The organism is Parasulfitobacter algicola, assembly GCF_013315265.1.
Classification (GTDB): domain Bacteria; phylum Pseudomonadota; class Alphaproteobacteria; order Rhodobacterales; family Rhodobacteraceae; genus Parasulfitobacter; species Parasulfitobacter algicola.
In genome coordinates, this window is the sequence record NZ_JABUFE010000010.1 from 57,672 (window position 1) to 113,838 (window position 56,167).

Sequence of the window (56,167 nt, forward strand, 5' to 3'; positions counted from 1 at the left end):
CAGCCCGCAGTAACCGCCGCCAAGTGATTGGTGATACGTACTTTCTGAGTTTGTCCGCGTTGGGCGGCCTGAATGGCATCACTGCCAACAAATGCCTCAAGATCCGCAGCGATCACTTGCGGCTGGGTCAGCGGATTACCGGCGCGGTCAAAAACCTGTATCACATAGCTTATATTGTGCACCGCACCCGGTGCACGGGTCTGCGCGCGGGGGGTGACAGAATGAAACTGTCTAACAGTTACACCAATGTTCACACTGCGCGGACCGCGCAGACCTGATGCGCCCTTGCTGATGCCAGCTTGCATAACTTTGGCGATTTGCGCTTTGCGATCACCCAAAGGATCCCCATGCCAGACAATATCGGCATTTGGGGCAAAGCTGTCTTGTTCCGTTACTGTTAATGTATCAGGCACAGTCACGCTGACCGATTGCACATTCCATCCGCGCGTGACGCTTGCATCCAAACGATCATAGTTCGTTGTCCATGTGCCACCGCACCCTGACAGCACTAAAAGCGCGATACCTAAAAGCGCAATAACAGTCTTTTGCATTTTACTATCCTTTGAAACTCACTTGTGTCTAAAGCCTGAGTGTTAAACATTCTATAAATCAATGACCAAATCACGACAACTTTGATTTCAAATGTATTTTTGTACATAAAAATTTGTACAAATCACATGTACAAATTATACAGAAGATCGAAAAGGGTTTACCTGCCCCCTTGGTCAGGGTTGACCTTTTGCCACGTTTCGGCCCATCTGACCGACACCTATTATTGAGGGCTCTATGTATCAACCAGCCATCACAGGCACCGGGCTTTTCACCCCGAAAGAGATCATTACCAACGATGAATTGGTTGTCGCTTTCAACGCTTATGCTGACCGCTATAATACTGAAAACGCACAAGATATTACGAATGGCGTGCTAGAAGCCAAAGCGCATTCATCCAGCAACTTCATTGTTCAGGCCAGCGGGATTGAAAACCGTTATGTACTGGACAAAAAAGGCATTCTGGACCCTGATCGCATGTATCCACGTTTGCGTTCACGCACCGATGACGAGCCTTCTGTAATGGCCGAGATTGCGCTTGAGGCTTGCACTCAAGCTATTGAAAATGCCGGAAAAACACCCGCTGATGTCGATGCTGTTATTTGTGCTGCGTCCAATATGGAACGCGCTTATCCTGCAATTGCTATCGAAATTCAAAAGCTGCTTGGTATTGATGGTTTTGCCTTTGATATGAATGTCGCCTGCAGTTCAGCCACATTTGGAATACAGGCAGCTTCTGATATGATCCGGACCGGTACGATCCGTAGCGCCATCGTGGTTAATCCCGAAATTTGCAGCGCCCATTTAGAATGGCGCGATCGTGACTGTCATTTTATCTTCGGTGATGTCTGCACAGCCGTTCTGATCGAGCGGGATGAATTGGCCACAGGCAATCACTTTGTCATAAAGTCAACGCGATGTGTCACGCAATTTTCGAATAATATCCGCAATAATAACGGATACTTACGTCGTGCGCGCGACGAAATGGAAGATCGGCGTGATATGCAGTTTATGCAGAATGGTCGTAAGGTTTTCAAAGAAGTTGTGCCAATGGTCTCAAACCTGATCCTTGAGCATTTGAAAGATGAAAATCTAGCCGCAGAAGACTTGAAGCGGCTTTGGTTGCATCAGGCGAACAAATCCATGAATGACTTTATCGGGCGCAAGGTTCTGGGGCGCGTCCCTGAGCCGCATGAACAACCCAATATCCTGCAAGACTATGCGAATACATCCTCGGCCGGGTCGATTATCGCGTTTTCGAAATACTCGGATAATCTGAATAGTGGGGACATTGGCATTATCTGTTCATTTGGTGCGGGTTATTCTGTCGGATCGGTTATTGTCGAATACCGCTAGATATTACTGACACGGGCACGGGTTTCTGCCGCAGATTCGACCCGTTCAGAATATCGATCCACCAGATAATCACTACGGGCGCGGGTCATGTAGGTGAATTTGACCAGCTCCTCCATCACATCAACAATTCGGTTATAAAGCGATCCCGGACCAAGGCGCCCGTTTTCAAATTGCAGCCAAGCCTTTGGAATACTTGATTGGTTTGGAATTGTTAGCATTCGCATCCAACGCCCAAGAATACGCATCTGATTCACTGCATTGAATGATTGCGACCCGCCAGAGACCTGCATCAACGCCAGAGTTTTGCCCTGCGTCGGTCGAACACCACCCATGTTCAGCGGCAACCAATCTATCTGAGATTTCATAATCCCCGTCATGGCCCCGTGGCGTTCGGGGCTGGACCAAACCATGCCTTCAGACCATGTCGCAAGCTCACGCAACTCGGCCACTTTTTCGTGACCATTATCACTATCAGGTTGGGGCAGCCCGCTTGGATCAAAAAATCGCGTTTCGCAGCCCAGGGCCTGTAATATCCGTGCGCCCTCTTCTGCGGATAGCCGAGAATAGCTGACATCGCGCAAAGACCCATAAAGCAGCAAAATACGGGGCGGATGCCCAGGATCGTTGGCAGCGGTCAGCATTGACACCTCGGGCAATTGCAATTGATCTGGCACGATATTAGGAAGGTCAGATAAATCCACGTGTATTATCCTTAATCAGTCGGGTACTTCGCGTTCCAAACTTAACTTCATCTCGACAAGTATCTTTTGCAAAGTCAAGGTTTCGTTCAATAGCCGTTTTGCCTCATTCATAGTGATCACACCGTCGGTGATGGACTGATGGTATTCCGCCATCAACATTCCAAATCGTTGACTTAGATGGATCACATCGGAATTCACAGTGCCTTCGTCATCGTCATTTTTGCGGTGCTCATCATAACTAAGCGTGATCCCCCGCAGTTCTGCTAAAGCGGATGTGACATGCGGGTAATTTGCTTTTTGTTCCAATGCAGCAACCGTATCAATTGGCATGAAACGGTCCACGTGTTCCTCCGCTGTGGAATAATAACGACCTAATGTCGCCTTGGATTTACCGCTGGCATTGCATGCAGCATCAATCCCGATGTCTTTTACCAATGCCTCTGTATGTTTCTTCAAATAGCTGGCGGTATCACTCATCACAGACCCTTTTTCGTCTTTAGGGGGAAATACTGCTGTTTTCTCCCATTATTCTCATGGACTAAATCATCCATTTATAAAGCATCTCGTGTTTTTGAGATTTAACAAGTGCCAATCTTCCTAGTTTGGGATTTGGGTATGGGTTTGCCAAAGGTTAAGCCTGTGGGATCGGCTGTTTTGGTTTCGTTAACAAGTATTGGCAAACCGGGTAGGGCATAAGATGGTTCAGGTGGGGTATCTGATCCTCTTATGTCCTGTCGATGGTATCTTGATTTTCACAGCATTAGCGCGATAGGTCGGCGTTATGGCTAAGCTTTATTTTCATTATTCGACCATGAATGCGGGCAAATCGACCGTTCTTTTACAGGCATCACATAATTATCAGGAACGCGGGATGCAGACGTATCTGTTGACCGCACAAATGGACCTGCGCGCAGGCGAAGGCCGTATTGCATCGCGTATCGGGATTGGAACCAAAGCCGATACATTTGCAATAGGTGAGGATTTGTTTGCAAAGATCCAAACGCGGCTTAAGGCTGGCCACTGTGCCTGCATTTTCATTGATGAAGCACAGTTTCTGCAAGAAGATCAGGTCTGGCAGTTGGCCCGTGCAGTGGATGATTTAAAGGTGCCCGTGATGTGTTACGGGCTGCGTGTGGATTTTCAGGGCAAGCTGTTTCCTGGATCTGCAGCATTACTAGCGCTGGCCGATGAAATGCGCGAGGTGCGTACAATATGCTGGTGCGGAAAAAAAGCGACCATGGTCGTGCGACAGGATGAAAGCGGGCAGGTTCTGACCAAGGGTGATCAGGTGCAGATCGGGGGCAATGAAAGCTATGTTTCCTTATGCCGTGCACATTGGCGCGAAGCGATGGGTGATCCTTAGGGCTGAACCAGATTGGGCGGGATACGCCCGTCAAAAAATGCCACCAAATTATCAACACCCATCAGACCCATATTCGTGCGAACCTCAAGTGCTGCTGTTCCAAGATGCGGTAACAGCGTGACATTATCCAAAGCGCGCAACGCTTCTGGCACCTTGGGTTCATGTTCATAGACATCCAGACCGGCTGCTGCAATTTCCTTGTTCTGAAGGGCGGCAATCAACGCCGATTCATCCACGATATCCCCACGCGCGATATTGATCAGATGTGCGTGTGGCTGCATCGCAGCCAATTCACCAGCGCCAATCAAATGATGCGTTTCTGATGTCGCGGGAACAGCAAGAACGACGATGTCAGCCGTTTTCATGACATCATGCAGCGTAGGTAATTGTTGCGCTGGAACGTCAAGATTTTCAATCTTTGAACGATTATGAAACACAACATGCATCCCAAAACCCGCCTGCGCACGCCGGGCAATAGCCTTGCCAATGCGGCCCATACCGATAATTCCCAAGACCTTTCCAGACATATGCATGCCCAACATTTGCGTCGGATGCCAACCCGTCCACGCCCCTGCCCGCACCAAACGTTCGCCTTCCGCTGCGCGACGCGTGCTCATCAGCATTAACGTCAGCGCTATATCGGCGGTGGCGTCCGTGACCGCACCGGGTGTGTTGGTCACTGTAATGTTGTGTTTTGCTGCAGCTGCAACATCAATATGATTATACCCAACCCCAAAATTCGCCAATATCTTGCAACGCGGTGCATTGATATCGGCAAAACTATCAGCCCCAAAAGCATCACCAAGAGTTGGCAAAATCGCATCATACTCAGTCAATGCTTTTGATGCCTCGTCCTGGCTCAAGGGGCGCGGCACATTGCGAAGGGTCATATCGAACCTGTTTTGCGCAACGCCTATCACAGCATCAGGCAATTCGCGGGTGATCAAAAGCCGGGTCAATAAAGGCGTCCCCCGATCCGAACGGTCTTATCCGGGGTCAACAAAACAACTTCATTTTCTTTATCAGGCACGCCCAGAACCAAAACTTCAGATATGAATTTTCCAATCTGGCGCGGCGGGAAGTTCACAACCGCCATCACTTGTTTTCCAATCAATTCTTCAGGTTTATAATGTTTTGTAATCTGAGCTGAACTTTTCTTTTCCCCGATCTCATCCCCAAAATCGACCCACAGCTTGATCGCGGGCTTTCGGGCTTCGGGGTAAGGTTCCGCCCGCGTGATTTGCCCGACGCGAATATCGACCTTTAGGAAATCGTCGAAAGTGATGCTATCCATTTGCAAGCTCTCTTGATCTGTCAGCAGCAGCTTTGACCGCCCTTTTTAACAGGGGCGGGAAGCCAGTATCTTTGTCCATCAGAACGTCAAGCGCGGCTTGGGTTGTGCCATTCGGGCTGGTGACGTTGATGCGCAATTGTTCAGGGTTATCCTCCGACAATTTAGCCAGTGCACCTGAACCAGCAACGGTCGCCTTGGCCAAGGTCATTGCCAGATCAGCTGGCAAACCCTGTGCCTGCCCCGCAGCCGCAAGCGTTTCAATCAAATGGAAAACATAGGCCGGACCTGATCCTGAAACACCCGTGACTGCATCGATCTGATCTTCGCTATCCAAACGGACAGTCTGTCCAATAACTTGCAATAAATCTTCAGCCATTTGCATCGCAGATTCAGCGACATGCGTATTACCGCAAAATGCAGTGATCCCCTGACCAATGGCAGCAGGTGTGTTGGGCATTGCACGAATAATCGGCGTATGCGGCCCTAGTATCTGTTCGAACTTGGAAACTGTGATTCCGGCCGCCACTGATAAAAAAACTGTCGTGCCGTTACCCAAAGCCTGAAGTACTGGCAATGCGTCCCCCATCATTTGAGGTTTCACTGCAATCAGGATTATGGCGGGATTTTCAGGCAACGCAGTATTCAAGTGAACGTCTTGCGCTAACAGCCAATCGGATGGTTTGGGATCTAGTATCCATATCGCCTTGGGCGAAAGCCCCTGCCCCAACCAACCGGCCAGCATGGCTGATCCCATCTTGCCGCAGCCCAGCAAAACCAGCCCGCGGTTCTCGATATCTTTAAAGTCCATCACGCCCTCCGCTTTAAAGGGCAGTTTTACGCGCGGCCGTAGGCCTCTGCAATCGCGACTTGCATGGCGTCATCGACAGTTCGTTCGCCCCAGGTCGCCAGTTGAAACGCAGGATAAAAGCGTTCAGCGGACAAAACTGCAGCATTAATAGCTGTGTCGATCTGTTCAGGACTAGCCACTTGCCCACCTGCCAAGATCAGACCGTAGCGATAAACCATCAGTTTTTGCTGCGCCCAATAAGTGAATGCCCCGGCCCAGCACATGTCATTGGCACTGTTCAATGCCTCGTACAGTGATGACATCCGATCTTCCGGCGGCTCCATCTCAAATGTGCAAATCAAGCGTAGCGTTTCATCATAAGCGGACCAAGCCAATGTGATCGAATATGTCCGCCACTGTCCCTCGACAGCCATTGCGATCTGATCATCTGCAATGCGGTCAAAATCCCATTCATGATGTTCCGCGATATGTTCGACGATATCAATAGGGTGAAGGTCTTCTGTTTCCAGATACTGCTCAGAAAGTGCCATGGTGGCCTCTCTTTGTTGGCGCTTGTCACTGGCAAAGCCCCAAGCGCTAGGTGCCTGCTCAAGGTGCGGTGGTTCATTCCACTGCCCTTACAAAATATGGTGCTATCTGTTTGACGTTCTGTAAAGATATATTTTTGTGATACACACAATAAGTTGTGGATAGCTTGGATCAAACCACTTAATAGACGCTAAAAATGCAAAAACTCCCGCCTAGGCGAGAGTTTTTGGGTCAAATCGACTGACTTACTTCTTTTTCTTGCCTTCCAGCGCCTCAATCCGCGCTAGCAAGGTTGCATTTTCTTCGCGTGCTTTCTGTGCCATGGCACGTACAGCATCGAATTCCTCACGCGTTACAAAGTCACGATCAGCCAGCCAGCGGTCCATCATACTTTTCATAGCTGTTTCAGCTTCGTCCTTCGCACCCTGGGCAACACCCATAGCATTCGTCATCAGCTGCGAGATATCATCGAATATTTTAGTACGCGTCTGCATGAATTGTCCTCTAAGTATTACATTTAATATCTATATGGGCTTCAAAACGCATTGTCACAAGGTTGACTTCGCCGCAGCAGACACGCAGGAACAAATTTATGCAGGCAGCTATCCCATTTCCCGACATCTCGCCCGAGATTTTCACCATTGCCGCGTTTGGCATTGAATTTGCGCTTCGGTGGTATGCCTTGGCCTATATCGCAGGCATCATAATTGGCGTATATCTTGTAATCAGGGCGACCAAACGCCCTGAGTTATGGCCCAACAATACCCCCCCGCTAACGCGCGATCAGATTGAAGATTTTCTGGTATGGGCCGTGCTTGGTGTGATTTTGGGTGGGCGACTGGGATATGTGATTTTCTATAAGCCCGGCGATTATCTGGAAAACCCGCTTGAAGTCATAATGATCTGGCAAGGTGGCATGGCATTCCACGGTGGTTTTCTGGGCGTTATTTTTGCCGCATATCTGTACTGCCGGAAATACGGTATCCCCAAAATGTCCATGGCGGACTGTTTGGCACTTGCGACGCCTGCGGGTCTTTTTCTGGGGCGCATTGCAAATTTCATAAACGCAGAGCTATGGGGCAGACCGACTGATCTGCCTTGGGGTGTGATCTTTCCGGGGCAAGCTGCGCAGAACTGTCCCCAGATTATTGGTTTATGCGCCAGACACCCGTCACAACTGTATGAAGCCATTCTGGAAGGGCTCATACTAGGCCTGCTGCTGGTCTATCTTGTCTGGAAGAAAAATGCTTTGAAAACACCGGGCTTTATCGCAGGGCTGTTCCTTTTGGGGTACGGCCTGGGCCGGTTTGTTGTTGAATTTGTGCGACAGCCTGATGCGCAATTCATAAGCCCAGGCAATCAGCTTGGACTGGCATGGCATATTCAGGGCTATGGGCTGACGATGGGGCAAATTCTGTCAATTCCAATGATCATCGCCGGCATTCTGTTCATTCAATACGCAAGGCGGACCCGTTTGGCATGACGTTACAGAAGCATTTGCTGTCGCGTATTTCAGCATTTGGGCCGATGACTATTGCTGATTATATGTCTGAGTGTCTGCTGCACCCGACTTATGGGTATTACACAACGCGTGATCCGCTTGGGACGTCCGGCGATTTCACCACTGCCCCCGAGATCAGCCAGATGTTTGGTGAATTAATCGGGCTTTGCCTTGCACAAAGTTGGTTGGATCAAGGCGCTCCATCGCCGTTTGCACTGATCGAACTTGGCCCCGGCCGCGGCACACTAATGCATGATATTTTGCGCGCAACGACCAAAGTGCCCGGATTTTCGGCAGCCGTTCAAATCCATCTGATCGAAGCCTCACCCGTATTACAGGATATTCAAAGGGAAAAACTTGGGCAGGTGCATTGGCATAATACCTTACAAACTTTGCCCGCTATGCCAGGGTTTTTCATTGCTAACGAATTTTTCGACGCATTGCCCATACGGCAATTCGTTCGCAGTGGTGAGGGTTGGTGCGAACGATGTGTGACTGCGGTGGACAGCGTGCTTCAGTACGCGCTTTCGCCTGCAACGCCTTATGATATCCTGACGCATCGACTGGACGACACAAAAAACGATGATCTGGTCGAAATATGTCCTCAGGGCGCTGACATTGCATCTCAGATCGGTCATTATATCAATACACATGGGGGTGCAGCCCTGATTGTTGATTATGGGGAATGGCGCAGCCTTGGCGACACATTTCAGGCTTTGCAAAACCATCAGGCCGTCAACCCGCTGACCAAACCAGGACATGCAGATCTGTCAGCACATGTTGACTTTGAAGCACTTGCAAAAGCAACACCATCCGCACATACGCGCTTGACACCACAAGGCATATTTCTGGAACGCCTTGGCATAACGCAACGGGCGCAAGTTCTTGCAAACGCCTTGCAAGGGTCTGACTTAGAAAATCATGTTACGGCACATCAGCGCTTGACCCACCCCGAAGAAATGGGAACGTTGTTTAAAGTACTCGGCTTTCACCCGATATCAGAAAAGCCCCTTGCCGGACTGACGATATGACGCTTGAAATTCTGACATCTGACGATTTTTCGAACATACGACACGGGTTTTTCACAAGACGTGGGGGGGCGTCTTCGGGCGTTTTTAGCGGTTTGAATTGCGGTTCAGGCAGCAGTGATCAAGCTGATATCGTATCCATAAACCGTGCACGTGTGGCTGATGCCATGAATGTCGACGCTGAAAACCTTTTGACCGTAAATCAGGTTCATTCAGCAGATGTTGTCGTGGTCAATTCTGCTTTCAAAACGCGACCCAAAGCAGATGCAATTGTCACCAATCAACCTGGTATAGCATTAGGTATACTGACAGCAGATTGTCAGCCTGTCTTATTTGCAGACGAAAAGAATGCCGTGATTGGGGCTGCACATGCGGGCTGGCAAGGCGCTTTGGCGGGTGTATTGGAAGCGACATTAGATGCAATGGAAACCCAAGGGGCCGAGCGACAAGAAATTTGCGCGGTAATAGGGCCGTCAATCAGCCAGCGCACTTATGAAGTGGGTCCAGAATTTTTGGACCGGTTTATTGCAGAGGATTCTGACTTTTCACGGTTTTTCGCCAATGGCGATGGGGACAAGTACCATTTTGATCTGCCTGGCTTTGGGTTGCACCGGTTGCGCATAGCTGGCGTTGGTTTCGCCAGTTGGACAGGTCACTGCACATATTCTGACCCGGATCGTTTTTTCAGCTATCGTCGTAGCGTGCACAACAAAGAGGTCGACTATGGCCGCCTTATTTCTGCAATCAGGCTTTAATTCAGGCATATAAGCGGCGCATTAAGTCAAATTCTTGCCCAAAAGCATTCATCAATGCACCGAAACCTTAGAAATATATGAGGTAAATGGTTAACGCCTGGTACGAACGAAAATCACAAAAACACATTTAACGTCACCCTTCGAACAAAACCGCGCCTAAAATCACAGCAATAGTAAGTGGAATAATATGTCTAAGTTGCACAGTTAAAGAGGTTACAAATGTTAGATCAAAGCGGTACAGCAAAACTTCAGGAAAACCACTGGGTGCAAACACTGATTCAAGCGGCAGACACAGAAGCACATCCCATGCCTTGGCAGCGCGGGACGCGTCGAAAAGAGATGTTTGAGCGCATCAAAGAGCAATCTGAATAATTATTAAGATATGACTGATCCGAAAACTGCTTAATAAGCTTGCATAATTGCAGGCTTATTTCTTTTGGCGCAAAAATAATTCACTTTTCAGCAAACAAATCATTGACAGTGATGACGACATAGGCGATTTTATGCCTACTTGGTTAGTATTCGTTTCCCATTGTTTTAAGGGCAAAGTCATGCGGTTTCTTCCCCAGAAGCCAAAAGACAGACCGAATGATAATTTTAGGTTGCCCTCATATCGATGTATTTGCATCAATCGCTCGTTCTAGATCGGCGACCTCAGCGTTTTTAGCCTCAAAACGCACCAGAGGTCGCCTTTCTTACTTTAAATCCCGATACTGTATCTGAAATTCTGCAAGTTATTTTGCCGCTTTTTATGCGGCTATCAACCCAAGCGATTCCAGCTTTAGCAAAATCTGGTGTGCGCAATTATCAACATCAACGTTTTCAGTCTCGACCCGTAATTCGGGGTTATTAGGCACGTCATATGGGTCAGAAATACCCGTAAATTCCTTAATCTTACCTTCGCGGGCTAATTTATAAAGCCCCTTGCGATCGCGTCGTTCACATTCTTCAATACTGGTTGAAACATGTACTTCAACAAAAGCACCAAACTGTTCAATATCTTCGCGAACAGCCCGCCGTGTTGTTGCATAGGGTGCAATGGGCGCACAGATCGCAATGCCGCCATTTTTAGTAATCTCGGATGCGACATAACCGATGCGACGGATATTCAAATCACGATGTTCTTTAGAAAAACCAAGTTCAGAGCTCAGGTTTTTGCGAACAATATCACCATCCAGCAATGTCACGGGGCGACCACCCATCTCCATTAATTTGACCATAAGCGCATTAGCAATGGTCGATTTTCCCGATCCTGAAAAGCCGGTAAAAAAGACAGTAAAGCCTTGTTGCGCACGCGGCGGCCGAGTTTTACGAAGCTCTGAAACGACCGCAGGAAAGCTGAACCATTCTGGAATATCAAGCCCTTCGCTTAAACGGCGACGCAGTTCCGTGCCAGAAATATTCAAAACCGTCGCACCCTCTTCCACCTCGTCAGCAGGTTCATATTGGGCACGGTTTTGCACATAAACCATGTGCTTAAAGTCAACCATTTCGATGCCCATCTCGTCTTGATGCACCTTGAACAGTTCTTGTGCATCGTAAGGGCCATAGAAATCGTCGTCGCTTGAATTCTTACCGGGTCCTGCATGATCGCGACCGACGATCATATGTGTACAACCATGATTTTTGCGGATCAGACCGTGCCAGACAGCCTCTCGTGGGCCGGCCATACGCATCGCCAGGTTAAGCAAACTCATTGTGGTTGTCGCTTGTGGATATTGATCCAGCACAGCTTCGTAACAGCGTACGCGCGTAAAATGGTCGATATCACCGGGCTTTGTCATTCCAACAACCGGATGGATCAACAAATTGGCTTGGGTTTCCTTGGCCGCGCGAAAGGTCAACTCTTGGTGCGCACGGTGCAGCGGATTGCGGGTTTGAAACGCCACAACGCGGCGCCATCCCAATTTACGAAAATAAGCACGTAGTTCATTAGGGGTATCCCGACGGGCCCGAAAATCATAATGAACAGGTTGCTGAATACCCGTTATGGGGCCACCCAAATAAATCTGACCCGCTTGATTGTGCAGATAATTGACGGCCGGGTGGGCATCGTCATCTGCACCAAAAACTTTTTCAGCTTCATTCGCTTTGTTTGGCTGCCAGCGATCCGTGACCGTCATCGTGGCAAGAATAACGCCTTCCCGGTCGCGCAATGCAATATCTTGCCCAATCTCAATATTTTGCGAAAACTCTTCATCGACATCCAGGGTGATCGGCATCGGCCAAAGCGTACCATCAGCCAAACGCATCTTTTCGACAACACTGTTATAGTCATCTTCGCCCAAAAATCCCTTGAGCGGATTAAACCCACCGTTCATCAGCAATTCAAGATCGCAAATCTGCCGCGGGCTTAAATCCCAGGATGTCAAATCAGCTGCTTCAATCTTCAGCTTTTGCGCACTTTCATAAGAAACAAAAAGTTCAGGGATCGGGGCCAGATTAAGGGGCATTGCCATCGCAGATGTCTCGTTTTGATTGTGTAAACAGATATAATTGGCCGCCTAGCGTGTTAAACGAGCCTACTTCAAGTCGCTTTGCATCAAAAAGTCCTTATTTCCGGTAAATGCCGAAAAATCAGGACTGATGTTCTGCCAAAAAGCGTTCAGCTTCCAGCGCGGCCATACAGCCCATTCCGGCACTTGTCACCGCTTGGCGGTATTTGTGATCCGTCAAATCACCGGCCGCAAAAACGCCGGGGATTGATGTTTCGGTCGAATCCGGCTTGGTCACCACATATCCGCCCATATGTGTTTCCAGCACATCTTTCACCAGTTCGTTGGCCGGCGCATGACCGATGGCAACAAAAACACCCTTGGCTGGGATTTCAGTAATCTTGCCGGATTTAGTGTGTTTGACCTTAATACCCGTCACACCCAAAGGATTTTCATCACCAATAACTTCATCCAATTCATGAAACCACAGCGGTTCAATCTTTGGGTTTTTCATAAGACGGTCGATCAGAATTTTCTCGGCGCGTAATTCATCGCGGCGATGAACCAGCGTCACTTTTGACGCGAAATTGGTCAGAAACAAAGCCTCTTCCACGGCAGTGTTACCACCGCCGATCACAGCAATTTCCTGTCCACGATAGAAAAAACCGTCACATGTTGCACAAGCGGATACGCCGAAACCTTTGAATTTTTCCTCGCTCGGTAAACCCAGCCATTTTGCCCGTGCGCCCGTTGCTAGGATCACAGCATCAGCCGTATAGACGGTTCCCCCATCACCAATGGCTGTAAAGGGTCGCTTGGACAGATCAAGGTCATTGATAATGTCACCAATGATTTCGCATCCCATCGCCTTGGCATGCGCTTCCATCCGGACCATCAGATCGGGTCCTTGAACTTCGGTGTCGCCGGGCCAATTTTCGACTTCGGTCGTGGTTGTCAGCTGTCCACCCGGTTCGATGCCTTGCACCAGGATCGGTTCCAACATTGCACGGCTGGCATAAACGGCAGCGGTGTAGCCTGCAGGTCCGGATCCAATAATCAGAACTTTTGTGTGACGGGAATTTGACATAGGCTATGACTCTTTCAAACAGAATGGATTTACCGCATATAACGGCCAGACAGAGCGGAAGAAACCCCCTGAAAAGCGGCTATGCAGCCACGGAATAAACTATTTTGCATTAATATAGTTGCGCATATGAGTAATAATATTGCGCATCACAGCAGGTCAAAGTAAGGTTTGCAAGAATTGAGGGAGCATAAGATGTCTACGACCAAATTGGATCCGATCGACCGTCAGATACTGGCCGAGCTGCAGAATGACGGCAGAATGACCAATGTCGAATTGGCAAAGCGCGTTGGGATATCCGCCCCACCCTGTTTGCGTCGCGTACGCACGTTGGAAGAGGCCGGATATATCAATGGGTATCATGCGGATGTAGATGCCAGGGCTTTGGGTTTTGAAGTGCAGGTTTTCGCAATGGTCGGACTGCAAAGCCAAGCAGAGGTAGATCTGAGCGCCTTTGAGAGTCGTTGCAAAAACTGGCCCTTGGTTCGTGAATGTCACATGCTGAACGGCGAAGTGGATTTTATTCTGAAATGCGTTGCACCCGATCTTAGCTCTTTCCAGACATTTCTGACCGAAGAATTGACGTCGGCAGATAATGTCGCAAGTGTCAAAACATCGCTTGTCATACGCATTGCGAAAGACGAACCCGGCGTGCCCTTTGATGTTCTTGAAGACAGATTAAGTAAAACAGCCTAGGCAAACTTCATTGCTCCCCAAAATACTGTTCGCAAAGATAGTGCCCGAGTGACTTAACGTAACGATGTAAAAGATGTGAAGCAAAGCGTCTTTGCACTAAGCCACGCCCGCCCTCAGAATAATCGAGACCCCATGTCGCAGCACAAATCGCGTGTTTTGATCTGCGTCAAAGTTTCGTCTTCCGCTCTCTGTCACTACACTTGTCAGCGTCGACTCATATAAAAGGTCCAAATTTTGTCCTCTGGCAGTGACACCCCACAGCTTTACGCTGCGCGTGAACCGATCTTTCCCCGCCGGGTCAAAGGTAAATTCCGCAATCTAAAATGGATCATCATGGCGGTGACGCTTGGTATTTACTACCTGACGCCATGGATCAGATGGGATCGCGGCGCCTATTTGCCAGATCAGGCGGTATTGGTTGATCTGGCGAACCGACGGTTTTTCTTTTTCATGATCGAAATCTGGCCCCATGAATTTTATTTCATAGCTGGGCTTTTGATCATGGCCGGGTTGGGCCTGTTTTTATTTACGTCAGCTTTGGGCCGAGTTTGGTGCGGTTATACCTGCCCGCAAACTGTTTGGACCGATCTTTTTATTCTGGTTGAACGCTGGATCGAAGGGGATCGCAACGCTAGGTTGCGTTTACATCGCCAGAAGAAGTGGGATTTTCGCAAATGGCGATTACGGATCACCAAATGGATCACATGGGTTTTAATCGCTGTCGCAACGGGTGGCGCCTGGGTATTCTATTTTGCTGATGCGCCGACTTTATTGGTTAATCTGGTCACTTTGAATGCCCATCCTGTCGCCTATACCACGATCGCTATTTTGACTGCGACAACCTTTGTGTTTGGGGGTTTGATGCGCGAACAGGTTTGTATTTATATGTGTCCGTGGCCGCGCATTCAGGCCGCAATGATGGACGAAGATACGATCACAGTGGGCTATCGTGATTGGCGTGGCGAACCCCGTGGCAAGCACCGCAAAGGCGAGGGGGCTGAAAATCTGGGTGACTGCATTGATTGCATGGCCTGTGTGAATGTCTGCCCCGTAGGCATTGATATACGCGACGGCCAGCAGATGGAATGTATCACATGCGCGCTTTGCATTGACGCCTGTGATGATGTGATGGAACGCATCGGCAAGCCGCGCGGTTTGGTCGATTATCTGTCGCTTGCAGACGAACAGGCTGAACGCGAGGGGCAGGCCGCAAAACCAATCTGGCGGCACGTTTTGCGGCCACGCACAATTCTTTATACATCGCTGTGGTCTATCGTTGGCATCGCGTTGGTTTTTGCCCTTTTCTTACGGTCCGAAATTGATATGACCGTCAGCCCAGTACGTAATCCAACCTTTGTAACCCTGTCTGATGGCACAATTCGAAATATCTATGACGTGCGGCTGCGCAATAAACATGGCGAAGCGCGCGAATTTCGTATGTCGCTTACATCCCCCGATGTGCTGCGCATTCAACTTGAAGGAACCGAGCGGTTGGTCGTGACAGTTCCACCTGACAGCACAACATTACAACGCGTTTACATATCCGCCAGACCGGGCAGCGCGCCGGTCGCATCCGACCGTACAGAGCTGCGGCTTTGGGTCGAAGATCTGGCCAGCACAGATCGAGCCTATCGCGACACAGTCTTTAATGGGAAAGGAACGCCCTAATGGAAAAAGAACTGACAGGCACCACTGTCTTTATCATAACTGCGTCCGCTTTTGGGGTAATCCTGCTGGTTAATCTTGCGCTTGCATTCAGTGCCGTGAAGACTTTTCCGGGGCTTGAGACCAAGAATTCCTATGTTGCCAGTCAGTCCTTTGATGAACGACGCACAGCGCAACTAGCCTTGGGATGGACTGTCGATGCAAGTGTTGAAGCTGATATTCTAGTTCTCAGCATCACTGATATAAATGGTGACCCCGTACGCGTGGCATCGCTTGATGCCACTTTAGGTCGCGCCACACACGTCAAAGATGATATCACACCTGCATTCGTGAACCGAAACGGGGTTTTCACGGCCCCGGTCAATCTTGCGCCTGGCAACTGGAATATCCGAATGCAGGCTGTCGCGGCTGATGGTACACGCTTTACCCAACGGATCGTTCTGGTGGTCGAAAGCTAAATCCATGACTGCGACGCTTCAATCTTCAACAATGGCATGTCCAGGATGCGCTGTGGGTGTTCAGGTTCATGAAGCACCGATTGAAGATACACGCGTTATGTTATCTTTGCCAACCATTCACTGTTCTGCCTGTATATCCAAAATTGAGTCTGCGCTGAACGCCATGCCGAACGTGCATGAAGCGCGCGTGAACCTGACCCTAAAGCGGGCAAGTATCGAAGCAGATCCCGATCTGACGGCGGCTGATCTGATCCCCGTTTTGAACGACCTGGGATTCGAAGCGCACGAATTGGACGCAGGCACGATCGCTGCGACTGAAACCGACAAGGCGGGTCGTGCCCTGCTGATGCGGTTGGCGGTTGCAGGCTTTGCGTCAATGAATGTCATGCTTTTGTCCGTTGCGGTCTGGTCAGGTGCCCAGGATGCGACCCGTGATATGTTTCACTGGATTTCCGCCGCGATCACACTGCCAACTATCGCCTTTTCTGCACAGCCTTTTTTCAAAAATGCATGGGCCGCGCTGCGCAACGGCGCGCTGAATATGGATGTGCCCATCACTTTGGCAATCCTGCTGGCTGCCGGGACATCGCTTTATGAAACTGCAAATTCAGGTCATCATGCTTATTTCGATGCAGCGTTGACCCTGACTTTTTTCCTGCTGGCTGGTCGTTATCTTGATCACCGCACTCGCGCCATTGCCAAATCAGCGGCTGAAGAACTGGTCGCGCTTGAAGTTCCACGAGCGATACGGATCGAAAGAGATAACGAGATTACCGTTCGCGTATCAGAACTGACCAAAGGCGACATGATAATGGTGCGGCCGGGTGGAAGAATGCCCGTAGACGGCGTTATTGTCAGTGGCACATCTGAAATCGACAGATCCTTCCTAACCGGTGAAACCCTGCCCCTGTTTGCAGGGCCAGACACGCATGTCAGCGCAGGCGAGGTGAACCTGACAGGCCCCTTGACCATTCGCGCAACTGCCGTTGGCGAAGACACATCCCTGCACCGCATGGCTGATCTGGTCGCTGTCGCTGAAAGCGGTCGGTCACGTTATACATCACTGGCTGACAAAGCCGCAAAACTCTATGCCCCAGGCGTTCATATTCTGTCAGCGCTTAGCTTTGCGGGGTGGTATTTGTTCACTTTTGATCTGCGTATGTCGATAAATATTGCCGCTGCCGTGCTGATTATCACCTGCCCCTGCGCATTGGGTCTGGCAGTGCCTGCGGTGACAACAGCCGCATCCGGGCGCCTATTTCGCAAAGGCATGTTGATCAAAAATGGCACCGCTTTGGAACGTTTGGCAAAAGTCGATACCGTTGTTTTCGACAAAACCGGCACGTTGACCCAAGGAGCACCGCAGCTGACAAATATTGGCGATCACAGTCGCCACGATCTGCAGGTTGCGTTGGCATTGGCCGAAACATCATCGCACCCATTGGCCATGGCGCTGACGCAAGCTGCCCGTGATGCGGGTATCAAACCTGCTGGTCTGCAGAATATTCACGAAGTACCCGGCTATGGCATCGAAGCGCGCTGGCAAAATCGAACTGTTCGCCTTGGTCGTGCCAGTTGGGTCGGCGCTGATGCAGGGGCTTCAACCTCAGCTCATTTATGGATCGAAGACGGCAATTCAGCCCAATTTATCTTTGTCGATAGATTACGCGATGGGGCACAATCTATCGTTAAGGCGCTGCAAGATAATGGTAAGACAGTGATCTTGATGTCGGGCGATGCGAATGTTGCAGTTGAAGATCTTGCCAATAGGCTAGGCATCAAAGATTGGATAGCCGAGGCACTGCCAGGTGATAAACTATCCCGTATCAATGATTTGATCGACAATAATGCACATGTGCTGATGGTCGGTGATGGATTGAACGATACGGCGGCGTTAACGGCAGCCACAGTGTCAATCTCGCCCGCATCGGCGTTGGATGCGGCGCGTGTGGCGTCGGATATCGTTCTTTTAGGCAAAAGCCTGGACCCGATATCAGATGCACTGATCACGGCCGATAAATCCGTAAGCCGGATCAAGGAAAATTTCCGGATCGCAACGCTTTATAACATAATCGCCGTTCCCATTGCCATTGCCGGGTTTGCAACGCCTTTGGCTGCTGCCTTGGCGATGTCACTGTCTTCGATTACAGTGTCGCTGAACGCATTAAGGTTGAAATGACATGAATGTGCTGATCTATTTGATCCCGGCTTCGCTTTTTTTGGGCGGCATTGGTCTGATTGCGTTTATCTATACCATGCGATCAAATCAGTATGACGACCCTGACGGTAACAGCCAACGCATCCTGAGTGATGAGTGGGATGACCACCCAAAGCCATAAGCATTTTATTCTGAAATAGAGTAACATAGCTGATAGTTTTGGGCTTTAAGGCAATATGTTGATTGTATCTACTGACCAATCCGCACCTGTCACCACCATTTCCGTCACCGAAAAGTTATCAATTCGATGTGAGAACGCCTCATAAGGAGTGATAGCCAATGCGCGTTGTACTTGGGTCAGGATCATTCCGAAATGCCCCACAATGATCAAATCATCATGTTTCTGTTCGACCAAGCTATCCACAGCGGCATCAACGCGCGCGGCTGTTTCGTGCCAACTTTCCCCGTTTGGCGGGCGAACATCACCGGGTTCATCCCAATAGGCGCGGATGTGTTCTGGCGTTTGCGCTTCTATCTCAGCGAATGTGCGCAGTTCCCAATCACCAAAGTGAATTTCACGCAATCTGCGATCGTGGGGTAAACGCCTGCGCTGCCCTTGAATGGCATCGGCCGTGGCAATAGCACGTTGCAAATCTGATGATATGACAACGCCGTTTGATGGCAGATAGTCTGACAAGCGATCAATCTGTGCCTGATCTGAAAGATCAGCCAGAAGGTCGCTCCAACCGACCATGGATTTGGCGTGGGTCGGACCATGACGTACCAGCCACAAGCGTGTCATGGCAAAGGACCTTTTAAAGCAAATGGCAAACCTGCAGTCACCATCACAACACTATCCGCTTTTTCAGCCAGTTTTTGATTTAACTGACCCTGTGCATCCCGAAATCTGCGGCCCAGTGGTGTTTCAGGCACAATGCCAGAGCCCACTTCGTTTGATACAACCACAACGGTGGCAGGGCAAACTTCCAATGCATGCAAAAGAACATCTTGTGCCTGTGCCAAATCGTTTTCAGCCAGCAAATGATTGCTAAGCCAAAGTGTGGCGCAATCCAGCAGTGCAACTTCGTCTTCTTTGACTTCGGACAAGGCGGCCACCATGTTCATCGGTTCTTCGACAGTTCGCCAACCCTGACCACGCATATCGCGATGACGATCCACTTTAATGCGCATTTCGTCATCCCAAACCTGTGCAGTCGCGATGTAAACCTTTGGCAAACTTGTGGCGATTATCAATCTTTCGGCAAAAGCTGATTTGCCTGAAGACGCCCCGCCTAGAACAAGTGTGAGTTTCGGCAATGACATTTTTCAAACTTTCTTTGATCCAAGCATTGTGACCCCGCGTAACACCTTATGTAATCCAAGCAAAGACCTGCAAAGTGGGTCTCAGACCGGGGGGTCAAAATGGCACTGGACGGATATTTCGATCAATCTCTTTCGCGTCGCGCAATGAAAGCAGAATTGCTGGATGCGGAAACAGAACTGAAGCTGGCTTATGCATGGCGGGATCAACGGGATGAAGCAGCGCTTCATCGACTGATTACAGCATATATGCGATTGGCAATTTCCATGGCGGCAAAATTCAAACGCTATGGCGCGCCGATGAACGATTTGATCCAGGAAGCTGGTCTTGGATTGATGAAAGCAGCTGATAAATTTGATCCTGATCGCGGTGTACGCTTTTCAACCTATGCGGTGTGGTGGATCAAAGCGTCTATTCAAGATTATGTCATGCGAAATTGGTCTATGGTACGGACCGGATCAACAAGTTCACAGAAATCTTTGTTTTTCAATATGCGCCGTGTCCAGGCCCGTCTGGAACGCGAAGCAGCCTCTGCTGGTGAAAACCTGGACAAGCATCAGATGCGCCAGATGATAGCAGTGGAAGTTGGCGTACCGTTGCATGACGTGGAAATGATGGAAGGTCGCTTGGCTGGATCTGACTATTCGTTGAATGCGACCCAATCGACCGATGACGAAGGTCGTGAATGGATCGAAGCCCTTGAAGATGATACTGAACAGGCCGCCGAAACCGTCGAAAACGAACATGACACTGAGACTTTACGAAACTGGCTGGTCAATGCCATGTCAAATCTGAATGATCGCGAACAATTCATCGTGCGCGAACGCAAACTGCGTGAGACCGCCCGTACGCTGGAAAGTCTTGGTAATGAATTGGGGCTTTCAAAAGAACGCGTTCGTCAGTTGGAAGCGGCTGCTTTTGGTAAAATGAGAAAAAGCCTGGAAGCTCAATCACATGAGGTGATGGAATTTCTAGGCTGATATCGGCCTTTACGGTCGGAGTGATTTTAACGAGTGTCGTTCGTGCCGACCAGATCGGCACGAACATTTTAAAAGATTTACCCAAAGCTGATATTTATATTCTTGGCGAAATTCACGACAATCCAACCCATCATGACAATCAAGCATTGGCGATTTCGAGAATTGCCCCACAAGCGATTGTGTTTGAAATGATTTCACCGGATCAGGCCAAGGCGATTGAAGACGTCGATAGAGGTGATCAAACTGCAATGGCTCGGGCGTTGCAGTGGGATGAAAGCGGATGGCCTGATTTTGCGATATACCATCCGATTTTCAAGGCAGCACCCAATGCGACGATCTTTGGTGCTGCGGTTGGGCGCGATGATCTAATTGCCGCCATGAAAAGCACCGCAGCAACAACATTTGGCAAAGATGCTGATGCCTTTCTTCTTGGCCCTTTGCCCCAAGATCAGCAGATGCAACGCGAAACACTGCAATTAGCCGCCCATTGCGATGCACTTCCGGCTGAAATGCTGCCCGGCATGGTCGAAGCCCAACGCCTGCGTGATGCGGTGTTGTCGCGCACAACACTTGAAGCACTTGATGAAACCGATGGCCCGGTGGTGGTGATCACGGGAAACGGTCATGCCCGAACCGATTGGGCAATGCCCGCTAAAATCAAATCCGCGCGGCCAACTGTCACTGTTTTGTCGATCGGTCAGCTTGAGACCACGCCTAACAGCACCCCGCCCTATGATCTATGGCTGATCACTGATCCAATAGATCGCCCGGATCCATGCGAACAGTTCCGCTAGACTTGCGCAAGGTGTCCGGCATGCCTAAACCTTGGACGGTTACTTAGGGGATCGCACGATGCTGGCTGGCAAACACATTCTTCTGATCATCGGCGGCGGTATCGCGGCATTTAAATCGCTGGATTTGATCCGACGTTTACGCGAACGCGGGGCAAAGATTACGCCGGTTCTGACCCGCGCGGGCGAAGAATTCGTAACACCGCTTAGTGTTTCAGCGCTGGCTGGGGAAAAGATTTATCGTGATCTGTTCGATCTAACGGATGAGGCTGAGATGGGCCATATTGAACTGTCCCGAGCAGCCGATTTGGTCGTTGTTGCCCCAGCCACCGCTGATCTGATGGCGAAAATGGCGGGCGGAATTGCGAATGATCTCGCCTCAACTGTGCTGATGGCAACCGACAAGCGTGTGTTGATCGCGCCCGCAATGAATGTACGCATGTGGGATCATCCTGCAACGCAGCGCAATCTGGTAACACTTCATAGCGACGGCATACGGATGGTGGGCCCAAACAAAGGCGATATGGCCTGTGGGGAATATGGCCCCGGCCGCATGTCTGAGCCCTTGGAAATCGTGGCAGCGATTGAAACTACATTGGGTAAAGGGCCGCTGACCGGCAAACATATTCTTGTGACCTCTGGTCCGACCCATGAACCTATCGATCCGGTACGTTATATCGCCAATAGATCATCCGGCGCGCAAGGCACTGCGATTGCACGCGCGCTTCTGGATCTGGGGGCAAGCGTGACCTTTGTCACCGGTCCCGCCGATACACCACCCCCGAAAGAGGCACAGGTGATCCGCGTTCAGACCGCACAACAGATGTATGATGCCACACTAAACGGCCTGCCCGCTGACGCTGCCATATTTGCAGCCGCCGTCGCTGATTGGCGTGTCACTGATGTCAGCGATAATAAGATCAAGAAAGATGGATCAGGCGCACTGCCCGTTCTGAATTTTGCCGAAAATCCCGACATTTTGGCTGAAGTTTCAAAACTAACTAAAAATCGGCCCAGACTGGTCATTGGCTTTGCCGCCGAAACTGACAACGTGCTTGAAAATGCGACGGCCAAACGCCATCGCAAAGGATGCGACTGGATCATCGCCAATGATATCAGGCCCGATACTGGCATCATGGGCGGGGCAGAAAACGATGTTACACTGATCACTGATCAAGGGCCCGAAGATTGGCCGCGTATGGATAAAACCGCCGTCGCCCGGCAACTGGCCGACCGTATCGCGCAGGTGCTAAACGCATGAGCCATCCGGTTATTCGATATCTTTGGACCGCTGACGCTGACCAGACCGTTCCGCTGCCCAAATATGAAACCTCAAGTGCAGCCGGGGCGGACATACGCGCCAATCTACCTGGCGATCAACGCGGTTCAGGCATCACACTGGCAACAGGTGTCCGCACCCTGATCCCAACTGGCCTGCATATCGAAATCCCTCCTGGATATGAAGTGCAGATCAGGCCGCGATCAGGCCTTGCGCTGAAGTACGGGATTACACTTCCCAATGCACCCGGCACAATTGACAGTGACTATCGCGGACCGCTTGGCATCATTGTGATGAACTTGGGCGATCAGCCGTTTGTCATCGCACATGGCGACCGCATAGCACAGATGGTCATTGCACCGGTTGTACAAGCACAATTCGTCGCCACTGACCATTTGTCAGATACGGACCGTGGCCAAGGCGGCTTTGGCTCTACAGGGCGCGTATGATTTTCGTTTTCATCATGGCTGGCGTCTTGTGGGGTATGGGCGCATTAATGAAAACACCGCATCAGGCCCGCTGGATCATGATCGGGCTGCTGTTCACTGCAGTCATGGCATTGCAAGTGGTACTGCCTGATGGGCACCCAATCCGACAAGGCACTGGTGGATCCCCTGCAATGTGGTTGCTTTTGGGGGCGCTTACCGGGCTGATTTTACTTTATCGCAAGGGTCTGATGTGGATCCGCGCCCGCACCAATCCCGTTAGCGCAGATCCACCACCAAAAACTGAACTATTCGCCAAAGTTGAACTGGAACGCTATGCCCGCCATATCGTGTTGCGCGAAATCGGCGGATTGGGCCAGAAACAGCTGAAAGAAGCCAAAGTGCTAGTCATCGGCGCCGGTGGGCTGGGCGCGCCCGCGCTGATGTATCTGTCGGCGGCGGGCATCGGCACCATCGGCGTGATCGACGACGACACGGTCGAAAACACCAACCTGCAACGCCAGATTATCCACCGAGACGCAGGGATAGGCATGCCCAAGGTCTTTTCGGCCGAGGTCGCGATGAAGGCCCAGAACCCCTTTACCAATGTTCGCCCCTATAATCGCCGCCTCACAAAAGACATCGCCCAAGACCTGATCGCAGACTATGACATCGTGCTGGACGGCACCGACAACTTCGACACCCGGTGTCTGGTCAACCGAACCTGCGTCGCGCTTGGCAAACCCCTGATCGGCGCCGCGCTGACTCAATGGGAAGGCCAGATCAGCACCTATAATGCCACCGTCGGCCCTTGCTATCAGTGCATTTTCCCCAAGGCACCCGACCCCAGCCTAGCGCCTTCTTGTGCCGAGGCCGGCGTGCTTGGCCCCCTGCCCGGTGTTCTTGGCACGATGATGGCGGTTGAGACGATCAAGGAAATCACCGGTGCGGGCGAAGGGCTAACCGGCCAGATGCTGATCTATGATGCGCTTTATGCGGACACCCGAAAGATTAAACTGAAAAAGCAACCTGACTGCCCAGTGTGTGGCAAGACGTAACTAACCGCGTAGGGTTCATGAGCAATATCAGAATAGGCCAATCATACTTGGGCGACGTGCCACATTTCTGCGCATCGTGCCGTTTGAAACTGCTACAGATCGCCAAACTATGTCTGACAACCTTGTAGCTCGCGCCAACCACGTCATAATTAGTCAACGAACAGGAGGGACCTGAATGAAACTGTTTACCACACTGACCGTAGCCCTTGCGACTTTTGCCAGTTTTGCCTTGGCTGATCTACCCGATCTTCAGGGACGAGAGGTCGTGATTGTAACCGAAAACGCCTATCCGCCACTACAATTCATTGATCCGGCAACAGGCAGTGCGGTCGGTTGGGAATACGATGCCATGGTTGAAATCGCCAAGCGGCTGAACATGACGATCACCTATGAAAACATCAGTTGGGATGCCATGATCCCCGCCGTAAGTCAGGGCCAGTTTGATCTGGGCATGACGGGCATCACTATCCGCGATGACCGGGCAGAAAAAGTCGATTTTTCAGACCCTTATATGCGATCTGAAATGATCATGCTGGTGCGTGGTGACGAAGACCGTTTTACAGATGCTACCAGCTTTGCGGCTGATAATAATCTGTTGATGGCTGCTCAACCCGGGACAACACCATTCTATGTTGGTGTCTATGATGTTTTGGATGGCGACGAGGCCAACCCACGTATCAAACTATTTGAAACCTTTGGTGCAGGTGTTCAAGCGTTACGCACAGGTGATGTTGATATGGTGCTGACAGATGGCACCGCAGGCGAAGGATATGTAAACGCCAGCGATGGCGCACTGAAAATCGTTGGCGACAAATTGGGGACTGAAGATTTTGGTTTTATCTTCCCCAAGGGATCAGATCTGGTTGCGCCCATCAACGCCGCCATAGCGGACATCAAGGCCGACGGCACCATAGATGCGCTGAACAAGAAATGGTTTCTGGACTATAAAGTTGGCGGCTAAACTCAGAAAAGCCCTCGGCATGGGGGCTTTATGACCCCGACACCCCCACAGGATAAGGATTTCCCATACTGGCTGATCGTGGCAGGTGCGATCGGGGCTTATTTCCTGTTTCGGATCATCGCGGATGACCTATATTTTCAGGTTTTAACGACCTTGTCTCGCGGTATCTGGATCACGATCTTTGTCACGCTGGCAGGGTTTGCTTTGGCGTCCGCCATTGGCCTTTTACTGGCCATGGCATCCCTGTCACGCTTTATCGTATTGCGCCAGATTGCACGGTTTTACATCGAAATCATTCGTGGTGTGCCGATCATCGTCTTGCTGCTTTATGTGGCCTTTGTACTGGCGCCAGGTCTTGTTGCAGGATGGAACTGGGTCGCCGAAGGTTTGGGGCTTGATCCGATCCGCACCCGCGATTTCACCATGTTGTGGCGGGCGATTGTGGCACTGGTCATCGGCTATTCCGCCTTTATCGCCGAGGTTTTTCGCGCAGGTTTACTGTCTGTAGATCCAGGCCAAATCGAAGCGTCGAAAGCCCTTGGCCTGAAACCATGGCACCGCTTTCGGCACATTGTTTTTCCCCAAGCCATCCGCACAATCATGCCACCGCTTGGAAATGACTTCATCGCAATGATCAAGGATTCCAGCCTGGTATCGGTCTTGGGCGTACTAGACGTCACACAACTCGGCAAAGTCACTGCGGCTGGCAATTTTCGCTACTTTGAGACCTATAACGTCGTCGCGCTGGTTTATCTGTTCATGACGGTGACGCTGTCCATCCTGCTGCGTAAGCTTGAACGGTATTTAAGGCAGAAACACTGAAACGAAGTCTATTTTCTACGGCGAATTCATCGTCATAGAAATCTAAACGGATATCAAAAGCGTACCAAATAAAAGCAAACCAAAAACGCAGGATGTCGCTAGCATAATATATGATCCAACATAGAGTTCAGCTGTGAATACGGTCAAAAAGCACAGCATCCAAACCACAATGATTGCGGTCGGGATCTCAATTTCTGCGGAAAAATATAAAATATTGATCATAGCAACCGCAGCACCACCAAAGGCGATTGTTCGTGTTATATTACGCCATATTGGATGTCTTGGGTTCTTTTCGGTTCCATAAATGCATACGACGATACGCCCAATAATAAGTTCCAGAATTTCTGTCACGATTATGCTTTCATTTGATCATATTTTTTAAATTCAGTTTTTGTCTTAGACATTATTTAGGAACATCTTCGCCAGATGCACTAGAAGTCACAGCGCTGGCGCCCTAAGTTTGTGGAAAGGAGATTTCTATGACGAACCCGCTGCTGATCGACTGGACGACGCCTTTTGAAATTCCGCCTTTTGACCAGATCCAGGACAGTCACTTTCAGCCTGCCTTTGATATAACTTTGGCGGATGCGCGGGCCAAAGTGGATGAAATCGCCAAGAATCCCGAACCGCCAACATTCAAGAACACGGTTGAGGCGCTGGAACTTGCAGATAAAAAATTGGGCGATGTACTGTCGGTTTTTTATACCCTTGCAGGCACAGACAGCAATCCGGCACGCGAAGAACTGCAAAGGGTATTTTCGCCAGAGCTTGCGAAATACGGCTCGGATGTATCACTGAACGCGGATCTTTTTGCCCGGATCGAAACCTTATGGGCAACATGCGATAATCTGGGACTGACCGATGAACAGCACCGGGTTTTGGACTTAAAGCGCCGTAACTTCGTGCGTGCAGGGGCCGCTTTGGCGGGTGCGGATCGGGAAAGATTGAAAGAGATCACGCAACGCCTTGCCGTTCTTGGTACGCAGTTTGGGCAAAATCTGTTGGCGGACGAACGTGATTGGTTCATGGAGCTTGGCCCCGAAGACATGGTAGGCTTACCAGATTTTCTGATACAGGCTGCCACAGCTACAGGTACGGATATGGGTAAAGATAGAGCTGTTATTACCCTTTCCAGATCGCTGATCGTGCCGTTTTTACAATTCTCATCACGGCGGGATTTGCGTGAAGCGGCCTATGATGCTTGGACATCGCGGGGGGCTATGGGCGGCGAAACCGATAACCGCGCGCTGACAACCGAAATGTTGGAACTGCGGGCTGAAATGGCGCAATTGTTGGGATACGATAATTTTGCGGCATACAAGCTAGAAACCGAAATGGCAGGTACCGCTGATCGCGTTCGTGAATTGCTGATGCAGGTTTGGGATCCTGCACGCGCCGCCGCAAATGCAGATGCCTGGGTTTTGGAAAAGATGATGCAGGCCGACGGGGTCAATGGCGACCTTGAACCATGGGATTGGCGTTACTATTCCGAAAAACGCCGCAAGGCCGACCATGATCTGGACGAAGCAGAGCTGAAACCATACTTGCAACTGGACCGCATGATCGAAGCCGCTTTTACATGTTCCAGCCGTCTGTTTAATCTAGATTTCGAACCACTTGATCTACCGCTGTATCACCCCGATTGTCGCGCATGGGAAGTCACACGCAACGGCGAACATATCGCGGTTTTCATTGGTGATTATTTCGCCCGAGCTGGCAAAAGATCAGGCGCATGGTGTTCCGCCCTGCGCGCGCAACAACGGATGCAAAAAGATATTCGCCCGATTGTGATGAATGTTTGTAACTTTGCCAAGCCACCGGCCGATAAACCTGCGCTGTTATCCTATGATGATGCGCGTACGCTGTTTCATGAATTTGGCCATGCGCTGCATCAAATGCTTAGCGATGTGACGTATGAGATGATTTCAGGCACGTCGGTCCCACGCGATTTTGTTGAACTGCCCAGTCAGCTTTATGAACACTGGCTTGAGGTGCCAGACGTATTAGCCGAATTTGCTGTACATGCTGAAACCGGTGATCCAATGCCGCAGGACATGCTAAAGCGCCTGCTTGCTGCATCGAACTATGATATGGGCTTTCAGACAGTTGAGTATGTTGCATCCGCCCTTGTGGATCTGGAATTTCACGATGGCCCAGCACCCGCAGACACGATGGAAAAGCAAGTGCAAGTTCTTGAACAGATCGGAATGCCAAACGCCATTCGCATGCGTCACGCTACCCCACATTTTGCGCATGTCTTTTCTGGCGGATATTATGCGTCAAGCTATTACAGTTATATGTGGTCCGAGGTCATGGACGCCGATGCCTTTGCCGCCTTTCAGGAAGCGGGCAGTGCATTTGACCCAGAAACGGCGAAAAAGCTGGAAGAACACATTCTGTCCAAAGGCAATTCAGTAGACTCGGCTGATCTTTACATCGCATTCCGTGGGCGTTTGCCTGGGGTCGAAGCTTTGCTGAAAGGTCGCGGATTGAACACTGCAGCCTAAAGCGTTGTCTTCATTTTATGGCCCGGAGCATAAGACAGGCATACGGTCGTGATGACGATATCATGGTCCCATGTGGTGCGGTGCATTTCAAATAATGCATCCCCCGGCTGCGCTGCAAGCAATTCGCTTTTATGTGCGTCTGCAGCCACTGCGGAAAATGTAATATCACCATGCGTATAAGGCGCATGGGACAGAAGCCATTCATTTGCACTGATGATGCTGAAATCTATACTGTTGGCACCACTAACAGAGTTTTGATTGATCCATCGATCTTCAATAACATAAGGCGCGTTATCTGCCATATGTACGGCTTTCACGTGCAACAGTTTTGTATTTGCAGCTAGATGCATCGCCAACTGTATCTGCATCTGCGGAACCGCTAATTTCTGTTGCAGCAGAACATAGCCGTACGTCTGTCCCCTTTGTTCGATTTCGTGCCGGATCACGGGAATATCCAGAATTGCTTTGCTGATCGGGTGCAAGGCCACGCGTGTTCCTGCTTTTCGGCGTCGGTCCAGCACGCCGTTTTCTGCAAGCGTTCGCAAGGCACGATTCACTGTTGCCCGCGCACAGCCAAATTCAGCAGCCAGATCAGTCTCGTTCGGGATCAGATCACCTGGGGCCCAATCACGGGCATGGATGCGACGCAATACTTCGTCGTGGACCGCCTGCCAACTGTTGAGAGTTTCTTGCATCAGAACATGGCCCTTAGCTGTTTTACGGCATCCACATAATGTCGCGTGATCTGATCTTGTTTGATATGTCGACCTTTTTGAACCAAATGCCGCCCCGCAGACCAGACATCGCGAACCATTTCATTACCACCACAGAATATGAACGCATCCAGAATTTTGTCGCCCCGACAACCCACCAAATCTGGGTGATCGTTGTCCAGCGCAAGCAAATCGGCCCAGTTTCCCGCTGCGATTGCCCCTGTCTTTCGCCCAGCCGCACAAGTCCCACCAGCGCAAACCGCATCAAATATCCGACGGCCTGTCGATTGCTTTTGCGTGGCCATAACTGCGCGTGTTCCATCGCGCAACCGTTGCGAATATTCCAAAGTTCGAAGTTCTTCAGCCAGAGAAATACGAATATTACTGTCCGATCCCACAGCAATTTTGCCTGCATTTGCAAACCATCCCACAGCGTCGAAGATGCCATCGCCCAGACTGGATTCGGTAATGGCGCACAAGCCTGCAATCGCGCCTGTTCTGGCAAGACCCTTGGTTTCATGCGGTAACAGTTGTGTACAATGAATCATACACCAGCGTTCATTCACATCAAGATTTTCCAGCACCCATTCCACCGGACGACAGCCCAATATATGGCGCACCTCGTCAACTTCAGCCTTTTGTTCGGCCAAATGCATGTGGATTGGGCCACCGTTCGCAAGACTGGAAAAAGCATCAAACTGACCGGCATTGACTGCGCGCAGACTATGAGGGGCGACACCAAACATGGCATCGCCAGGTAGCTGCAAAAGTGATTTTTGTACCAGATCACATAGTTTGCCAAACTGGTCCGGATTGTTCCCAAAGCGTCGTTGCCCCTCCGCCAAGGGTCGTCCATCGCAGCCGCCAAATTGGTAATGCACGGGCAAAAGCGTCAACCCAATACCTGATTGATCTGCCGCCGCGATGATGCGTTCTGACATTTCGGCCAAGTTATCATACGGCATGCCATCGGGTTGATGGTGCAGATAGTGAAATTCAACATTCGTGGCATATCCGGCCTGAAGCATCTGCATCTGCACAAAGGCCGAAACTGCCTGCACCTGATCGGGCGTTAACTGATCCAGAAATCGAAACATCAGTTTGCGCCAGCTCCAAAAACTGTCATTTGGATCAGAGCCGCGGTGTTCAGTCAAACCTGCCATTGATCGCTGAAATGCATGAGAATGCGCATTGACCGGTGCAGGCATCAGGATGTCGACACATTGCCCTGATGGGTCGATCCCCGATTGCACGCTGTCGATCTTTCCATCGTCAAATATGCTGACCATCACATCCTGGGACCACCCGGTCGGCAACAACGCCTGTTTCGCCCAAATGACAGCCATGGTGTTTCCTGTCTTGACAGAATATTATGTGCAGACAAAATACATATATATTTATACTTAACAAGATCGGTCAGATAATGCTGCTTCTGAATTGCGCAATCGCCACGATGATGCCAACACCGGCTTATGGCTTGATCGAAGACGGCTGTATCGTAATTAACGGTGATATAATTCAATGGGTTGGCCCTAAGTCTGATCTGCCCAAAGACATCAGCCAACAGGACGCGCAGGATATGCAGGGTCGGCTGATCACACCTGCGCTGATTGATTGTCATACACATATTGTCCACGGCGGTTATCGCGCAACGGAATTTGAAATGCGCCTGAACGGGGCCAGCTATGAACAAATCGCGCGTGCTGGTGGTGGCATTATTTCAACCGTGACCGACACGCGGGCGGCAACCGAAACGGATCTTTTACAAAGTGCATTAACTCGGGTGGATGCATTGATTGCCGAAGGAGTCACAATTATTGAGGTCAAATCCGGCTATGGTTTGGACATCGATACCGAACTAAAAATGCTGCGCGTTGCACGATCTATCGAACAGCATCGAAACGTTCGGATCAAAACCAGCTTTCTGGGGGCACATGCGGTCCCACCGGAATATGCCAGTTGCCCCAACGACTATGTCACACAAGTCTGCATCCCAGCACTTGAAGCCGCCGCCCAGCTAGGTCTGATTGATGCTGTGGATGGCTTTTGTGAAAGCATTGCCTTTACCCCCGACCAGATCGCGCAGGTTTTCACACGGGCCAAAGATTTGCACCTGCCTGTAAAACTTCATGCCGAGCAATTATCGCAAACAGGTGGCACGCAACTGGCCGCAAAATTTGGTGCGCTGTCCGTTGATCACGTGGAATATGCGTCAGCGAATGATGCCAAGGTCCTGTCAAAAAGCGGTACAGTTGCTGTGCTTTTGCCGGGTGCCTTTTATACATTACAGGAAACAAGAAAGCCGCCCGTTTACGCCTTTCGCAAGCACAGTGTCCCGATGGCCCTTGCGACAGACTGCAATCCCGGATCGTCGCCGCTGTCATCTATACTGCTGGCACTAAATATGGGGTGCATTTTTTTCGGATTGACGCCCGAAGAAGCCCTGGCAGGTATAACACGGCATGCCGCCCGTGCGTTGGGTCTGAACGACTGCGGGATTATCGACGCCGGAATGCGTGCTGATCTGGCCATATGGGATGTGTCCCATCCCTCAGAGTTAGCATATCGGATTGGCTTTAACCCTTTGCATAAACGCATATTCGGGGGTCAGCTATGCCACTAAAATTGATCCCCGGCGCAACAAAGCTAACCACACTAGAAAGAATTTGGTGCGCATCCGACAACTTTGTCTTGGACGAAGATGCCAAAGCTAAAATTGATGCAGCTCACGCACTGGTCCAATTGGCCAGCCAAGGAAATACTGCAATTTACGGGGTCAACACAGGTTTTGGAAAGCTGGCCTGCGTAAAGATCGCAAGCGCCGATACGGCCCAATTGCAACGTAACCTGATCTTGTCGCATTGCTGTGGCGTTGGCGACGCACTGGATGGTCAAACAACACGTCTTATGATGGCTTTAAAGCTGTTGTCGCTTGGCCGTGGCGCATCAGGTGTAGCGTGGGCCACAGTCAAACTGATTGAAGATATGCTGAATGCCGGTGTCATGCCCGTTGTCCCCGATCAGGGGTCTGTTGGTGCGTCAGGTGATCTGGCCCCGCTTGCCCATATGGCTGCAGTCATGATCGGCGAAGGAGAGGCTGTTTTTGAAGGTCGAAAATTAACTGGGGCAGACGCCTTGATGGCCGCCGGTCTAAGCCCAATCATCTTGGGGCCAAAAGAAGGGCTGGCGTTGATTAATGGCACGCAGTTTTCGACCGCTTGCGCGCTGACGGGGCTTTTTAATGCCTGGCAGAACGTGCAAGCCGCCATTGTCACTTGCAGTCTTTCAACGGATGCGATCATGGGCTCGACCGCGCCTTTGGTGGACGCCATTCACACATTACGCGGCCACGCAGGACAAATCGCTGTCGCACGGGCGCAGCGGGCATTGATGGAAGGTTCAGAAATCCGTGAAAGCCACCGCGATGGCGATACCCGCGTCCAAGATCCGTATTGTATCAGATGTCAGGCGCAAGTGACGGGGGCCGCCATGGATTTACTTTGGTTTGCAGGTCGCACGCTTGAGATCGAAGCAAATGCCGTCACTGATAATCCGTTGGTTCTGCTGGACGAAGGCCGCATCGTTTCAGGCGGCAATTTTCATGCCGAACCCATAGGTTTTGCGGCTGACCAGATCGCGCTGGCCATTACCGAAATCGGGGCGATTGCACAACGGCGTGTGGCCTTGATGGTTGATCCAACACTTAGCTTTGATCTGCCCCCATTTCTGACGCCTGAACCAGGGATGAATTCCGGCCTGATGATCGCAGAGGTCACAACTGCCGCCCTGATGAGTGAAAACAAGCATCTTGCCAATCCATGCAGCACAGACAGCACACCGACATCCGCCAATCAGGAAGATCACGTCAGCATGGCCGCCCACGCGGCACGCCGACTTGAACGTATGAACCGCAATCTGAATACAATCCTTGGTGTCGAAGCGATGTGTGCAGCGCAAGGGATCGAATTCCGCGCACCTCTAAAAACCAGCACCGCCTTGCAGGATGTCCTGACTCGTCTGCGCAAAAATGTCCCAACAATTTGCAAAGATCGCTATTTAGCTCATGACATAAAAACAATATCACAAATGATCGCAAACGGCAGTTTGATCCACGGCTTGGACCTACCAACCTATTCCGGTGGAACAGGCCGATGAAACCCGTCGAAGTGATCTGCGGCGATGTCCCCATCGTTTTGGGTCTGCCGCATACGGGCACGCATATCCCGCCCGCCATTTTTGCACAGCTGAATGATATCGGGCAAGAAAAGGCCGATACAGATTGGCATATTGATCGTCTTTATGATGGTGTCTTGCCCAATGCGACAACCGTGCGGGCAACATTTCATCGCTATGTCATCGACGCCAATCGCGACCCGGATGGCATCAGTCTGTATCCCGGCCAAAACACAACGCAGCTAGTTCCTTTGACTGATTTCGACGGTCGGGATATCTGGCAAGTACCACCCTCTGAACATGATATGGCACAGCGATGTGTGGATTATCATACGACTTATCATGCGGCGCTTCGTGCAGAATTGGATCGTGTGTACCAGCTACACGGTATGGTAATCTTGTTTGATTGCCATTCGATCCGGTCGTATATCCCGTATTTGTTTCAAGGCATTCTGCCGGATTTCAACATTGGAACCAACGACGGCACGACCTGTCATCCGATGATGCAACATATGGTCGAACAGATCACAATGGCGTCCGATTACACAAGTGTCAGCAACGGTCGCTTCAAGGGCGGCTGGACAACCCGCCATTATGGTCAGCCTAACAAAGGTCGGCATGCGATTCAGTTGGAACTGGCCCAATCGACATATCTGACCCAAGAAAACCCACCCTGGACCTATGACCCAACAAAGGCTGACCGGTTGCGAAATCACCTGGCTGATATCTTGACCACTTTGACAGACATTGCCCCAAAACTGAAAGGCGCGTCATGACCCATTCTCGCCACAACATCCGCGATATCTATCCGCCCACCGGATCCAAGCTGACGGCTAAAAGCTGGCTGACCGAAGCGCCACTAAGGATGTTGATGAACAACCTGCACCCCGATGTTGCTGAAAACCCGCATGAATTGGTCGTCTATGGCGGGATTGGACGTGCCGCGCGCAGTTGGGAAGATTTCGACATGATCGTTGCTACGCTGACAGATCTTGAAAATGATCAAACCCTTTTGGTTCAATCGGGCAAACCTGTCGGCGTCTTCCGCACCCATAAAGATGCGCCGCGCGTTTTAATTGCCAATTCAAATCTGGTGCCCCATTGGGCGACGTGGGATCATTTCAACGAATTGGATAAAATGGGTCTGGCGATGTATGGTCAAATGACCGCCGGATCCTGGATTTACATCGGAACGCAAGGCATTGTTCAGGGCACCTATGAAACTTTCATGGAGGCCGGGCGGCAGCATTATAACGGTAATTTGCAAGGTCGTTGGATACTGACCGCTGGTCTGGGCGGCATGGGCGGCGCACAACCACTGGCGGCGGTAATGGCTGGGGCCTGCTGTCTGGCGGTCGAATGTGATGAAACGCGCGCAGATTTCAGGCTTCGTACCAAATACGTAGATGAAAGAACACAGTCGCTGGATGATGCCCTGGCGATGATTGAACACTGGACGAAAACAGGTAACGCAAAATCTGTGGCCTTGATCGGCAATGCAGCCGATGTCTTTCCCGAACTGGTTAAACGCGGTGTACGGCCGGATATCGTAACCGACCAAACCTCGGCACATGATCCGATTCACGGATATCTGCCACAAGGCTGGAGCGTCGCAAAATGGCGTGTGGAACAAGAAACGAACCCCAAAACCGTTGAGATGGCAGCACGGGCATCCATGAAAACACATGTCGCGGCTATGGTTGATTTTTGGAATGCTGGGGTACCGACGCTGGATTATGGAAATAACATTCGCCAAGTGGCTTTGGACGAAGGTTTGGAAAATGCATTCGCTTTTCCCGGCTTCGTTCCTGCCTATATCCGCCCTTTGTTTTGCCGCGGGATTGGTCCCTTTCGCTGGTGTGCCCTGTCAGGTGATCCGGAAGATATCTATAAAACCGACACAAAAGTGAAAGAGCTTGTTGATGATCCCAATTTGCATAACTGGCTTGACATGGCCAAAGAACGAATTGCGTTTCAAGGGTTGCCCGCGCGCATTTGCTGGGTCGGTCTGGGCGTGCGTGATAAACTGGGGTTGGCATTCAATGAAATGGTGCGCACCGGCGAACTTTCCGCACCCATCGTGATTGGTCGGGACCATCTGGACAGTGGGTCCGTCGCATCCCCCAATCGCGAAACTGAAGCGATGAAAGACGGATCAGACGCGGTATCAGATTGGCCATTGCTGAACGCCCTTTTGAACACGGCATCAGGCGCCACCTGGGTATCGTTGCATCACGGCGGCGGTGTTGGCATGGGATTTTCACAGCATTCGGGCATGGTGATCTGCTGCGACGGATCTAAAGATGCAGATCGGCGTATTCGCAATGTTCTTTGGAACGATCCCGCGACAGGTGTGATGCGACATGCCGATGCGGGCTATGATATCGCATTGGATTGCGCACGCGCACAGGGTCTTAATCTGCCGGGCATTCTAAAAAACCAAAACTAAACAGCGCCTAAAAACAGATGCTATCGTAAAGTAATCGCATAATGCAGATTGTCCGTCGCATAGCGGCTTTTGCGCAGCTCGACCACGCGGCCCTGAATATCACGGGCGACTCTGTCAACGGCTAGCATGGGTGTGCCCATTTTCAACTCAAGCTCAACCGCCTCCTGTGCACCTGCGGCATATGGCGTTAAACTTTCGTCGGCCTCAATCACTGCCACACCATATACACGCTGGTAAAATGGATAAAGGGCGTTGGCCAATGTGCCACGTTCATCAAGCCCCGGGAAAAGCGGCACGGGCAATATGATTGTTTCATGGGCGCGTCTTTTGCCGTTGATCAACCTGATCCGCGTAATTTCAAAAACATCCACAGGTACGCCGAACAAAATAGATGCCTCGGCCTGGGTTGCGGTTCGCCGGATAATCTGTTCGCTGTCTGGTTGCGGGACGATCTGATTACCGTCAGCATCACGTAGCCGAAAGAAGTGGTACAGTGATTTTTCATCTGTGCTTTGTGCAACAAATGTACCACGACCTTGTTTACGTTCAAGAATCCCACGTTGTTCAAGTTCGCTTAATGCTTTGCGCGCGGTTCCCTGACTTGCCCCGTATTCTTCACCAATTTCGGTTTCACTTGGCAGCATGAACCCGGGAGGTAAAGCGCCAGATACAATTCTTTCGATCAGATCATCTGCGATTTTTCGGTAAAGGGGCGTCATGCATGGCCTTTGCTTGTCTGATCGACCCTATGACTGCTTGTTTTTGCAATCAAGATATATCTTAAGTCTTGTATAAGACTAATTATATATGTTATGCGATCAGATAATTCTGAAATCACTAAGGGGAGAGGAAAGTGAGCGCACCACAGCTACTTGTTCATGACCAAAAAGATAATGTCGGCGTTGTTGTCGTGGAGGGCCTGAAGGCCGGCACGGATATGCTGTGTGTTGTTACGCATGATAATTCGGATTTTCGTCTAACAGCCAAGGCTGACATCCCAATTGGTCACAAGGTTGCCCTGAAAGATCTTAGTGCGGGTGACACTGTCTATAAATACGGCGAAGACATCGGGCTGATGAAGGGTGACGCGGCCAAAGGCGCACATGTGCATACCCACAATTGCAAAACGAAAAGGTGGTAACATGGCATTAGATTTTTCAAATCAAACCGTAAATGCATGGCGTCGCGAAAATGGCCGTGTTGGTGTGCGCAATCATGTGGTGATCCTGCCTGTTGATGACATCTCGAATGCGGCATGTGAGGCGGTGGCCAACAATGTAAAAGGCACTATGGCTATCCCGCATGCATATGGACGTCTGCAATTTGGTGAAGATCTGGAGCTTCATTTCCGTACGATGATCGGCACAGGCGCGAATCCAAATGTCGCCGCCGTTGTGGTCATTGGGATCGAACCCGAATGGACCAAGGTTATCGCTGACGGAATTCGGGAAACCGGAAAGCCAGTTGCCGAATTTTCAATCGAACAAAACGGTGATTTTGAAACCATTCGCGCCGCAAGCTGGAAAGCAAAAGAATACGTTCACTGGGCAACAGAACTTCAGAAAGACGTTTGCCAATTGTCCGAACTTTGGGTGTCCACAAAATGCGGTGAAAGCGATACAACGACCGGTCTTTCATCCTGCCCAACGGTTGGAAATATGTATGACAAGCTATTGCCACACGGGCTTTATGGCTGCTTTGGCGAAACATCCGAGATTACCGGCGCTGAACATATCTGCAAAGCGCGCGCGGCAACACCGGAAGCGGGCAAAAAATTCATGCAGATTTTTGAAGCCTATCAGAACGATGTCATATTCGCCCACCAGACCGATGATCTTAGTGACAGCCAACCGACCAAAGGTAACATCCTTGGCGGTTTGACCACTATCGAAGAAAAAGCGCTTGGTAATCTGGAAAAGATCGGGCGCACGTCGACCTATATTGATGCCATGGGCCCTGCAGAAGCCCCGCAGAAAGGGCCGGGGCTGTATTATATGGATACATCTTCGGCAGCAGCGGAATGCGTGACGCTTATGGCCGCGGCAGGATATGTCATTCATACATTTCCGACAGGTCAGGGCAATGTTGTGGGCAATCCGATTGTTCCAGTAATCAAGATATCAGGCAACCCACGCACACTGCGTACGATGTCCGAACATATTGATGTCGATGTAACCGGCATTCTAACACGGGAAATGACGATCGACGAGGCGGGCGATAGTCTGATCGAAATGATCAAACGCACAGCAAACGGTCGCGCAACAGCAGCAGAAGCCTTGGGCCATGTTGAATTTTCGATGACCAAGCTTTACAGATCTGCCTAATTATAAGTAGTGTTGGCCGTAGATTTTACGGCCAACTTACCATTTTATTTCAATAACTTACCGATCACATCATTCAGCGGTGATCCATCCCCATCAGCGTCCAGCATCTGCAATAATGATCCAAGACCGCCCTGACCGGTGGACGAACCGGATCCCTTGCCGCCAAGCGCACCAAGCAGCCCTTGCATGGCGCTGCCACCCATGGATCCGCCCAGCAAATCAGCAAGACCCGATCCGGCGGTATCACCTGAACTTTGCACCCCTGCCATTGCTGTATCTATTTCGGCATCTGGGGCTTGTTTTTGCATACCACCCTGCAGCATTGCAGCAAGAGCGGGCAAAAGCTGTTGAACTTTGTCCGCAGGTGCACCAGCGTGTTCCGCAGCGGTGCGTGCCAGCTCTGGCGCGGCGTTGCGATCTCCAAAAATTTGCGTCAGAAAATTCTCGCCCTGCGTTTGACCATCCGACATACTGGCGGCCTGTGCATCATCAAAAAAAGCCGTGCCACTATCCCCTTTAAGCGCCCCAAGCACAGCACTTAATCCGCCCTCTTGTTGCGCGCGCTGTTTTAGCCCACCCGAAATGGCAGGTGCCAATTGTTCCGCGATTGATTGCGTTGTTTTTTCGTCCAAACCAAACGAACGCCCCAATTCCCCTAGACCTTTTCCATTTTGCGCTTGGCGCAGTAAATCCATTAATGACATTTTGATACCTCTATTTTTTTAATCAATATAATGATACTAGCATAAAAAAGATATATTTGTCGCTAGGGACGAAGCAGGACTTTAGCCGCAGCTATTTGACCCTTTGACAGTTTATCAAACAGACCCGGGCCATCGGCCAAGTCATGAATATCGATCAGCCCGTCTGTTGGAAGTTGCCCATCGAAAATGGCAGATGCCGTTTCCTGAAAATCTGTGCGAGTATAGGTATAGGTGCCAAAAAACGTAATTTCTTGCAACGTCGCACGACGTGCGTCAAGGCCGCCTTCGGCGCTGCCCAGACCAATATGTGCAATGACGCCGCCAGGGTAAACCTGCGCAAATGCAGTGGCCCGGGTTTCCGCATGGCCAACCGCATCAATCACCAATTCTGCTGCAATCGGGGCATCGGTAAAACTAATGCCCGGCAAATGTGACACCCGCGCCCGCCGCATTGCATTAGGTTCAACCAGCGTAATGTCGGTGGCCCCAAAGGCCTGCAATGCCAAGGCAGCCCCAATGCCAATTGCACCGCCCCCCAAAACAAGACATTTGATCTGATCTATTGGGTGGAACAGCACTTTTTCTGCCAGACGCACCGCATGCCATCCACAAGCGAAAGGTTCCGCAAGTGCTGCTGCCGCAAGGGGTACGTTGTCCGGAACAACGATCAAATTGTCATCAGGTGCAACAATATATTCTGCAAAACCACCCGGTCTTGGTGGCATGGACAGAATTTGGCGGTCCGGGCAAAGATTATCACGCCCTTCACGGCAGGCAGGACATTTTCCACAGGTCACAAGCGGATTGATCGTTACCCTGCGGCCATCATCGGCAACGCCTGCGATTTCATGGCCCAAAACCAGCGGCGCAGGTCTGCGGGCATCATGCCCTGCCCACGCATGCATGTCCGATCCACATATCCCGCAATATTCCACTTTGATTGCAGCGCCATCCGGTCGCGGCACGTCCTGAATTTCAAGCTGCTTTGGCCCAGTATAAACAAGTGCTTTCATTTTGCCGTGAACCCGCCATCAATATAAAGAACCTGCCCTGTGACATACGCGCTGGCGTTTGAGCACAGAAAAATGGCAGGTCCCGTTAGATCATCAAGCCGACCATTGCGACCAATTGCTGTTTGCGATGCATTACGTGCGGCTTTTTCGGTATCCGCGAATACTGGGCCCGTCAGTTCTGTTGGAAAAAAACCCGGTGCAATTGCATTTGTGGTGATCCCTTGGTGCGACCAGGCTTCGGCCATGGCGCGGGTCAGTTGCGCAACGCCGCCTTTAGATGCGCCATAGGCCATCGAATTCGGAAACGCCCGTTGTGACTGAAGCGACGCAAAGTTGATGATACGCCCCCAACCATTCATCCCCGACAAAAGCGCGCGTGCCAGAAAGAAAGGGACCGACAGGTTCAGATGCAAGGTCAGATCCCAGCTGTCTTTGGTAATATCACCAGCAGGTTCACGCAGATTAACCCCTGCTGCGTTCAAAATAATCTGCGGCGGGCCAAAGGGGGCCGCGATCTGTTCGGCCAAGTTGTCCCAGTCAGAAATATTGGCAAGGTCCACCGAAAGCGGCGCAGCTGCGCATTCATCTGACAACGCTTGCAGTGGTTCGGCCCTGCGCGCAATGGCAACAACTTTTGCATCGGCTTTTGACAATGCGCGCGCCAGGTGCTGACCGATACCAGAAGACGCACCTGTAACGACAGCCACACGGCCTTTAAGCGAGAACAGATCAAGTGGCGTCATGGTCTGGATCAACCTGATGCAGAAAGATCAAAAACTTCTGTCGGGAAATATTTGGCCAAACGCACATCAGCGGTGCGGGCATGACCCTCCATCCCTTCAAGTCGACTGATCCGGGCACATGCTTGCCCAATATCCCGATTCGCCTCGCGGGTTGATTTTTGCCAGGTCACGGTTTTGATAAATTTACCCACAGAAAGACCACCGGTATAATGCGCAGCCCCTTTGGTCGGCAGGACATGATTGGGGCCTGATACCTTGTCACCATAGGCAACGGTCGTTTCTTCCCCAAGGAAAAGCGAGCCATAATTGTTCAGGCTGGCCAGCCACCAATCCAGATCAGCCGCCTGCACCTGCAGATGTTCTGACGCGTATTCATCAGAGACGCGAACAGCCTCGTCGCGATCATCGCAGACCATAACCTCGCCATAATCCTGCCAGGCCTTTGCGGCGTTTTCCTTGTTCAATTCAGGCAGATCGTCAATCATGCGCGGCACAATATCCAATACTTGCTCTGCCAAAGTGCGATCGGTCGAAATCAGCCAAACCGGCGAATTATATCCATGCTCGGCCTGACCCACCAGATCAGCGGCAACAATCTTGGCATCAGCCGTTGCATCAGCAATAACCATACTTTCGGTTGGTCCAGCAAACATATCAATGCCAACACGACCGAAAAGAATGCGTTTGGCTTCGGCCACGAACTGATTGCCTGGGCCTGCCAAAACGCGGGCGCGGGGCGTGCCAAACAAACCAAAGGTCATCGCCGCAATGCCCTGGACGCCCCCAAGATTAAGAATTGTATCCGCTCCGCACACATCAAGCGCATATAAAATTGCAGGGTGCATACCTTCGCCCGGTTTGGGCGGGGAACAGGCTGAGACATGTTTAACGCCCGCCACTTTGGCAGTGGTGACTGTCATAATCGCGCTGGCAACGTGACTATAGCGACCACCGGGGGCGTAACACCCTGCCGCCAGAACAGGAATTTGCTTTTGACCTGCGATCAGGCCAGGAATAATTTCGTATTCAGTGTCTTTCAGCGATGCTCGTTGCGCTTCGGCAAAGCGGCGCACATTATCACGGGCATAGCGGATATCATCTTTCAGCTTCTGACTCACCTTACCTGCAGACGCCGCGCGGGTCTCGGCCGACGCGATAATCTCGCCATCATACCCGTCAAATTTCATCGTATAAGCGCGGGCGACATCATCGCCGCCCGCTTCAATTTCATCAAGAATGGACTGAACTTTGTCACGCACGTCGCGTTCGCCAGTCGCGGCAGTTTTCGGCGCTTTCTTGAGATATTCCATTCTTAATGCTCCTGTTAAAAAGCGTTACTCGGTCATCGCTGCAAAACTAGCCAACTCGGGTGTATCCTTGACCAGCTGCATGTAGGTGGGATCGATAAAGCTGGACGGGTCCAATTCACTTTCCAGCGTACCTGTGGATGTCATGTACCCACCCAAACCGCCAAACCATTCTTCGGCAGTGGACTGGCCACCATTTTTGGCCATCAGTTCAAGCTGTTCATCAAGCGTGAACATTGGTCGTGTGTCGATTTCGCGAATAAGAAATTCATCAGGCAGTTCAACACCTGTCCGGGCATAAAAATCAGCCATCATGGAAACGGCTTCTTCCTTGTTGTTGCGGATCCAGTTCACACCCCGCAGATAAACAGCCAGGTACTTGGCAACCATTTCAGGATTGGCTTCGGCATAATCACGTCGCGCAATCAATGCACCTGGAACAATGGCGCCCGCATCTTGGCCAGAACACAACAAGGCAGCGCCTGCACGGCTTTCAAGTGTATAGATATTGGGTGCCCAAAGCCCCGCCAGTTTGCCAGTGCCGGTCGCAAAGGCCGAAATAATTTCCTGCTGGTTCAGGTTCACGACCTCAACATCTTCGGGATAATTCAGACCAAAGCTTTCGATACAGGCGGCGGCGGCATATTCCCCAGTTGAATTCGTGGTGACCAATAGCTGCGCACCTTTCAAGCTGCTTGGGTCGGCCCGTATTGCGTCGATCTCATCGCCACGGGCCATCATCGCGTTTCCAGCACTTTCATTATTGGTGATGCCAATTGTAATAATATCAAACCGCGCGGCACCCAGAACAGCGGGCGCTGATCCTGTGCCACCGACATCCCAACTGCCTGCGGCGGCAGCGGCCACTTGTGGCGCGCCAGAGGGGAACGTTGAATAGCTTGGGGCAAGACCAACCTCATCCCACCATCCCTTTTGGTCCGCGACATAATATGGCAATGCCCAGTAAAGTGCGGGCTGATAACTTACATTTACAGCATCCTGAGCGTTGGCCGGCGTCATCACCGGCGCCGCTAGCGCTGTTGCAAAAGCCAATGCCTTCAAAGTTGATTTCAGTTCCATCATGTCCTCCCTAAATTGGACCTATATGTCTTCGCCCATTTCCTCGCGAAGTAACCGCCACACCTGACCGCGAAGATGCGTGAAACTTGGCATCTCCATCACATCATCAATGGGCTCTTCGGACCACTTTTCGGCTTTCCTGGTCGAGGCGACGTCAATCACTTCGCGAATTTTGCCGGGATTGCGGCCCATCACCACCACGCGGTCGGCCAGATAGACGGCTTCTTCTACCGAGTGGGTGATGAACAGGACGGTGCGGGGATTTACATGACTAAGCCGCACCAATTCTTCTTGCATGATTGTTCGGGTTTGCGCATCAAGCGCGCCAAAGGGTTCATCCATTAACAGGACACCAGGATCGGTTGCATAGCTGCGCGCAATCGCAACGCGCTGCTGCATGCCACCAGACAACTGATGGGGATAGCTGTCCTCTGTCCCCTCCATCTTCATAAGCTTCAGATAATGTGCCACGGCTTCATCACGTTCTGCTTTGGAAGCCCCACGCGACCGCATCCCAAAAGTGATATTCTTGCGCACCGTTTTCCATGGAAACAAAGCAAACTGCTGAAACACAACGGCGCGGTCGGGGCCAGGTTTGGTGACTTTTTCACCGCCAACACGCACTTCGCCATCTGTCGGGGTTTCAAGGCCAGCGACCATGCGCATCAGCGTGGTTTTCCCACATCCCGATGGCCCGACAACGGATATGAATTCATTATCATTCACATGAAAATCTATGCCACCGATTGCAGTGAATGGCTTGCCGCCACGTCCGAAAACCTTTGTGACACCGTCAAATTGAATATCGCTCATTTGCCCTCCCACTTGGCACGAACGCGTGCCTCGACGAAGCGCAGCACAAAATCGATGCCCAGTCCGACCAACCCGATGACAAACATTGCTGTCATGACTGTTGACGGACTTAGGTTTGACTGACCCTGCACCATCACATAACCAATGCCCGATGACACCACGATCAGCTCTGCTCCGATCAGCGATTGCCACCCCAACCCTGCTGATATCCTTAAACCCGCGACAATTGAGGGTAATGCACCGGGCAATAGCACCTCTTTTGCGATACGGAATTCCCCGGCACCGTGCGTCTGTGCCGCTTCGATCAAATATGTATCGACCAGACGTGCGCCGCGATATGCGTTGATCACGCATGGCGCGAATGCGCCTGTGAAAATGACCATGATCGGGCCGCCAATACCTGTACCAAACCACAATGCCGCGAACGGAACCCATGCCAGCGGTGCGACATAGCGATATCCTTCGAATAATGGCGTCACGATATCTTCCAAAAGCCGAAATCGCCCCATCATCAGACCAAGCGGCACTCCGATAACGGCCGCCAGGCTAAAGCCACCTAGAAACCGCATAAAGCTGGAAAAGACATGTTCATGCAAAAGATATCCGGCAAAAGGTCGCCCCAAAAGGGTTATCGTGCGGTCAAGAACCTCAAGCGGTGATGGCAGGACAAAGTTTGACACAAGACCTGCCGATACGACCGCTTGCCAGATACCGAAAAACAAAACTAGCCCTGCAACAGACCAGGGCCAAAGCGGTCCATAATCGCGTCTCATGTGGTTCTCCACTTGATGACACGCTTTTCAACCTGCGCCAAAAGGATGGTTGTGAACGCCCCGGCGATTGCAATGACGACCATCGCCACAAGGATCATTGCAGTGTTGATGTCGCGATACGCAGTCGACAAAACGCGACCTAATCCTAAAAAGGCGCCGACAAGTTCAGCCGCAACCAGGGTTGTCCAACTGGCCTGCAACGAAAGGCGAAGGCCGGTAAAGATCATGGGCGCCGCATCAGGCAGGTAAACTTCGGAAATCAGTCTTGACGTCCCTGCTCCGTGTACCTTTGCCGCTTCGACCAATGTTCGATCAACATTACGCACACCTGTGAATGTATTGATGACCGACGGCACAAAGGCCGCGACGAATATAACCAGTATTTTGGACCCATCCGAAAGCCCAAGCCAAACAATCGCCAAAGGGATCCAAGCAAGTGGCGGAATTGGGCGCAGCAAAAGGAAAACCGGATTCAAAAAGGCTTCGATCCGGCGATCATAGCCCATTGCAAAGCCAAGCGGCACGCCAATGACGATAGCCGTGAAAAATCCACAGGCCACAAGCCAAAGACTTTGCAGCGTTTGTTCGATTAATGTACCGCCAGCATACCCTTCGGTCGCCAAGCGTACGAAAGATGCCAGAAAATCCTGGGGCGACGGAAAACGGTATTGACCCACAATACCTGTAACACTGGTCAGAAAGAACCACAGCGCAATGACCACAGCCACCGTTATGACACCGGTTATGGACGATCTTGTGACAACCCGCCCCCAAGGCGTGCGCTTATCCATTCCACCCTTTAACAAGGTTGGCCCCTCCCCCTCGCATCTCACTGTATGCGCTTTCAATAGCAATGTAAGCGCATACAATTCTTGCAATCAAGTCATTTTTTAATCAATCTATAATCCAAGGAGGCGTCATGGCCAAAACCAGCACTCAAAGCGATGTCGCCCAAAGGGCGGGTGTTTCCACCGCAACGGTCAGCCGTGTTCTGAATGGATCAAACCTAGTGCGGGACGACGTTCGCAAGCGGGTCGAAGAAGCCATGGCCGAGCTGAATTATATACCCGACGAATCGGCGCGTAGTCTTGCAACACGCAAGTCCCGCACATTGGGCGCAATCATTCCCACATTGAATAACGCGATTTTTGCTGTTGGCATCAATGCACTTGAACAAGCCGCACGAGAACGTGGATATACGCTTGTCATTTCGATCTCAAACTATGATCCGGACAGCGAGCTTATGCTTGTTCGTCAGATGCTTGAACGTGGCGTTGATGGTTTGATGCTTGTTGGCAATCACCACCATGACGAAGTCTATAGATTACTGAACGCATCAGCAGTTCGACATGTCTGCGGATGGAGTCATAATAACAACGCGCCATCGCCAAACATCGGGTTTGACAACGCGCGCGCAATGCATGCCGTCGTCGATCATCTGGTTGATCTGGGGCATCAGAAAATCGGCGTTCTGGCCGGCATTTGCCAGAATAATGATCGCGCAACTCTAAGACTGGATGGTACACGGCAAAGACTTGAACATCATGGACTAGATCTACCAAAGCAAAGCATCATCCAAATTGCTTACTCAATCCGTGCTGCACGTGCTGCCCTGCCTGATTTGCTGAAATCGGATGTTTCTGCCGTCATTTGCGGCAATGATGTGATTGCATACGGCGCTGTTTTTGCCGCACAGGATGCTGGGCTTCGCATTTCTGAAAACCTGGCTATCACGGGTTTCGATAATCTTTCGCTCTCCAAAGAACTCAGGCCATCCATCACAACAGTGAATGTGCCTGCAGCTGATATGGGAAGCACCATCGCGAATTATCTTGTCGATGCCATCGAAAGCAACCAACCCGTTGCGTCTTGCAAGTTCGAAACGGATCTTTTGGTTCGTGAAACTACGATTGGATCGACGCATAAGATGATCTGACGTTGCTGCGCCTTTTGGGATGTGGCAGAAGCAGACAAACACGTTGCCAGCAAACGAGAAGACAAATGAGCGATTTTGCAGCCCGCCGCACCATGATGGTCGATACACAAGTCAGGCCATCCGATGTGACCAAGTTTCCGATCATCAATGCGATGCTATCGGTGCCGCGTGAAGAATATGTACCAGATGCACAGCGTGAAGCTGCATATGTTGGGGAAAATATGCATATCGGAAATGGTCGCATGATGCTTGAGCCACGGACATTGGCCAAATTACTGGATGCGTTGGCGATCCAGAATGATGAGCTGGTTTTGGATATTGGATGCGGTCTTGGCTATTCCTCTGCCGTTATCGCACATATTGCCGAAGCCGTAGTCGCGATTGAAGATGATGAAATCATGGCCGATGCAGCGCAATCCAATTTATCCGAACAGAATATCGACAATGCCGCTGTCGTCTTTGACCCATTGTCTAATGGTGCGGCCAAACACGGCCCCTATGATGTTATTGTTGTTCAGGGCGGCGTTGAAACCGTGCCCGTACCCATTTTGGATCAACTGAAAGAAGGCGGCAGAATTGCGTGTATTTTCATGCAAGGTGCGCTTGGTCAGGCAAAGATTGGCTATAAAACAGACGATGGTATCAGTTGGCGTTTCATATTCAACGCCACAGCGCCCATACTAAGCGGATTTCAGAACACTAAGGCCTTTCAGCTTTGACATCTGGACAAAGTCACTAAATAACAAAGGAAAGACCCGATATTACCGTTTATTCGGTCGCTTGAAAAGAATGGGTAGGCAGGCAGTGACTTATAAACTTCGTTTTGGAACAGCAATTGTTGCAATCTTTATCGCTGCATCCGCGCAGGCTGAGACGCTTACAGATGCACTGATCGGCGCATATAAAAATTCTGGCCTTCTGGATCAACAACAAGCTGTCTTACGTGCCGCCGACGAAAATGTCGCCGAGGCCCTTGCAGGATTAAGACCTGTTGTAAATTATACGATGAGCGCTGGCTATGGTGGGTCATCTGTTTTTACAGCTACAACAACAGACACTTGGTCTTTGTCCGCGTCACTAGGTATTTCCGCCGATATTACGGTTTTCGATAATGGCCAGACAAAATATGCCGTAAATTCGGCCAAAGAAAACGTCTTGGCCACACGCGAAGCACTGGTATCTGTCGAACAACAGATTTTGCTGCGCGCCGTTAGCGCTTATATGAGTGTCCGTAGCGAAGTTCAGACAGTTGGACTGCGCCAAAACAATGTGCGCGTTATCACCGAACAGTTGCGCGCAGCACGTGACCGTTTTGAAGTCGGCGAAATCACCCGTACCGATGTCGCACAAGCCGAAGCACGACTTGCTGCAGCAAGAAGCAATTTGGCGGCGGCTCAGGGGCAGCTGGCGCGTGCGCGTGAAGAATATCGAAATGCGGTTGGACGCATGCCTGGCAATCTAGCACAACCGCCCGCATTGGCAGGTGTGCCCCAGACAGAACAGGCGGCCACTCAATTTGCTGAACGAAACCATCCGGAAATCCGTCGCGCGCAAAGATTGGTTTCTGCGTCCGATTTGGATGTCTTGCGTGCCAAAGCGGCATTGGGACCGACAGTGGGCGTATCAGCAGGTGTACAACTAGGGCGCGAGCGTGACGGCGCATACGGCCTGCCAACAAATAATGATACCGACACCCGTTCACAGAATCTGTCTATTACGCTGAATCAGCCAATATATCAGGGCGGCAGATTATCCTCTTTGATCCGTCAGGCGATGGCAAGGCGCGATCAACAAAGGGCCGGATTGCATATTGTTGTTCACGATATTCGACAAAATGTAGGAAATTCTTACGCTGATTTACGTGTTGCACGCGCCAGCCTTGCTGCAAGCCGCGAACAGGTTCGTGCAGCGCGTGTTGCGTTTGAAGGGGTTCGCGAAGAAGCCACGTTGGGCGCCAGAACAACATTGGATGTACTGGATGCAGAACAGGAATTATTGAATGCTCAGAATGACTTAATCGATGCGTCCACACAGGAATATGTGGCATATTATAGCGTTTTGTCATCAATGGGTTTGCTGACCGCAGACTATTTGAACCTTGGAATTCAAACATATGATCCCCAAGCATACTATAATCTTGTCAAAGATGGTCCTGTAAATCGCAGCTCGCAAGGGCAACGGCTTGATCGAGTTTTAAGAGCTTTAGGTAAAGAATAAAGGCTTTCTCTTGCCGCAACGGAATTCTGGCGCTAATATGACGCCAAGTTTTTTGCAGGAGCAATATATTATAATGTCGGATCCGGTCACAAATACAGAGATAGAAAATGTTCTGTCTTCGATTCGGCGGCTAGTTGCCGAAGACCCTCAAGTTGTAGCAACCAATAATGGTCCCGCGGAACGTCTGGTATTATCAGATACAGACCGCGTTGCCCAAGCTATGAAGGCGCAAAACGCCATTGGGCAAAGTGACCCGGTGACTGAAAAACAACCTGCAAAACAAGATACGATTATTGATCGTGCTCGCGTTCAGATTGTAGATTTCTCTGATATTAAGGCGCTTGATGGCAAATCTGCTGCGAATCGTACCAAAGTCGAAGCACATACAGTCATCGAAGAAGAAGTGACGACCCAACCATTAGCGACCGTTGAGCAAGAAGATGATTTTGCCGATGATGAGCCTGTAGATATTCTAGCCGAGGAAGTCATTTCAATTGACGAAGAGTCTTTGCGCGACATGGTGGCCGAACTTGTCCGTCAGGAATTGCAGGGCGAACTGGGCGAACGTATCACCCGCAATGTTCGTAAGCTGATCAGACGTGAAATTCACCGCGCATTAGCAAGCCAGGAACTGGATTAAACCGGGCCGGAAAGTTCAAGCAACTTTTCGACATCCATATAATTCTCAAGATGATCTGCAAGATTATCAAGCGTTCTTTCAATATTTGAAAAATGATTGAATATGTTCGCCTTGGCGCCCAATGCATTCAAAAAACATGTGCGGAATTCATCAGAACCAAATAGCCCATGAACATAACATCCGCGAACTTTCTGATTTTCCGAGACGGCCCCGACAGCACGTTGATCAACCATAAGCCAAGGTCTTAGACAATCCGGACCGGTCGTTTCGCCGATATGGATTTCATAGCCTGCGACCGTATTGTTATTTTGAATGTCATAGCCTTTGACCCGCTTGACCTTTTTTTGGGGCGTCATCACTGTTTCGATATCCAGTAATCCAAGCCCAACCTCAGTACCAGCTTGACCCTCAATTCCATCAGGATCATGTACCGCTTTGCCCAACATCTGATATCCACCGCACAATCCCACGACTGCGCCGCCACGACGCACATGTGCCATCAGATCAACATCCCAGCCCTGGGCTTTGAAAAACCGCAGTTCCTCTAACGTAGATTTTGTGCCACATAAAATAATCAGATCAGCATCGCCCGGCAACGGATGGCCAGCATCGATGAATTGCAGCTGAACCGACGGGTCTGCCGCCAATGGATCCAGATCATCAAAATTTGCAATACGCGACAGACGCGGCACAACAACCTTAAATGCGCCCGTCCCCATTGATCGCACATCAAGTGCGTCCTCTGCTGGCAATAACGCAGCATCGTTAAACCACGGGATAACCCCAAGACATGGCCAATTGGTTCGCTTTTCGATCTCGGTCACGCCATCAATAAAAAGACTGACATCACCACGGAATTTATTAACGCAAAAGGCCACAATCTGATTGCGGTCAGTATCGCTTAGAATCGAATGCGTTCCGACAAGCTGTGCAATTACACCGCCACGATCAATATCGCCAGTTAGAACAACAGGAACATTTGCAGCAACTGCAAACCCCATATTTGCAATATCACCATTACGCAGGTTGATTTCAGCAGGACTGCCAGCCCCTTCTACAAGAATCAGATCAGTCGTTTTTGCCAATCTGTGAAAACTGTCCATAACCTTTGATAAAAGCTTAGGCTTAGCATCCGTATATCCAAAGGCGCGTATTGTGCCCGTCCATTTGCCTTGCACGATGACTTGCGCGCCTGTCTCACTTTCTGGTTTCAGAAGAACCGGATTCATATCCACAGATGGTTCAATACCCGCAGCCAAAGCTTGCAACGCTTGCGCACGCCCTATTTCACCGCCACATTGCGTGACCGCTGCATTGTTCGACATATTCTGCGGCTTGAATGGGGCGACTTTTATACCACGGCGCACCGCAGCGCGTGCAAGGCCAGCAACCATCATGGACTTTCCAACATTAGATCCAGTTCCCTGGATCATAATCGCCTTTGCCATAGCGGTGTCCCGTGTATCTTGGTTTTGATGTGCCAAACGCAAAACGACCCCACAAAGGGGCCGTTTGCAATAACAAAGTCAGTTCAGATCAAGCAGCTTCTGCTTGCGCTGCATTTCTACGTTCGCTTTCTTCACGGCTAAGCGCCACAGATGTCCGAACACCTTTAGACACAAAATCCATCAGGCCAGCCACAACACGTTCGTTTGGGTCGATACCAGCACATGACAGAACTTCGCGTCCATCTCGTGACCGGGCCCAACGAGCGATCTGCTCAGGTCCATTACCATATTTCTTGTCATCGGCAATTGCATCATCAAGCGCGGCCAAAACAACCGCTGCAAACAATTTACGAGACCGGTTCCCCTGCTCATTGTTGAATGCTGTGCCGTCAACGAAATCTCTCATTGCGCGTCCTTATTCTTGCTCTTGCATTTTTGGCTAAAGGCTAGATACCACCTAAATGCTATGATTCGGGTTTCCTCATTAGGAATGTCTGCTATGCATATAACGCATAAGTCGACAGTTTGTTCCACATGATTTAGCCAGCTTGCAAGGTTATAACCCGCAAGATATAGGTGCTGTCAACTTTTCTTCAACCTTTTGACATGGTTTAGACAATGCCCAAAATAAATGGAAACGAAATTCGTCCTGGAAATGTTCTGGAACACAATGGCGGTCTTTGGTCTGCCATCAAGGTGGATCACGTCAAACCTGGCAAAGGTGGGGCGTTCGCACAGGTCGAATTGCGTAATCTACGCAATGGATCAAAATTGAACGAACGCTTCAGATCAGCGGACAAAGTTGAGCAGGTCCGGCTCGAACAAAAAGACCAGCAGTTTTTATACGAATCCGAAGGCATGCTGGTTTTCATGGACACTGAAACCTATGAACAAATCGAACTGCCTGCCGATATCCTGGGCGACCGTCGGATATTCCTGCAAGATGGCATGACTGTCGTCATTGAATATTACGACGCAGAAGCTTTGAACGCCACCTTACCACAAAAGGTAACCTGCAAAGTGGTTGAGACCGAGCCGGTGATCAAAGGTCAGACGGCTGCCAAAAGTTTTAAGCCCGCCATTTTGGACAACGGGTTTAAAATCATGGTCCCCCCGTTTGTGGGTCAGGATGAAGATATCATCGTGAACACTGAAACGATGGACTATTCAGAACGCGCCTGATCTTTTGGCTTGTCCTGATTTTCAGATGAATATGGAACAGTATCATCTTTTGACTTCTTTGGTCAGAACAGTTGATCCTTATTTCGACCCTACGCTGGCTAGTACCACAGCAATACGTATCTAAAGACCAAGATCACACACTTAAAGGAGATCCGATATGGGTTTGCGCATAAACGATACAGTCCCCGATTTTACGGCTGAAACAGATCAGGGAACAATCAGCTTTCATGATTGGATCGGGAACAGTTGGGCGATTTTGTTTTCTCACCCCAAGGATTTTACACCGGTTTGCACAACCGAATTCGGCGCTGTGGCGCAACTGGCTGATGACTGGGCCAGCCGAAATACCAAAGTTATCGGTGTTTCTGTGGATGGTGTCGAAGATCATAAAAAATGGAAAAACGATATTGAAGGATACGCTGGCGCCACAGCAGGTTTTCCGATTATCGCAGACGAAGGTCTGAAGGTTTCAAAACTATTCGACATGCTTCCAGCCGAGGCATATCTGCCCGATGGACGCACCCCGGCCGACAGTGCGACTGTGCGGTCTGTATTTATCATTGGGCCTGACAAGCAGCTGAAACTTTCCATGACATATCCGATGACAGTGGGGCGCAACTTTGGCGAAATTCTTCGTGCATTGGATGCCTTGCAAGCCACGTTGAAACATGGCGTCGCCACGCCTGCAAACTGGACCGTAGGTCAGGATGTGATCATCCCGCCGTCAGTGAATGATGCTGATGCGAAAGCAAAGTTTGGCGATTTTGATGCGGTTCTGCCTTATCTGCGTAAAACCAAAATCCCAGGTTAAATAAAAAGGCCCCGCAGTGATTGCGGGGCCAATTCATTTCGTCGTTTACGCGGCTTTGTCAGCAGTTACAAAGTCTTGCAATATTCTTTCATTTTTCGCTGTTTCAAGCTGTTGAATGCGATCTTCGCGGATCTTCTCGTCGAAGCGATATTTCACGAAATTCACCAAGCTTAACGACAGCATTAACACACCAATACCCCAAAACCCCTTGGTCGATAGTGGCACATCAGGCGACATATACAGCGATAGTCCAAGCATTCCATATGCAATTGCCACACCCGCCAGGTTGAAAAGCATAATCACTGTGTTGTCTGATGTTTTTTGTCCGATCATGTTCGGTCTCCTTCGGTTTAACTGATTGAATTATTTCTTGGCCTTAAGGCGGTCCAGAACGTCCTTGGCGGTTGATTTATTGGCGGATCCAAAGCCCTGATCGGCCATGCGGCTGGCAAGCGTTTCGTGGTTCAGACCTTGATCAATTTCGTGCAAAATCTCTGACTGTTCGAACGGATCATCACGTTGCAGAACACGGGCAATCAGGTCTTCGGCCTCTTCAATGCTGGACGTGCTGGTAATCGTTGTATTCAATTTTGATTGCATGTCCTGTTCGCGACGCACAGCGCGTGCCGTAATCGCACCCTGCTTCAGGTCAATAATTCTGCGCTGTCCAGCTTCAACCGATTGACGCAGCCGAATGATCTTGTGATCCAGTCGTTCAACAGTCTGCTGACGGATTTCCAACTCATTTTCCATGTTTGCAATGGCGTGGGCAGCCTCGCTTGCAAGATCTTCACGCTCGGCCTCAAGCGCTTGGATTGCGCGTTGGATCATATCTTCAACACGGCTTTTCAGCCCGTCAACCTGACGCATTTCAGCACGATGCCGTTGAATAATGCTGGCCAAAGTGCCTTTGGCAGCCTTCAAGCTAGCTTCGGCTTCCCGGATTTTCTGATCAATAAGCTCAATCGCATAAGTATCTCTTACACGTTCTTCTGCGCGCACATTTGCGCCTGTAATTAAAGTTCTAAATGTTGCGAACATCTGTCGCTCCCTATTCTGAACATTGTTCATGAAAAGGTATATAAATACTTTTGAACGCGCTTCAAGAAAAATGAACGGCGTTCAGGTTATTTTTCTGTGACCTTGCGTAAAACCATTTCAATCATGCGTTCCAATTCTTCGGTCGGCACAGCAGAAATGCGGCGTTCAAGGCCAAGCAATACAATACCGTGCACTGATGAAAACAAGGAACGCGTCATTAACGCCAAATCCGTTTCTGACATATCCGGAAATACCTGCTGCAACGGCTTATAAATGAACTGAAACAGTCGCTGCAATTCGGCCATATACCAATCGGGCACATCGCGGTCGATTGACATCTGTAAATCAAAAAGCGTGCGCCATTCGTTTTTATGTTCAGAGGCGAAATGCAGATACGCATGGCTCATCTTGATCAAAACATCAGTTGGCGACAGATCATCTTGATCTTTGATACTGGCAGCCACTGTTTTGCCGATCCGGCTGAATGTACGCCCATTCACGGCAATAATGATATCGTTCAGATCACCAAAAACATTATAGATCGCACCCACCGCACATTCCGCCTCGGTCGCCAGATCACGGGCGCGAACATGCGTAATCCCACCCTCTGAAATGCGTTTTTCAGCAATCTCAATTAATCTGACGCGCAGATCTTCACGGCGTTTTTCAACTTTCCCGGCCATCTTATCCCCACAATCTGAACCATGTTCACCCCTAAAGCGTGACAGAAAAGAAGGAAAGAAAAATCGGCTATAGCTGTTTGACGTCCTCTGAAAACGATCTGGCCTCGGCAGGGGCCTGCCCCACTTGCCTGCTTTGATCAAAAGCATGCGACAGATCAAATTCGGGCCATTCCTGTGTTGCCAGGTCTTTAAAAGATGTATTCGTTTCCATTACTGCCTTGCACAGTTCTTTGACTTTCATCTGCGCCTCTGGTCGTGGCATGTGGTCTGTCAGTGCAAAGCTAAGTGCTTCAGCATAGATCAGGCCCAATCCAGAATCCAAACCTGCTGCCATATGATCCGGCAATGGACTCAACTGCGATACGATCTGATCTGATACGGTCAATGCCCGCGCCAAACCCATGCACATCTGCGGCAAGCTCATCCATTCTGTCATCCAAGCGGCCCCATCGCGTTGTTCACGATGTATTGCAGCACCCTGAACGGCGCTGTTCAGCGCAACAACATGATTTGCAATCGCGACAAGCACGTTTGGCATGACCGGGTTTTGTTTTTGTGGCATGGTCGATGACCCACCTGATAGCCCGATGCTGACCTCTGGCATATGGGATCGCGACAGGAAAATCAGATCTTCGCCCATCTTGGCCAAACATACAGTGACCTGAGTCATCCATGCCGCAAACCCCGTAATTCCGTCGCGCGCGCTGTGCCAACTGCCACCCGGGTCGCTAAGATCAAGCGCTTGGGCCAGGGCTTTGCGCACATCAGGACCCTTTGTTCCCATGGTCGACAATGTCCCCGCAGCACCCGCAAGGCTGACATTCAGCAAATCAGACCGCAGGGCAGGCATCTTGCCCTGCAACCGCAGCAATGGCCGCCCCCAACCTGCCGTCACGGCCCCAAAGGTCGTCGGCGTCGCGACTTGCCCCCATGTCCTGCCTGCCATCACAAGGTCTGCATGCGTGTCAGACAGCTGGCCCAGATCACGCAAAACTGCACGCAACCGCACTTCAAATATTGTCAGAACCTGCCGCAGGCGCAACACAAGACCTGTGTCTATAATGTCTTGCGACGTCGCACCCCAATGAATATATTGCGCGTGATCCGGGGACTGCATTTCCTTGCGAAACGCTTTGACAAGCGCGGGAACCGCAACGGCACTTGTGCCTGTTTCAGCAGCCAACGCGCCAGGGTCGATCTGGATCTCAAGGCTGGCGCGGTGAATGGCCTGCGCGCTGAGTTCCGGAATAATACCAAGCTTACCTTGCACTTTGGCCAAAGCCCCTTCGACCAGCATCATCGCACGCACCTCGGCGGTATCGCTGAACAAACGGCCCACATCAGCGTCACCAAACAGATCACGATAAAGGGAACTGTCATAAACGCTAGCCGCCATCGGTTTACCTTCCTAAATTAAATATCCAGAAACACCGTTTCCTGATCGCCCTGCAGGTGGATGTCAAAGCGATAGCATCCTGGATCAGTTTCCTGGGCGATCAGGGTATTCACACGTCTGACCGGATCAATGCGCGACAGCAGCGGATCAGTCAATTGATCATCCCCTTCGAAATAGACCCGCGTCAAAAGCCCCAGA

Annotated in this window: 62 protein-coding genes (2 of these 62 only partly in view); 31 read left to right on the forward strand and 31 right to left on the reverse strand. The window is 50.6% G+C overall.

Annotation, left to right across the window (positions count from 1 at the left end):
- Window positions 1–551, reverse strand: partial view of a DUF6778 family protein gene (locus HRQ87_RS15075; RefSeq protein ID WP_174139270.1) — the 5' portion only. It extends 52 nt beyond the left edge of the window; 551 of the gene's 603 nt are visible here — the first part of the coding sequence; it begins with the start codon at window positions 549–551; its stop codon lies beyond the left edge, outside the window.
- A 235-nt stretch (window positions 552–786) separates the two neighbouring features.
- Here HRQ87_RS15075 and HRQ87_RS15080 point away from each other — a divergent pair, with 235 nt between their 5' ends.
- Window positions 787–1,905, forward strand: coding sequence for a beta-ketoacyl-ACP synthase III (locus HRQ87_RS15080; RefSeq protein WP_174139271.1), 1,119 nt, complete (start codon window positions 787–789; stop codon window positions 1,903–1,905).
- On the opposite strand, the gene arsH is transcribed toward HRQ87_RS15080, so the two are convergent.
- On the reverse strand, window positions 1,902–2,606 hold the full coding sequence (arsH, locus tag HRQ87_RS15085) for an arsenical resistance protein ArsH (protein WP_174139272.1): 705 nt from the start codon (window positions 2,604–2,606) through the stop codon (window positions 1,902–1,904). The two genes, HRQ87_RS15080 and arsH, sit on opposite strands and share 4 nt — an antisense overlap.
- Before the next feature lie 15 nt (window positions 2,607–2,621).
- A complete protein-coding gene (locus HRQ87_RS15090) occupies window positions 2,622–3,083 on the reverse strand; it encodes a hypothetical protein (RefSeq protein ID WP_174139273.1) in 462 nt (153 codons plus the stop codon).
- A gap of 304 nt (window positions 3,084–3,387) precedes the next feature.
- Here HRQ87_RS15090 and HRQ87_RS15095 point away from each other — a divergent pair, with 304 nt between their 5' ends.
- Window positions 3,388–3,969, forward strand: coding sequence for a thymidine kinase (locus HRQ87_RS15095; RefSeq protein WP_174139274.1), 582 nt, complete (start codon window positions 3,388–3,390; stop codon window positions 3,967–3,969).
- Here HRQ87_RS15095 and HRQ87_RS15100 read toward each other — a convergent pair.
- The 5 genes from HRQ87_RS15100 to HRQ87_RS15120 all read right to left on the reverse strand — a co-directional run bounded on the left by HRQ87_RS15100 (window position 3,966) and on the right by HRQ87_RS15120 (window position 7,093).
- Window positions 3,966–4,928 (reverse strand): 2-hydroxyacid dehydrogenase, encoded by a 963-nt coding sequence (locus HRQ87_RS15100; RefSeq protein WP_174139275.1) that lies wholly within the window; start codon window positions 4,926–4,928, stop codon window positions 3,966–3,968. The two genes, HRQ87_RS15095 and HRQ87_RS15100, sit on opposite strands and share 4 nt — an antisense overlap.
- Window positions 4,925–5,263, reverse strand: coding sequence for a tRNA-binding protein (locus tag HRQ87_RS15105; protein WP_174139276.1), 339 nt, complete (start codon window positions 5,261–5,263; stop codon window positions 4,925–4,927). Before HRQ87_RS15105 ends, HRQ87_RS15100 begins: the two co-directional genes overlap by 4 nt.
- Window positions 5,256–6,071, reverse strand: coding sequence for a pyrroline-5-carboxylate reductase (gene proC / locus HRQ87_RS15110; RefSeq protein ID WP_174139277.1), 816 nt, complete (start codon window positions 6,069–6,071; stop codon window positions 5,256–5,258). Before proC ends, HRQ87_RS15105 begins: the two co-directional genes overlap by 8 nt.
- A gap of 26 nt (window positions 6,072–6,097) precedes the next feature.
- The gene (locus tag HRQ87_RS15115) at window positions 6,098–6,601 is read right to left on the reverse strand and encodes a type III secretion system chaperone family protein (protein WP_174139278.1); all 504 of its coding nucleotides are present in this window, start codon (window positions 6,599–6,601) and stop codon (window positions 6,098–6,100) included.
- Window positions 6,602–6,844: 243 nt separating this feature from the next.
- Window positions 6,845–7,093, reverse strand: coding sequence for an accessory factor UbiK family protein (locus HRQ87_RS15120; RefSeq protein ID WP_174139279.1), 249 nt, complete (start codon window positions 7,091–7,093; stop codon window positions 6,845–6,847).
- A 98-nt stretch (window positions 7,094–7,191) separates the two neighbouring features.
- Here HRQ87_RS15120 and lgt point away from each other — a divergent pair, with 98 nt between their 5' ends.
- From lgt to HRQ87_RS15140, 4 genes are all read left to right on the forward strand, one after another.
- Window positions 7,192–8,082, forward strand: a complete 891-nt coding sequence (lgt, locus tag HRQ87_RS15125; protein WP_174139280.1) for a prolipoprotein diacylglyceryl transferase — start codon at window positions 7,192–7,194, stop codon at window positions 8,080–8,082.
- Complete coding sequence (locus HRQ87_RS15130; protein ID WP_174139281.1) at window positions 8,079–9,131, forward strand: class I SAM-dependent methyltransferase; 1,053 nt, start codon at window positions 8,079–8,081, stop codon at window positions 9,129–9,131. The genes lgt and HRQ87_RS15130 overlap by 4 nt, the downstream gene beginning before the upstream one ends.
- Window positions 9,128–9,883 carry a peptidoglycan editing factor PgeF gene (gene pgeF, locus HRQ87_RS15135; protein ID WP_174139282.1) on the forward strand — a complete coding sequence of 252 codons (756 nt, stop codon included), beginning with the start codon at window positions 9,128–9,130 and terminating at the stop codon, window positions 9,881–9,883. Before HRQ87_RS15130 ends, pgeF begins: the two co-directional genes overlap by 4 nt.
- A 219-nt stretch (window positions 9,884–10,102) precedes the next feature.
- Window positions 10,103–10,255 carry a hypothetical protein gene (locus tag HRQ87_RS15140; RefSeq protein ID WP_174139283.1) on the forward strand — a complete coding sequence of 51 codons (153 nt, stop codon included), beginning with the start codon at window positions 10,103–10,105 and terminating at the stop codon, window positions 10,253–10,255.
- 377 nt (window positions 10,256–10,632) lie between these two features.
- Here the strand turns inward: HRQ87_RS15140 and HRQ87_RS15145 are convergent, their stop codons facing one another.
- Window positions 10,633–12,342 (reverse strand): bifunctional sulfate adenylyltransferase/adenylylsulfate kinase, encoded by a 1,710-nt coding sequence (locus tag HRQ87_RS15145; protein ID WP_174139284.1) that lies wholly within the window; start codon window positions 12,340–12,342, stop codon window positions 10,633–10,635.
- Between the two features lie 118 nt (window positions 12,343–12,460).
- On the reverse strand, window positions 12,461–13,405 hold the full coding sequence (gene trxB / locus HRQ87_RS15150; protein ID WP_174139285.1) for a thioredoxin-disulfide reductase: 945 nt from the start codon (window positions 13,403–13,405) through the stop codon (window positions 12,461–12,463).
- A 192-nt stretch (window positions 13,406–13,597) separates the two neighbouring features.
- On the opposite strand from trxB, the gene HRQ87_RS15155 reads away from it, so the two are divergent.
- The 5 genes from HRQ87_RS15155 to ccoS all read left to right on the forward strand — a co-directional run bounded on the left by HRQ87_RS15155 (window position 13,598) and on the right by ccoS (window position 18,560).
- Window positions 13,598–14,098, forward strand: a complete 501-nt coding sequence (locus tag HRQ87_RS15155) for an Lrp/AsnC family transcriptional regulator (RefSeq protein WP_174139286.1) — start codon at window positions 13,598–13,600, stop codon at window positions 14,096–14,098.
- 234 nt (window positions 14,099–14,332) lie between these two features.
- Window positions 14,333–15,766: a cytochrome c oxidase accessory protein CcoG gene (ccoG, locus tag HRQ87_RS15160; protein ID WP_217430470.1), complete on the forward strand. Its 1,434-nt coding sequence runs from the start codon at window positions 14,333–14,335 to the stop codon at window positions 15,764–15,766.
- The gene (locus HRQ87_RS15165; RefSeq protein WP_174139287.1) at window positions 15,766–16,221 is read left to right on the forward strand and encodes a FixH family protein; all 456 of its coding nucleotides are present in this window, start codon (window positions 15,766–15,768) and stop codon (window positions 16,219–16,221) included. Before ccoG ends, HRQ87_RS15165 begins: the two co-directional genes overlap by 1 nt.
- 4 nt (window positions 16,222–16,225) lie before the next feature.
- Window positions 16,226–18,400, forward strand: a complete 2,175-nt coding sequence (locus HRQ87_RS15170; RefSeq protein ID WP_174139288.1) for a heavy metal translocating P-type ATPase — start codon at window positions 16,226–16,228, stop codon at window positions 18,398–18,400.
- A 1-nt stretch (window position 18,401) separates the two neighbouring features.
- Window positions 18,402–18,560, forward strand: coding sequence for a cbb3-type cytochrome oxidase assembly protein CcoS (gene ccoS, locus HRQ87_RS15175; RefSeq protein ID WP_174139289.1), 159 nt, complete (start codon window positions 18,402–18,404; stop codon window positions 18,558–18,560).
- Window positions 18,561–18,605: 45 nt separating this feature from the next.
- Here ccoS and HRQ87_RS15180 read toward each other — a convergent pair whose 3' ends face one another.
- Window positions 18,606–19,181, reverse strand: a complete 576-nt coding sequence (locus HRQ87_RS15180) for a histidine phosphatase family protein (RefSeq protein ID WP_174139290.1) — start codon at window positions 19,179–19,181, stop codon at window positions 18,606–18,608.
- Window positions 19,178–19,702 (reverse strand): bifunctional adenosylcobinamide kinase/adenosylcobinamide-phosphate guanylyltransferase, encoded by a 525-nt coding sequence (cobU, locus tag HRQ87_RS15185; RefSeq protein ID WP_174139291.1) that lies wholly within the window; start codon window positions 19,700–19,702, stop codon window positions 19,178–19,180. Before cobU ends, HRQ87_RS15180 begins: the two co-directional genes overlap by 4 nt.
- Before the next feature lie 99 nt (window positions 19,703–19,801).
- Here cobU and HRQ87_RS15190 point away from each other — a divergent pair, with 99 nt between their 5' ends.
- From HRQ87_RS15190 to HRQ87_RS15220, 7 genes are all read left to right on the forward strand, one after another.
- Window positions 19,802–20,680, forward strand: a complete 879-nt coding sequence (locus tag HRQ87_RS15190) for an RNA polymerase factor sigma-32 (RefSeq protein ID WP_174139292.1) — start codon at window positions 19,802–19,804, stop codon at window positions 20,678–20,680.
- Between the two features lie 20 nt (window positions 20,681–20,700).
- Window positions 20,701–21,474: a ChaN family lipoprotein gene (locus tag HRQ87_RS15195; protein WP_343035325.1), complete on the forward strand. Its 774-nt coding sequence runs from the start codon at window positions 20,701–20,703 to the stop codon at window positions 21,472–21,474.
- A gap of 58 nt (window positions 21,475–21,532) precedes the next feature.
- Entirely contained in the window at window positions 21,533–22,732 is a 1,200-nt protein-coding gene (gene coaBC / locus HRQ87_RS15200) for a bifunctional phosphopantothenoylcysteine decarboxylase/phosphopantothenate--cysteine ligase CoaBC (protein WP_174139293.1), read from the forward strand.
- Window positions 22,729–23,199, forward strand: a complete 471-nt coding sequence (dut, locus tag HRQ87_RS15205; protein ID WP_174139294.1) for a dUTP diphosphatase — start codon at window positions 22,729–22,731, stop codon at window positions 23,197–23,199. The genes coaBC and dut overlap by 4 nt, the downstream gene beginning before the upstream one ends.
- Window positions 23,196–24,233: a HesA/MoeB/ThiF family protein gene (locus HRQ87_RS15210; protein ID WP_174139295.1), complete on the forward strand. Its 1,038-nt coding sequence runs from the start codon at window positions 23,196–23,198 to the stop codon at window positions 24,231–24,233. The genes dut and HRQ87_RS15210 overlap by 4 nt, the downstream gene beginning before the upstream one ends.
- Before the next feature lie 175 nt (window positions 24,234–24,408).
- Window positions 24,409–25,194, forward strand: a complete 786-nt coding sequence (locus tag HRQ87_RS15215; RefSeq protein ID WP_174139296.1) for a transporter substrate-binding domain-containing protein — start codon at window positions 24,409–24,411, stop codon at window positions 25,192–25,194.
- Window positions 25,195–25,224: 30 nt separating this feature from the next.
- Window positions 25,225–26,016, forward strand: coding sequence for an amino acid ABC transporter permease (locus tag HRQ87_RS15220; RefSeq protein ID WP_174139297.1), 792 nt, complete (start codon window positions 25,225–25,227; stop codon window positions 26,014–26,016).
- Between the two features lie 42 nt (window positions 26,017–26,058).
- Here HRQ87_RS15220 and HRQ87_RS15225 read toward each other — a convergent pair whose 3' ends face one another.
- Window positions 26,059–26,367 (reverse strand): hypothetical protein, encoded by a 309-nt coding sequence (locus tag HRQ87_RS15225; RefSeq protein WP_174139298.1) that lies wholly within the window; start codon window positions 26,365–26,367, stop codon window positions 26,059–26,061.
- Window positions 26,368–26,495: 128 nt separating this feature from the next.
- On the opposite strand from HRQ87_RS15225, the gene HRQ87_RS15230 reads away from it, so the two are divergent.
- The gene (locus tag HRQ87_RS15230; protein WP_174139299.1) at window positions 26,496–28,523 is read left to right on the forward strand and encodes a M3 family metallopeptidase; all 2,028 of its coding nucleotides are present in this window, start codon (window positions 26,496–26,498) and stop codon (window positions 28,521–28,523) included.
- Here the strand turns inward: HRQ87_RS15230 and HRQ87_RS15235 are convergent.
- Window positions 28,520–29,218, reverse strand: a complete 699-nt coding sequence (locus HRQ87_RS15235) for a histidine utilization transcriptional repressor HutC (RefSeq protein WP_174139300.1) — start codon at window positions 29,216–29,218, stop codon at window positions 28,520–28,522. The genes HRQ87_RS15230 and HRQ87_RS15235 overlap by 4 nt on opposite strands.
- Window positions 29,218–30,582 carry a formimidoylglutamate deiminase gene (locus HRQ87_RS15240; protein ID WP_174139301.1) on the reverse strand — a complete coding sequence of 455 codons (1,365 nt, stop codon included), beginning with the start codon at window positions 30,580–30,582 and terminating at the stop codon, window positions 29,218–29,220. Before HRQ87_RS15240 ends, HRQ87_RS15235 begins: the two co-directional genes overlap by 1 nt.
- 77 nt (window positions 30,583–30,659) lie before the next feature.
- On the opposite strand from HRQ87_RS15240, the gene hutI reads away from it, so the two are divergent.
- The 4 genes from hutI to hutU are packed head-to-tail and all read left to right on the forward strand — an operon-like array spanning window position 30,660 to window position 35,858.
- On the forward strand, window positions 30,660–31,859 hold the full coding sequence (gene hutI, locus HRQ87_RS15245; protein WP_174139302.1) for an imidazolonepropionase: 1,200 nt from the start codon (window positions 30,660–30,662) through the stop codon (window positions 31,857–31,859).
- A complete protein-coding gene (gene hutH / locus HRQ87_RS15250) occupies window positions 31,850–33,391 on the forward strand; it encodes a histidine ammonia-lyase (RefSeq protein WP_174139303.1) in 1,542 nt (513 codons plus the stop codon). The genes hutI and hutH overlap by 10 nt, the downstream gene beginning before the upstream one ends.
- Window positions 33,388–34,185 carry an N-formylglutamate deformylase gene (gene hutG / locus HRQ87_RS15255; RefSeq protein WP_174139304.1) on the forward strand — a complete coding sequence of 266 codons (798 nt, stop codon included), beginning with the start codon at window positions 33,388–33,390 and terminating at the stop codon, window positions 34,183–34,185. Before hutH ends, hutG begins: the two co-directional genes overlap by 4 nt.
- Window positions 34,182–35,858, forward strand: coding sequence for a urocanate hydratase (gene hutU / locus HRQ87_RS15260; RefSeq protein WP_174139305.1), 1,677 nt, complete (start codon window positions 34,182–34,184; stop codon window positions 35,856–35,858). The genes hutG and hutU overlap by 4 nt, the downstream gene beginning before the upstream one ends.
- Before the next feature lie 20 nt (window positions 35,859–35,878).
- Here hutU and HRQ87_RS15265 read toward each other — a convergent pair whose 3' ends face one another.
- Window positions 35,879–36,577 carry a GntR family transcriptional regulator gene (locus HRQ87_RS15265; protein ID WP_174139306.1) on the reverse strand — a complete coding sequence of 233 codons (699 nt, stop codon included), beginning with the start codon at window positions 36,575–36,577 and terminating at the stop codon, window positions 35,879–35,881.
- Window positions 36,578–36,711: 134 nt separating this feature from the next.
- Here HRQ87_RS15265 and HRQ87_RS15270 point away from each other — a divergent pair, with 134 nt between their 5' ends.
- Window positions 36,712–36,999, forward strand: coding sequence for a UxaA family hydrolase (locus HRQ87_RS15270; protein WP_174139307.1), 288 nt, complete (start codon window positions 36,712–36,714; stop codon window positions 36,997–36,999).
- Between the two features lies 1 nt (window position 37,000).
- Window positions 37,001–38,182, forward strand: coding sequence for a UxaA family hydrolase (locus HRQ87_RS15275; protein WP_174139308.1), 1,182 nt, complete (start codon window positions 37,001–37,003; stop codon window positions 38,180–38,182).
- 44 nt (window positions 38,183–38,226) lie between these two features.
- Here the strand turns inward: HRQ87_RS15275 and HRQ87_RS15280 are convergent, their stop codons facing one another.
- The 8 genes from HRQ87_RS15280 to HRQ87_RS15315 all read right to left on the reverse strand — a co-directional run bounded on the left by HRQ87_RS15280 (window position 38,227) and on the right by HRQ87_RS15315 (window position 45,406).
- Window positions 38,227–38,886: a DUF937 domain-containing protein gene (locus tag HRQ87_RS15280; protein WP_174139309.1), complete on the reverse strand. Its 660-nt coding sequence runs from the start codon at window positions 38,884–38,886 to the stop codon at window positions 38,227–38,229.
- A gap of 62 nt (window positions 38,887–38,948) precedes the next feature.
- Window positions 38,949–39,899 carry a zinc-dependent alcohol dehydrogenase gene (locus HRQ87_RS15285; RefSeq protein WP_174139310.1) on the reverse strand — a complete coding sequence of 317 codons (951 nt, stop codon included), beginning with the start codon at window positions 39,897–39,899 and terminating at the stop codon, window positions 38,949–38,951.
- Entirely contained in the window at window positions 39,896–40,642 is a 747-nt protein-coding gene (locus HRQ87_RS15290) for an SDR family NAD(P)-dependent oxidoreductase (RefSeq protein ID WP_174139311.1), read from the reverse strand. The genes HRQ87_RS15285 and HRQ87_RS15290 overlap by 4 nt, the downstream gene beginning before the upstream one ends.
- A gap of 8 nt (window positions 40,643–40,650) precedes the next feature.
- Entirely contained in the window at window positions 40,651–41,952 is a 1,302-nt protein-coding gene (gene hisD / locus HRQ87_RS15295) for a histidinol dehydrogenase (RefSeq protein WP_174139312.1), read from the reverse strand.
- A 24-nt stretch (window positions 41,953–41,976) separates the two neighbouring features.
- Complete coding sequence (locus HRQ87_RS15300; protein ID WP_174139313.1) at window positions 41,977–43,029, reverse strand: ABC transporter substrate-binding protein; 1,053 nt, start codon at window positions 43,027–43,029, stop codon at window positions 41,977–41,979.
- 21 nt (window positions 43,030–43,050) lie between these two features.
- A complete protein-coding gene (locus HRQ87_RS15305) occupies window positions 43,051–43,842 on the reverse strand; it encodes an ABC transporter ATP-binding protein (RefSeq protein WP_174139314.1) in 792 nt (263 codons plus the stop codon).
- A complete protein-coding gene (locus HRQ87_RS15310) occupies window positions 43,839–44,615 on the reverse strand; it encodes an ABC transporter permease (RefSeq protein WP_174139315.1) in 777 nt (258 codons plus the stop codon). The genes HRQ87_RS15305 and HRQ87_RS15310 overlap by 4 nt, the downstream gene beginning before the upstream one ends.
- On the reverse strand, window positions 44,612–45,406 hold the full coding sequence (locus HRQ87_RS15315) for an ABC transporter permease (RefSeq protein ID WP_174139316.1): 795 nt from the start codon (window positions 45,404–45,406) through the stop codon (window positions 44,612–44,614). Before HRQ87_RS15315 ends, HRQ87_RS15310 begins: the two co-directional genes overlap by 4 nt.
- A gap of 128 nt (window positions 45,407–45,534) precedes the next feature.
- On the opposite strand from HRQ87_RS15315, the gene HRQ87_RS15320 reads away from it, so the two are divergent.
- The 4 genes from HRQ87_RS15320 (at window position 45,535) to HRQ87_RS15335 (ending at window position 49,408) form a co-directional block, all read left to right on the forward strand.
- Window positions 45,535–46,551 carry a LacI family DNA-binding transcriptional regulator gene (locus HRQ87_RS15320; protein WP_174139317.1) on the forward strand — a complete coding sequence of 339 codons (1,017 nt, stop codon included), beginning with the start codon at window positions 45,535–45,537 and terminating at the stop codon, window positions 46,549–46,551.
- 65 nt (window positions 46,552–46,616) lie between these two features.
- Entirely contained in the window at window positions 46,617–47,270 is a 654-nt protein-coding gene (locus HRQ87_RS15325) for a protein-L-isoaspartate O-methyltransferase family protein (RefSeq protein WP_174139318.1), read from the forward strand.
- Between the two features lie 85 nt (window positions 47,271–47,355).
- Entirely contained in the window at window positions 47,356–48,768 is a 1,413-nt protein-coding gene (locus HRQ87_RS15330) for a TolC family outer membrane protein (RefSeq protein WP_343035330.1), read from the forward strand.
- A 73-nt stretch (window positions 48,769–48,841) separates the two neighbouring features.
- Window positions 48,842–49,408 carry a hypothetical protein gene (locus tag HRQ87_RS15335; RefSeq protein ID WP_174139224.1) on the forward strand — a complete coding sequence of 189 codons (567 nt, stop codon included), beginning with the start codon at window positions 48,842–48,844 and terminating at the stop codon, window positions 49,406–49,408.
- Here HRQ87_RS15335 and HRQ87_RS15340 read toward each other — a convergent pair.
- Window positions 49,405–50,856, reverse strand: a complete 1,452-nt coding sequence (locus HRQ87_RS15340) for a cobyric acid synthase (RefSeq protein WP_174139320.1) — start codon at window positions 50,854–50,856, stop codon at window positions 49,405–49,407. The two genes, HRQ87_RS15335 and HRQ87_RS15340, sit on opposite strands and share 4 nt — an antisense overlap.
- An 88-nt stretch (window positions 50,857–50,944) precedes the next feature.
- A complete protein-coding gene (locus tag HRQ87_RS15345) occupies window positions 50,945–51,262 on the reverse strand; it encodes a DUF6280 family protein (protein ID WP_174139321.1) in 318 nt (105 codons plus the stop codon).
- A 212-nt stretch (window positions 51,263–51,474) separates the two neighbouring features.
- Between HRQ87_RS15345 and efp the strand changes: the two genes are divergently transcribed.
- Together efp and HRQ87_RS15355 are read left to right on the forward strand one after the other, a co-directional pair.
- Complete coding sequence (gene efp / locus HRQ87_RS15350) at window positions 51,475–52,038, forward strand: elongation factor P (RefSeq protein ID WP_174139322.1); 564 nt, start codon at window positions 51,475–51,477, stop codon at window positions 52,036–52,038.
- A 157-nt stretch (window positions 52,039–52,195) separates the two neighbouring features.
- On the forward strand, window positions 52,196–52,849 hold the full coding sequence (locus tag HRQ87_RS15355) for a peroxiredoxin (RefSeq protein ID WP_174139323.1): 654 nt from the start codon (window positions 52,196–52,198) through the stop codon (window positions 52,847–52,849).
- Window positions 52,850–52,894: 45 nt separating this feature from the next.
- On the opposite strand, the gene HRQ87_RS15360 is transcribed toward HRQ87_RS15355, so the two are convergent.
- The 5 genes from HRQ87_RS15360 to pcaG form a co-directional block, all read right to left on the reverse strand.
- Window positions 52,895–53,182, reverse strand: a complete 288-nt coding sequence (locus tag HRQ87_RS15360) for a hypothetical protein (protein WP_174139324.1) — start codon at window positions 53,180–53,182, stop codon at window positions 52,895–52,897.
- 30 nt (window positions 53,183–53,212) lie between these two features.
- Entirely contained in the window at window positions 53,213–53,890 is a 678-nt protein-coding gene (locus HRQ87_RS15365) for a PspA/IM30 family protein (protein ID WP_174139325.1), read from the reverse strand.
- Between the two features lie 86 nt (window positions 53,891–53,976).
- Window positions 53,977–54,573, reverse strand: a complete 597-nt coding sequence (locus tag HRQ87_RS15370) for a TetR/AcrR family transcriptional regulator (protein ID WP_174139326.1) — start codon at window positions 54,571–54,573, stop codon at window positions 53,977–53,979.
- A gap of 67 nt (window positions 54,574–54,640) precedes the next feature.
- The gene (locus tag HRQ87_RS15375) at window positions 54,641–55,969 is read right to left on the reverse strand and encodes a class-II fumarase/aspartase family protein (protein ID WP_174139327.1); all 1,329 of its coding nucleotides are present in this window, start codon (window positions 55,967–55,969) and stop codon (window positions 54,641–54,643) included.
- 17 nt (window positions 55,970–55,986) lie between these two features.
- Window positions 55,987–56,167, reverse strand: the 3' end of a protein-coding gene (gene pcaG / locus HRQ87_RS15380; RefSeq protein WP_174139328.1) for a protocatechuate 3,4-dioxygenase subunit alpha. 383 nt of this gene lie beyond the right edge of the window; 181 of the gene's 564 nt are visible here — the last part of the coding sequence; its start codon lies off the right edge, out of view; the stop codon is at window positions 55,987–55,989.

Bases quoted from the DNA above. Each gene is read 5' to 3' on its own strand.
- HRQ87_RS15080 (WP_174139271.1), top strand. From the start codon at position 787: ATGTATCAACCAGCCATCACAGGCACCGGGCTTTTCACCCCGAAAGAG.
- HRQ87_RS15090 (WP_174139273.1), bottom strand. From the start codon at position 3,083: ATGAGTGATACCGCCAGCTATTTGAAGAAACATACAGAGGCATTGGTA.
- HRQ87_RS15095 (WP_174139274.1), top strand. From the start codon at position 3,388: ATGGCTAAGCTTTATTTTCATTATTCGACCATGAATGCGGGCAAATCG.
- HRQ87_RS15105 (WP_174139276.1), bottom strand. From the start codon at position 5,263: ATGGATAGCATCACTTTCGACGATTTCCTAAAGGTCGATATTCGCGTC.
- proC (WP_174139277.1), bottom strand. From the start codon at position 6,071: ATGGACTTTAAAGATATCGAGAACCGCGGGCTGGTTTTGCTGGGCTGC.
- HRQ87_RS15115 (WP_174139278.1), bottom strand. From the start codon at position 6,601: ATGGCACTTTCTGAGCAGTATCTGGAAACAGAAGACCTTCACCCTATT.
- HRQ87_RS15120 (WP_174139279.1), bottom strand. From the start codon at position 7,093: ATGCAGACGCGTACTAAAATATTCGATGATATCTCGCAGCTGATGACG.
- lgt (WP_174139280.1), top strand. From the start codon at position 7,192: ATGCAGGCAGCTATCCCATTTCCCGACATCTCGCCCGAGATTTTCACC.
- HRQ87_RS15130 (WP_174139281.1), top strand. From the start codon at position 8,079: ATGACGTTACAGAAGCATTTGCTGTCGCGTATTTCAGCATTTGGGCCG.
- pgeF (WP_174139282.1), top strand. From the start codon at position 9,128: ATGACGCTTGAAATTCTGACATCTGACGATTTTTCGAACATACGACAC.
- HRQ87_RS15140 (WP_174139283.1), top strand. From the start codon at position 10,103: ATGTTAGATCAAAGCGGTACAGCAAAACTTCAGGAAAACCACTGGGTG.
- HRQ87_RS15145 (WP_174139284.1), bottom strand. From the start codon at position 12,342: ATGGCAATGCCCCTTAATCTGGCCCCGATCCCTGAACTTTTTGTTTCT.
- trxB (WP_174139285.1), bottom strand. From the start codon at position 13,405: ATGTCAAATTCCCGTCACACAAAAGTTCTGATTATTGGATCCGGACCT.
- HRQ87_RS15155 (WP_174139286.1), top strand. From the start codon at position 13,598: ATGTCTACGACCAAATTGGATCCGATCGACCGTCAGATACTGGCCGAG.
- HRQ87_RS15165 (WP_174139287.1), top strand. From the start codon at position 15,766: ATGGAAAAAGAACTGACAGGCACCACTGTCTTTATCATAACTGCGTCC.
- HRQ87_RS15170 (WP_174139288.1), top strand. From the start codon at position 16,226: ATGACTGCGACGCTTCAATCTTCAACAATGGCATGTCCAGGATGCGCT.
- ccoS (WP_174139289.1), top strand. From the start codon at position 18,402: ATGAATGTGCTGATCTATTTGATCCCGGCTTCGCTTTTTTTGGGCGGC.
- HRQ87_RS15180 (WP_174139290.1), bottom strand. From the start codon at position 19,181: ATGACACGCTTGTGGCTGGTACGTCATGGTCCGACCCACGCCAAATCC.
- cobU (WP_174139291.1), bottom strand. From the start codon at position 19,702: ATGTCATTGCCGAAACTCACACTTGTTCTAGGCGGGGCGTCTTCAGGC.
- HRQ87_RS15190 (WP_174139292.1), top strand. From the start codon at position 19,802: ATGGCACTGGACGGATATTTCGATCAATCTCTTTCGCGTCGCGCAATG.
- coaBC (WP_174139293.1), top strand. From the start codon at position 21,533: ATGCTGGCTGGCAAACACATTCTTCTGATCATCGGCGGCGGTATCGCG.
- dut (WP_174139294.1), top strand. From the start codon at position 22,729: ATGAGCCATCCGGTTATTCGATATCTTTGGACCGCTGACGCTGACCAG.
- HRQ87_RS15210 (WP_174139295.1), top strand. From the start codon at position 23,196: ATGATTTTCGTTTTCATCATGGCTGGCGTCTTGTGGGGTATGGGCGCA.
- HRQ87_RS15215 (WP_174139296.1), top strand. From the start codon at position 24,409: ATGAAACTGTTTACCACACTGACCGTAGCCCTTGCGACTTTTGCCAGT.
- HRQ87_RS15220 (WP_174139297.1), top strand. From the start codon at position 25,225: ATGACCCCGACACCCCCACAGGATAAGGATTTCCCATACTGGCTGATC.
- HRQ87_RS15230 (WP_174139299.1), top strand. From the start codon at position 26,496: ATGACGAACCCGCTGCTGATCGACTGGACGACGCCTTTTGAAATTCCG.
- HRQ87_RS15235 (WP_174139300.1), bottom strand. From the start codon at position 29,218: ATGCAAGAAACTCTCAACAGTTGGCAGGCGGTCCACGACGAAGTATTG.
- HRQ87_RS15240 (WP_174139301.1), bottom strand. From the start codon at position 30,582: ATGGCTGTCATTTGGGCGAAACAGGCGTTGTTGCCGACCGGGTGGTCC.
- hutI (WP_174139302.1), top strand. From the start codon at position 30,660: ATGCTGCTTCTGAATTGCGCAATCGCCACGATGATGCCAACACCGGCT.
- hutH (WP_174139303.1), top strand. From the start codon at position 31,850: ATGCCACTAAAATTGATCCCCGGCGCAACAAAGCTAACCACACTAGAA.
- hutG (WP_174139304.1), top strand. From the start codon at position 33,388: ATGAAACCCGTCGAAGTGATCTGCGGCGATGTCCCCATCGTTTTGGGT.
- hutU (WP_174139305.1), top strand. From the start codon at position 34,182: ATGACCCATTCTCGCCACAACATCCGCGATATCTATCCGCCCACCGGA.
- HRQ87_RS15265 (WP_174139306.1), bottom strand. From the start codon at position 36,577: ATGACGCCCCTTTACCGAAAAATCGCAGATGATCTGATCGAAAGAATT.
- HRQ87_RS15275 (WP_174139308.1), top strand. From the start codon at position 37,001: ATGGCATTAGATTTTTCAAATCAAACCGTAAATGCATGGCGTCGCGAA.
- HRQ87_RS15280 (WP_174139309.1), bottom strand. From the start codon at position 38,886: ATGTCATTAATGGATTTACTGCGCCAAGCGCAAAATGGAAAAGGTCTA.
- HRQ87_RS15285 (WP_174139310.1), bottom strand. From the start codon at position 39,899: ATGAAAGCACTTGTTTATACTGGGCCAAAGCAGCTTGAAATTCAGGAC.
- HRQ87_RS15290 (WP_174139311.1), bottom strand. From the start codon at position 40,642: ATGACGCCACTTGATCTGTTCTCGCTTAAAGGCCGTGTGGCTGTCGTT.
- hisD (WP_174139312.1), bottom strand. From the start codon at position 41,952: ATGGAATATCTCAAGAAAGCGCCGAAAACTGCCGCGACTGGCGAACGC.
- HRQ87_RS15300 (WP_174139313.1), bottom strand. From the start codon at position 43,029: ATGGAACTGAAATCAACTTTGAAGGCATTGGCTTTTGCAACAGCGCTA.
- HRQ87_RS15305 (WP_174139314.1), bottom strand. From the start codon at position 43,842: ATGAGCGATATTCAATTTGACGGTGTCACAAAGGTTTTCGGACGTGGC.
- HRQ87_RS15310 (WP_174139315.1), bottom strand. From the start codon at position 44,615: ATGAGACGCGATTATGGACCGCTTTGGCCCTGGTCTGTTGCAGGGCTA.
- HRQ87_RS15315 (WP_174139316.1), bottom strand. From the start codon at position 45,406: ATGGATAAGCGCACGCCTTGGGGGCGGGTTGTCACAAGATCGTCCATA.
- HRQ87_RS15320 (WP_174139317.1), top strand. From the start codon at position 45,535: ATGGCCAAAACCAGCACTCAAAGCGATGTCGCCCAAAGGGCGGGTGTT.
- HRQ87_RS15325 (WP_174139318.1), top strand. From the start codon at position 46,617: ATGAGCGATTTTGCAGCCCGCCGCACCATGATGGTCGATACACAAGTC.
- HRQ87_RS15335 (WP_174139224.1), top strand. From the start codon at position 48,842: ATGTCGGATCCGGTCACAAATACAGAGATAGAAAATGTTCTGTCTTCG.
- HRQ87_RS15340 (WP_174139320.1), bottom strand. From the start codon at position 50,856: ATGGCAAAGGCGATTATGATCCAGGGAACTGGATCTAATGTTGGAAAG.
- HRQ87_RS15345 (WP_174139321.1), bottom strand. From the start codon at position 51,262: ATGAGAGATTTCGTTGACGGCACAGCATTCAACAATGAGCAGGGGAAC.
- efp (WP_174139322.1), top strand. From the start codon at position 51,475: ATGCCCAAAATAAATGGAAACGAAATTCGTCCTGGAAATGTTCTGGAA.
- HRQ87_RS15355 (WP_174139323.1), top strand. From the start codon at position 52,196: ATGGGTTTGCGCATAAACGATACAGTCCCCGATTTTACGGCTGAAACA.
- HRQ87_RS15360 (WP_174139324.1), bottom strand. From the start codon at position 53,182: ATGATCGGACAAAAAACATCAGACAACACAGTGATTATGCTTTTCAAC.
- HRQ87_RS15365 (WP_174139325.1), bottom strand. From the start codon at position 53,890: ATGTTCGCAACATTTAGAACTTTAATTACAGGCGCAAATGTGCGCGCA.
- HRQ87_RS15370 (WP_174139326.1), bottom strand. From the start codon at position 54,573: ATGGCCGGGAAAGTTGAAAAACGCCGTGAAGATCTGCGCGTCAGATTA.
- HRQ87_RS15375 (WP_174139327.1), bottom strand. From the start codon at position 55,969: ATGGCGGCTAGCGTTTATGACAGTTCCCTTTATCGTGATCTGTTTGGT.